General features: G+C 71.2%; 36 protein-coding genes, 1 pseudogene and 1 riboswitch (1 of these 38 only partly in view). Of the genes and pseudogenes, 26 read left to right on the top strand and 11 right to left on the bottom strand.

All coding sequences use genetic code 11. The annotated features are described in order from the left end of the window. From ACFWHU_RS16805 to ACFWHU_RS16790, 4 genes are all read right to left on the bottom strand, one after another. Positions 1-814, bottom strand: partial view of a beta-ketoacyl synthase N-terminal-like domain-containing protein gene (locus ACFWHU_RS16805; RefSeq protein ID WP_387225391.1) — the 5' end (the start) only. The gene continues 5,840 nt to the left of window position 1, outside the view; the window shows 814 of its 6,654 coding nt (coding positions 1-814); the start codon lies at positions 812-814; the stop codon falls past the left edge of the window. Positions 815-890: 76 nt separating this feature from the next. Further along, positions 891-6,920 (bottom strand): SDR family oxidoreductase, encoded by a 6,030-nt coding sequence (locus tag ACFWHU_RS16800; protein WP_387225408.1) that lies wholly within the window; start codon positions 6,918-6,920, stop codon positions 891-893. 110 nt (positions 6,921-7,030) lie between these two features. Continuing rightward, the gene (locus ACFWHU_RS16795) at positions 7,031-8,614 is read right to left on the bottom strand and encodes a PfaD family polyunsaturated fatty acid/polyketide biosynthesis protein (protein WP_387225390.1); all 1,584 of its coding nucleotides are present in this window, start codon (positions 8,612-8,614) and stop codon (positions 7,031-7,033) included. Positions 8,615-8,664: 50 nt separating this feature from the next. Continuing rightward, positions 8,665-9,825, bottom strand: a complete 1,161-nt coding sequence (locus ACFWHU_RS16790) for an SDR family oxidoreductase (protein WP_387225389.1) — start codon at positions 9,823-9,825, stop codon at positions 8,665-8,667. Positions 9,826-10,515: 690 nt separating this feature from the next. On the opposite strand from ACFWHU_RS16790, the gene ACFWHU_RS16785 reads away from it, so the two are divergent. The 4 genes from ACFWHU_RS16785 to ACFWHU_RS16770 all read left to right on the top strand — a co-directional run bounded on the left by ACFWHU_RS16785 (position 10,516) and on the right by ACFWHU_RS16770 (position 14,179). Beyond that, entirely contained in the window at positions 10,516-11,832 is a 1,317-nt protein-coding gene (locus ACFWHU_RS16785; protein ID WP_387225388.1) for a wax ester/triacylglycerol synthase domain-containing protein, read from the top strand. Positions 11,833-12,045: 213 nt separating this feature from the next. Next, entirely contained in the window at positions 12,046-12,660 is a 615-nt protein-coding gene (locus ACFWHU_RS16780) for an ABC transporter ATP-binding protein (protein ID WP_387225387.1), read from the top strand. Further along, a complete protein-coding gene (locus tag ACFWHU_RS16775; protein ID WP_387225386.1) occupies positions 12,657-13,532 on the top strand; it encodes an ABC transporter permease in 876 nt (291 codons plus the stop codon). Before ACFWHU_RS16780 ends, ACFWHU_RS16775 begins: the two co-directional genes overlap by 4 nt. 125 nt (positions 13,533-13,657) lie before the next feature. Further along, on the top strand, positions 13,658-14,179 hold the full coding sequence (locus ACFWHU_RS16770; protein ID WP_387225385.1) for a hypothetical protein: 522 nt from the start codon (positions 13,658-13,660) through the stop codon (positions 14,177-14,179). A gap of 142 nt (positions 14,180-14,321) precedes the next feature. Here the strand turns inward: ACFWHU_RS16770 and ACFWHU_RS16765 are convergent, their stop codons facing one another. Further along, positions 14,322-15,059 (bottom strand): SDR family oxidoreductase, encoded by a 738-nt coding sequence (locus tag ACFWHU_RS16765; RefSeq protein WP_387225384.1) that lies wholly within the window; start codon positions 15,057-15,059, stop codon positions 14,322-14,324. Between the two features lie 93 nt (positions 15,060-15,152). Here ACFWHU_RS16765 and ACFWHU_RS16760 point away from each other — a divergent pair, with 93 nt between their 5' ends. Then, positions 15,153-16,016: a LysR family transcriptional regulator gene (locus tag ACFWHU_RS16760; RefSeq protein WP_385792625.1), complete on the top strand. Its 864-nt coding sequence runs from the start codon at positions 15,153-15,155 to the stop codon at positions 16,014-16,016. 31 nt (positions 16,017-16,047) lie between these two features. On the opposite strand, the gene ACFWHU_RS16755 is transcribed toward ACFWHU_RS16760, so the two are convergent. Beyond that, on the bottom strand, positions 16,048-17,670 hold the full coding sequence (locus ACFWHU_RS16755; protein WP_387225383.1) for an MFS transporter: 1,623 nt from the start codon (positions 17,668-17,670) through the stop codon (positions 16,048-16,050). Between the two features lie 193 nt (positions 17,671-17,863). Between ACFWHU_RS16755 and ACFWHU_RS16750 the strand changes: the two genes are divergently transcribed. After that, positions 17,864-18,511: a methyltransferase domain-containing protein gene (locus ACFWHU_RS16750; RefSeq protein WP_385792623.1), complete on the top strand. Its 648-nt coding sequence runs from the start codon at positions 17,864-17,866 to the stop codon at positions 18,509-18,511. Between the two features lie 100 nt (positions 18,512-18,611). After that, positions 18,612-19,148, top strand: coding sequence for a hypothetical protein (locus ACFWHU_RS16745; protein ID WP_387225382.1), 537 nt, complete (start codon positions 18,612-18,614; stop codon positions 19,146-19,148). 29 nt (positions 19,149-19,177) lie between these two features. Here ACFWHU_RS16745 and ACFWHU_RS16740 read toward each other — a convergent pair whose 3' ends face one another. Then, positions 19,178-20,095 (bottom strand): aminoglycoside phosphotransferase family protein, encoded by a 918-nt coding sequence (locus ACFWHU_RS16740; RefSeq protein WP_387225381.1) that lies wholly within the window; start codon positions 20,093-20,095, stop codon positions 19,178-19,180. 102 nt (positions 20,096-20,197) lie between these two features. Between ACFWHU_RS16740 and ACFWHU_RS16735 the strand changes: the two genes are divergently transcribed. The 3 genes from ACFWHU_RS16735 to ACFWHU_RS16725 all read left to right on the top strand — a co-directional run bounded on the left by ACFWHU_RS16735 (position 20,198) and on the right by ACFWHU_RS16725 (position 24,440). Then, positions 20,198-21,139: an aminoglycoside phosphotransferase family protein gene (locus ACFWHU_RS16735; RefSeq protein WP_385792620.1), complete on the top strand. Its 942-nt coding sequence runs from the start codon at positions 20,198-20,200 to the stop codon at positions 21,137-21,139. 110 nt (positions 21,140-21,249) lie between these two features. Further along, entirely contained in the window at positions 21,250-23,133 is a 1,884-nt protein-coding gene (locus tag ACFWHU_RS16730) for an alpha/beta fold hydrolase (RefSeq protein ID WP_385792619.1), read from the top strand. After that, a complete protein-coding gene (locus tag ACFWHU_RS16725; protein WP_385792618.1) occupies positions 23,130-24,440 on the top strand; it encodes a tetratricopeptide repeat protein in 1,311 nt (436 codons plus the stop codon). The genes ACFWHU_RS16730 and ACFWHU_RS16725 overlap by 4 nt, the downstream gene beginning before the upstream one ends. 153 nt (positions 24,441-24,593) lie before the next feature. Here ACFWHU_RS16725 and ACFWHU_RS16720 read toward each other — a convergent pair whose 3' ends face one another. Then, positions 24,594-25,541, bottom strand: a complete 948-nt coding sequence (locus ACFWHU_RS16720) for a methionyl-tRNA formyltransferase (protein WP_385792617.1) — start codon at positions 25,539-25,541, stop codon at positions 24,594-24,596. Between the two features lie 248 nt (positions 25,542-25,789). Between ACFWHU_RS16720 and ACFWHU_RS16715 the strand changes: the two genes are divergently transcribed. The 8 genes from ACFWHU_RS16715 to ACFWHU_RS16680 all read left to right on the top strand — a co-directional run bounded on the left by ACFWHU_RS16715 (position 25,790) and on the right by ACFWHU_RS16680 (position 46,125). Further along, positions 25,790-27,145 carry a lysine N(6)-hydroxylase/L-ornithine N(5)-oxygenase family protein gene (locus tag ACFWHU_RS16715; protein ID WP_385792616.1) on the top strand — a complete coding sequence of 452 codons (1,356 nt, stop codon included), beginning with the start codon at positions 25,790-25,792 and terminating at the stop codon, positions 27,143-27,145. A 74-nt stretch (positions 27,146-27,219) separates the two neighbouring features. Beyond that, a complete protein-coding gene (locus ACFWHU_RS16710; RefSeq protein ID WP_385792615.1) occupies positions 27,220-28,278 on the top strand; it encodes a FecCD family ABC transporter permease in 1,059 nt (352 codons plus the stop codon). Next, positions 28,275-29,420 carry a FecCD family ABC transporter permease gene (locus tag ACFWHU_RS16705; protein WP_387225380.1) on the top strand — a complete coding sequence of 382 codons (1,146 nt, stop codon included), beginning with the start codon at positions 28,275-28,277 and terminating at the stop codon, positions 29,418-29,420. Before ACFWHU_RS16710 ends, ACFWHU_RS16705 begins: the two co-directional genes overlap by 4 nt. Positions 29,421-29,511: 91 nt before the next feature. Next, complete coding sequence (locus tag ACFWHU_RS16700; RefSeq protein ID WP_387225407.1) at positions 29,512-30,318, top strand: ABC transporter ATP-binding protein; 807 nt, start codon at positions 29,512-29,514, stop codon at positions 30,316-30,318. A 145-nt stretch (positions 30,319-30,463) separates the two neighbouring features. Beyond that, positions 30,464-31,516 (top strand): iron-siderophore ABC transporter substrate-binding protein, encoded by a 1,053-nt coding sequence (locus ACFWHU_RS16695; protein ID WP_387225379.1) that lies wholly within the window; start codon positions 30,464-30,466, stop codon positions 31,514-31,516. Positions 31,517-31,559: 43 nt separating this feature from the next. Continuing rightward, entirely contained in the window at positions 31,560-33,347 is a 1,788-nt protein-coding gene (locus tag ACFWHU_RS16690) for an ABC transporter ATP-binding protein (protein ID WP_385792613.1), read from the top strand. A 63-nt stretch (positions 33,348-33,410) separates the two neighbouring features. Next, entirely contained in the window at positions 33,411-44,438 is an 11,028-nt protein-coding gene (locus ACFWHU_RS16685; protein ID WP_387225378.1) for an amino acid adenylation domain-containing protein, read from the top strand. Further along, positions 44,422-46,125, top strand: coding sequence for an ABC transporter ATP-binding protein (locus ACFWHU_RS16680; RefSeq protein WP_387225377.1), 1,704 nt, complete (start codon positions 44,422-44,424; stop codon positions 46,123-46,125). The genes ACFWHU_RS16685 and ACFWHU_RS16680 overlap by 17 nt, the downstream gene beginning before the upstream one ends. A 64-nt stretch (positions 46,126-46,189) precedes the next feature. Here the strand turns inward: ACFWHU_RS16680 and ACFWHU_RS16675 are convergent, their stop codons facing one another. Continuing rightward, complete coding sequence (locus ACFWHU_RS16675; RefSeq protein ID WP_387225376.1) at positions 46,190-47,299, bottom strand: alpha/beta hydrolase-fold protein; 1,110 nt, start codon at positions 47,297-47,299, stop codon at positions 46,190-46,192. 109 nt (positions 47,300-47,408) lie between these two features. Here ACFWHU_RS16675 and ACFWHU_RS16670 point away from each other — a divergent pair, with 109 nt between their 5' ends. From ACFWHU_RS16670 to ACFWHU_RS16660, 3 genes and pseudogenes are all read left to right on the top strand, one after another. Continuing rightward, positions 47,409-47,621, top strand: a complete 213-nt coding sequence (locus ACFWHU_RS16670) for an MbtH family protein (RefSeq protein WP_385792609.1) — start codon at positions 47,409-47,411, stop codon at positions 47,619-47,621. A gap of 24 nt (positions 47,622-47,645) precedes the next feature. Further along, positions 47,646-49,254 (top strand): annotated as a pseudogene (locus tag ACFWHU_RS16665) (amidohydrolase). Positions 49,255-49,337: 83 nt separating this feature from the next. Continuing rightward, entirely contained in the window at positions 49,338-49,859 is a 522-nt protein-coding gene (locus ACFWHU_RS16660) for a GNAT family N-acetyltransferase (RefSeq protein ID WP_387225375.1), read from the top strand. A gap of 129 nt (positions 49,860-49,988) precedes the next feature. On the opposite strand, the gene argB is transcribed toward ACFWHU_RS16660, so the two are convergent. Then, entirely contained in the window at positions 49,989-50,852 is an 864-nt protein-coding gene (gene argB / locus ACFWHU_RS16655; protein WP_385792606.1) for an acetylglutamate kinase, read from the bottom strand. 166 nt (positions 50,853-51,018) lie between these two features. Between argB and ACFWHU_RS16650 the strand changes: the two genes are divergently transcribed. After that, the gene (locus tag ACFWHU_RS16650) at positions 51,019-51,456 is read left to right on the top strand and encodes a DUF1801 domain-containing protein (RefSeq protein ID WP_387225374.1); all 438 of its coding nucleotides are present in this window, start codon (positions 51,019-51,021) and stop codon (positions 51,454-51,456) included. A gap of 21 nt (positions 51,457-51,477) precedes the next feature. Here the strand turns inward: ACFWHU_RS16650 and ACFWHU_RS16645 are convergent, their stop codons facing one another. Further along, positions 51,478-52,296 (bottom strand): SAM-dependent methyltransferase, encoded by an 819-nt coding sequence (locus ACFWHU_RS16645; RefSeq protein ID WP_387225373.1) that lies wholly within the window; start codon positions 52,294-52,296, stop codon positions 51,478-51,480. A 503-nt stretch (positions 52,297-52,799) separates the two neighbouring features. Between ACFWHU_RS16645 and ACFWHU_RS16640 the strand changes: the two genes are divergently transcribed. The 4 genes from ACFWHU_RS16640 to metE all read left to right on the top strand — a co-directional run bounded on the left by ACFWHU_RS16640 (position 52,800) and on the right by metE (position 57,581). Continuing rightward, positions 52,800-53,411 (top strand): RNA polymerase sigma factor, encoded by a 612-nt coding sequence (locus ACFWHU_RS16640; RefSeq protein WP_385792603.1) that lies wholly within the window; start codon positions 52,800-52,802, stop codon positions 53,409-53,411. Positions 53,412-53,413: 2 nt separating this feature from the next. Beyond that, on the top strand, positions 53,414-54,136 hold the full coding sequence (locus ACFWHU_RS16635; protein ID WP_385792602.1) for a hypothetical protein: 723 nt from the start codon (positions 53,414-53,416) through the stop codon (positions 54,134-54,136). Between the two features lie 60 nt (positions 54,137-54,196). Next, positions 54,197-54,763 (top strand): exonuclease domain-containing protein, encoded by a 567-nt coding sequence (locus ACFWHU_RS16630; protein WP_387225372.1) that lies wholly within the window; start codon positions 54,197-54,199, stop codon positions 54,761-54,763. Between the two features lie 130 nt (positions 54,764-54,893). After that, a riboswitch (cobalamin riboswitch) is annotated at positions 54,894-55,097 on the top strand. Positions 55,098-55,256: 159 nt separating this feature from the next. Further along, entirely contained in the window at positions 55,257-57,581 is a 2,325-nt protein-coding gene (metE, locus tag ACFWHU_RS16625; RefSeq protein ID WP_387225371.1) for a 5-methyltetrahydropteroyltriglutamate--homocysteine S-methyltransferase, read from the top strand. Positions 57,582-57,671: the final 90 nt, after the last annotated feature.

Raw genomic sequence — 57,671 nt, 5'->3', positions numbered from 1 at the left:
GGGCGTCGGACAGCCGCATCAGGGCGACGAACCCGGCGCCCTCGCCGTGCACCAGCCCGTCCGCGTCCCGGTGGAAGGGCCGGCTGCGCCCCGTGCGGCTCGTCGCGGACAGTCCGCAGAAGCCGACGTGCAGATAGAGGGGGTCCGCCCGGCTGACCGCGCCGGCCACCATCAGGTCCGCCGTACCGTCGTGCAGCCGGTCGCACGCCAGCTTGACGGCATACAGCGACGACGCGCAGGCCGCGTCGAGCGACCACGCGCCCGCGCCCAGCCCGAGGGCTCGCGCCGCGAGCCGGGCGGGCAGCCCGGACGAGAAGCGATTGCGCGCGTCGGGCCGCCGCCTGCGCTCTCCCGTCAGCAAGGCGTCGCGGAGCGGGGGCCGCTGGGCGGACAGCCAGACGTGCTCGGCGAGAGCCGCCCCGGTGGGCGTGGGATAGGACAGGTTCCCCAGCACCAGCCCCGCGCGCGGCAGAGGACCCTCGCGGCCCGCCTCCGTGAGCGCCTGCCGGACGCCGTACATCACCCAGTGGAAGAGCGGGTCAAGCGACAGGATCCGCTCCGGTGCCATGTCGAAGCCGCTCGGGTCGAAGACGGACTCGAACCCCCTTACGTAACCGCCGACATCGGTCCATGTGCGGTCCAGGTGATCGTCCACCGAGCCCATGGCCCAACGGCGCGGCAGCCGCCACCGGCCCTCCGGGACGGCCGACAGGCTGGTGCGGCCCGCGGCGATGTTGTCCCAGAACGTGTCCGGATCGAGCGCGTCGGGCAGCACACAGCCCCGGCCGACGACGGCGATCGGTTCGAATTCCATGCAGGTCTCACTTCACGGCGGGGCGGAGCAGGGCGGGGCCGGTCGGAACGGGCCGGGGGCTCAGGAGCGGACGGGCTCAGGAGGGGCGTCGGACGAGTTCCACGCCGAGCAGTTCCAGACGGACGGCTCCGTCGGCGTCGATCAGCGCCACATCGCAGCGCGCCCCCGTGCTGTGAACCTTCCGGCCTCGCAGCACACACCGCACCGTGCCGTCCACTGGACCGCGCCGGTACACCCGGCACTCCGCGACGGCCATCGGCAGAGTCGCCGCGTCGAGTACCTCCCGCGCCCAGACCAGGGCGAGTTGGAGCGCGCCGTCGACGGCGGCCGGGTCGAGCGGCCAGCGCTCACCCGGCCAGTCCAGGACGCGCACGCCCGCGACGATCGCCTCGGCCCCGTGCTCCGAGACACCGTGCGGCGCGCGGACGGAGCGGAAGCGGGGGCCGTGGAAGAGGCACTCCCCGTCGTACAACTCCGTGCGGTCCAGCGGCTTGAGGCCGTCCGGGCTGCCCCACGCGGCCGGATCAGGTACCTCGGCCCCCGTGTCCAGTACGGCCCGGAAGTGCGCCACCCCGCTCTCCCCGCGCAGCTCCGCCTCCAGCCCCGTCGACGAACCGGCCGCGCCCCGGCTGCCGTGCACGGTGAGCCGGTGCCCTCGGCCGCCCAGCTCGGGCAGGGTGCACTTCTGATACACCCTCAGATCGCGCAGGACGAGTGAACCGGCATCCGGCAGCCAGGCGCCGGCCGCCCCCGCGAACCAGTTCAGGACCATCGCCACGGGCAGCACCGGAACCCCGGTGAGCGCGTGGTCGGCCAACTGCGGCAGAGTGTCCGCCCGCACCAGCAACTGCGCCGGACGCGGATCGCCCGCCGGGGACAGGGCCGCCGGATCGTCCCCGGCCACCAGGACGACACGGGCCTCACCGGCTGTGCCGTCCAGCTCGGCGGTGAAAGCGGCCGCCCCCTGCTCCAGAGGGATCAGCGGAACCCCGGACCGGCCGAAATGCCCTGCCAGCGCGGGGGTGACCATGCCGCCGTGCCACGGCCCCCAGGCCACGCACCGCACCAGAGCGCCGGGGCGGCGGGCCTGCTCCGCCGACGCAACCTGACCCAGGACCTCGTTGGCCATGGCGTAGTCGCTCTGCCCCGCGTTGCCGAACACGGCGGCCACCGAGGAGAACAGACAGATCACGTCCAGCGGATCGTCCGCCGTCGCGGCCAGCAGCGCGCGCAGACCGTCCACCTTGGTGGACATCACCCGCTCGACCTGCGCGTCGGTCTTGTCGGCGATCCACTTGTCGGCCAGTACTCCCGCACCGTGCACGATTCCGGTGACCGGCCCCCACACCTCACGTACATCGCGCAGAGCGGCGGCGACGGCGTCGCCGTCGCGGACGTCCACCTGGACGTACCGGACGGGGGAGCCCGCCGCCTCCAGCGCCGCCAGCGTCGCCCGTACCTCGCGCGCGGCCAGGATCTCCCGGGCCCGCGCCGCGATTCGGGCGGGCGAGGAGTCCTCCGCGCCCCCGGTCGACCGCTCGGCGAGCAGACGCGTGAGCGCCGGTTCGTCGGCGGCCGACGCGAGCCCCGCGGGCTCGGGAGCCGTCGCCGTCCTGCCGAGCAGCGCGATCCGCGGACGGTGGGTCCTGGCCAGGTCCAGCAGCGCGGCGGCGGTCACCCCGCGGGCCCCTCCGGTGGCCACGATCACCGACTCCGACGTGATCCGCCGGGTGCTGCCGGGCACCACCGGCGCCGGTACCGTCCGCGGGACGGTGCGGGTGCCGTCCGCGCGAAGACCCGCCTCCGGGTCGGGGCCGCCTTCCAGCAGTTCCCGCACGATCGCCTCGGCGACGTCCTCGTCGCTCCGGCCGCCCCGCTCGCAGTCGACGGCCTTGACCGAGACCCCCGGCCACTCCTTCGCGGCGGTCCTGGTCAGAGCGGCGACGCCGCCCAGCCACGCGCGGTCGGGCGCGCGGCCCTCCAGCCCGAAGTCGCCTCCGGTGTCCTGCACGGTGACGAACAGCCCGCCCTGTTCGGCGGCCTGTGCCGCCACCGCGCGCGCCGCGTGGAACACCGACCGGTGGACCTCCCGCGCATGGTCCGGGGAGCCGTCCCCGGTCAGTCCGCCGAGGTGCATGACCGAGCGCGCGTCCGCGGGCACCTCCGCCACGGCGGTGGCGTCCACGCCGAGCTCCGCCAGCTTCCGCACGACGAGGGCGGTGATCCCGTCGCCGTCGGCGCCCCCGCCCGCCACCACGAGCGGCCCGTCCAGGAGCCCCGCCGTCGCCAGACCGGACGCCGGTGACTGAACCGCGCGCGGCACCAGCCTGGTCAGCGCCGTCGTGTGCCCGGTCCCCGTACGCATGGCGGGAATCTCGGGGACGGTGGGGACCTCCGCGACGGCGGGGATCTCCAGGGCGGCGGGGCGCCCGGTCACGGCCGGGGAATCCGGCGCCGGGGCTTGCGGTGTCCGGCCGGTCGCGGTGAGCGCCTCGACGATCTCGCGCAGCGTACGGAGCTTGCCGAGCTGCCCGATGTCTCCCGTCGCCACGTCGCCCACCGTCCGGCGTACGGCCGACAGGATCTCGACGCGCTTGATCGAGTCGACTCCCAGATCCGACTCCAACTCCATGTCCACGTTGAGCATCTGAGCCGGGTAGCCGGTGAGTTGGGCCACCACCGAGAGCAGCAGTTCCTCCAGTTCCGGTGGCGACAGAGGCGTGGCTTCGGCTGCCGGTGCCGATGGGGCCACCGGGACGGCGGCCGGGTCCCGTTCCTCGGTGGCGACCGGTGCGGGCGACGGCGCCTCGCGGGGCGCGGCGGTTACGACGGCGGGCACGGTCGCGGGAACCCCGACCGCCGCCGGGGGCGGTGTCGCGGAGACCGGGGCACGCAGAGGTGCCGCAGGACGGGGGAGCGGCAGCGGTGCCGTGAGGGCCGGGGCGTCGGGCACGGCGCCGACGCCGTGTGCCCCGAGCATCGCGGCCAGGGTGGTCTCGGTCATCCGCAGAAACGCCATATGGCTCTCGGTCAGCATGCGTTGGCAGGCCGCGTGGGCCTCCGCCGTCTGCCGCTGGACGCTCTCCACCGCGGCGTACCACTCGGAGCCGAGGGCGGCATCGGGCTCGGTTCCGTACGCGGGCTCGGTTCCGTACGCGGGCTCGGTTCCGTACGCGGCGACGGGGTCGTACACGGCCACGGGATCGTGCGGGGCCTCGGCTCCGTACGCGGGCTCCGGTTCCGGGGCGGGCGCCGTCCCGTAGGCCGGCGGTTCCGGAGTGTGGACGGGGAGCGCGTGGCGTTCCGGCGCGGGCACGGGCGGCTGCTGCGGTGCGGCGGCTTCCGCGCGGGGCGGGTAGAGCTGACCGTAGTTGGCTCCGCTGATCTGCACGGTCATCCGGGGCTTGCGCTCCTTCACTGAGGTTTCGGGCGCGGCGTACGGCGCCCAGAGGGAATCGAAGTCCAACGGCACACCGCGTACGGCGAGTTCACCGAGCGCGGTGTGCAGGGCGCCGACCCCGGACCGGTCCGCCCGGTCCAGGGGGATCGCCGCGTGCTCGCGGTCACCCAGGATCTGTCCGACCAGGCCGGTCAGCACGGCGCCCGCGCCGACCTCCACGAAGGTCCGCACCCCCGCCGCGTACATCGCCTCGATCTGGTCCTGGAAGAGCACAGGTGAGGCCAGGTGGCCGGCGATCCGGCGGCGTACCGCGTCGGGCGACGACGGGTACGGTCGCGCGTCCGCGTTGCCGTACACCTCGATCCGGGGCTCCGTCAGCGGGACCGTGCGCAGGAACGCGGCGAGCGGCTCACCGGCGGGGGCGACCAGCGGGCTGTGGAAAGCGGTCGAAGTGGTCAGCCGGTGTGTGCCGACACCCTCGGCCGCGAACGCCTTCCCGGCGCGCGCGACTGCCTCCTCCGTACCCGAAAGCACCACCTGGAGCGGGGAGTTGAGATTGGCGGGCCAGATGTCGCCGAGCTCGCCACCGGCCAGCACCGCCCGCACCCGCTCGCGGTCCGCCGCCACGGCCAGCATCGCGCCCGGTACGCCGGCCGCGTCCCGCATCAGCTCGCCGCGCCTGCGGGCCAGAGCGACCAGCGCTTCGGCGTCCAGGGCGCCCGCGCAGTGCAGCGCCACCAGCTCACCGAAACTGTGGCCCGCCACGCAGTCCGGTCGCAGCCCCAGCCCTCGCAGTACGGCCAGCGAGGCGAGCGCGTGCACCGCGAGCGCGGGCTGCGCCCACTCGGTGGCGGCCAGCCGCGCGGCCTGCGCCGCTCGTTCCTCGTCGGCGAAGGCGGGCGGCGGGAACACCAGCCGGTGCAGGGGCCGCCCGCCGAAGCCGGCGCCACCCAGCCGGTCCCACACGGCCTGGGCGGCCGGTGACAGCATCGCCAGGCCTGCGCCCATCCCGACGTACTGGGATCCCTGCCCCGGAAACAGGAACGCGAGACGGCCGGGCACGGGATCCCCGCACGCGTACCGGACACCGTTCGGTGTAGAGAACGCCGCGCCGGGCCGCTGCCGGATCAGCGTGAGCGCCCGCGCGTACTTCTCCCTCAGATCCTCGATGTCCGTGGCGACGACGGCCAGCCGCACCGGATCGGTGGGCGAGAACGCGCTGTGGCTCTCCCGGGCGAGCGCGGCCAGCGGGCGGTCGCCGTACGTCTCCGGCGGCACCAGGCCGGACGGCGACGCGCCGCTGAACAGGACGAGTTCGCTCGGCGCGGAGCGATGGCGCGGCGGCACCCGGGCGGGGGTGCCCGACGGCACGTACTCCTCCAGCGTGACGTGGAAGTTGCTGCCCCCGAAGCCGAAGCTCGACACCGATGCCCGGCGCGGATGACCGGCGGGCCGCACCCACGGCCGGGCCTCGGTGTTGACGTAGAACGGGCCGTCCGGGGCGGCGGCGGCCGGCGTCGGCCGGTCGACCTTGATGGTCGGCGGAAGCACCTTGTGGTGCAGGGCCATGACCGCCTTGAGCAGTCCCGCCGCGCCCGCAGCGCACTTGGTGTGGCCGATCTGCGACTTGACCGAGCCGATCGCGCACCACTGACCGTCGTCGCTTCCCGACGCCTCGAACACCTCGCGCAGCGCGGCCAGTTCGGCGGTGTCCCCGGCCTGCGTGCCGGTCCCGTGGGCCTCGACCAGCTCCACCGTCCGCGGACCGTAGCCCGCCTCATCGTAGGCGCGTCGCAGAGCCCGTGCCTGGCCGTCGGGAAGCGGCGCGTAGATCGCCGTACTCCTGCCGTCGGACGAGGTGCCGATGCCCCGGATCACCGCGTGGATCCGGTCGCCGTCCCGCTCCGCGTCGGACAGCCGCTTCAGTGCGTACATGACGACCGCTTCGCCGAGCATCGTGCCGTCCGCCGCGTCCGAGAACGGTCGGCAGTCACCGGTGCGGGAGAGCGCGGGCGTCTTGGAGAAGCACAGGAACATGCCGATGTCGTTCCCGGTGTCGACACCGCCGCTGATCACCAGGTCGGCCCGCCCGAGCGCCAGTTCACCGACCGCCGTGGACAGCGCCGCCAGGGAGCTCGCACAGGCGGCGTCGGTGGTGTGGTTGGTGCCGTGCAGGTCGAACCGGTTGGCGATCCGGCCCGCGACGACATTGCCGAGCAGGCCGGGGAAGGTCGACTCCCGCCACGGGCTGAAGTGAGCCGAGATGCGGTCGCACAGGGCCTGCGCCTCGGCCTCGGCGAGACCGCTCTCCCGCAGCGCCTTCAGCCACACCGGGCGATGCGCGCGCCCGTACATGTGCGGGAGCAGTTCCAGGGAGGCCGCGCCGAGGACGACGCCGACCCGGTCCCGGTCCATGCCCGGCAGTCCGCCGGCGTCGGTCAGCACCTGGTCGGCGACCATCAGAGCGAGCAGTTGGGAGGTGTCGGTCGACGCCAGGTTGGCGGGCGGCACCCCGTACGCCAGCGGGTCGAAGTCCACCTCCGGAAGGAAGGCGCCACGGCGGGCGTACGTCTTGTCGGGGGCGGCCGGGTCGGGGTCGTAATGGTCCGTCACCAGCCAGCGGCTGGAGGGTACTTCGGTGATCAGGTCGCGTCCGCCGGTCAGGATCCGCCAGTAGCCGGCCGCGTCCGTCGCGCCGGGCACCATGGCGCCGACACCGACCACGGCGACGGGCACCTGCCCTCGGGCATTGGCTGACACCTCATCAATGTCGAGCCGGACGACTGCCGTTGACGCCTCCGGGGCGCCGGAGCCGCTCACGCCAGCCCGCGCGGGGTGTAGACGAAGGCCTCGGACGGCAACGGAACTCCATACGTGCGCAGTTGATGGGCGCGGGTGAGCACCGCGGCGCCCTCGAGCAGGTTGAGCGCGATCTGCACCACGGACCGGTTCTGCGGTTCGGCCAGGAACGTGCCGGCGACCCAGCGGTTGAACGCGCCCGTCGCCGGGCCGCACCAGATCTGGTAGTCGGTACGCCGGGCCGCCTCGCCGGTGATCGCCCACCGGCTGGAACTGCCCAGGTACCAGCGGAAGATCAGCGCCATACGGTGCTTGGGATCGGCCTCCGCACGCGCGATCTCCGAGGGATCGCGCCGCTCCCAGAACGCGCGCGTGTGCTGCCAGACCTCGTCGAACGAGGCGCGCAGCACGTCCCGTTCGATCGCGGCGCGCACCGCGGGCGGGATCTCCTCCAGCGAACCGTGCGCCCGGTAGACCGCGTGGAGCCTGCCGGCCCGCTGGGCGAACATCGTGCCCCGGGACAGGACTTGGAGCGTGACACCCAGCTCGAACATGTCCGCCGCCGGTGCCATGGCGACATCGGCGACATCCGCCTCGCAGAGCATCGCCTTGGCCTCGTCGGACAGGCCCGCCTCGACGGCGGTCTGGTTCACCGATCCGATGACGACGTAGGACGCGCCGAGGGCGAAGGCGGCGCCCACCGCGGCCGGCGTACCAAGTCCGCCGGCCGCGCCGATCCTGACCGGTCGGCGGTAGCCGAACCGGTGGCACAGCGCGTCGCGCAGCAGGGCCATCCTCGGCAGCAGGACCGACAACGGCCGGTTGTCGGTGTGACCTCCGCTGTCGGCCTCCACGGTGATGTCCTCGGCCACCGGCACCAGGGCCGCCAGCGCGGCCTCCTGAGGAGTCAGCTTCCCCTGGCCTACGAGCAGGTCCAGCAGCTCGGCCGGGGCGGGCGAGAGAAACCTCTCGGCGACCTCGGGCCGGGAGATCTTGGCGAGCATCCGCGTGCGCCGGACGATCGAGCCGTCGGTGCCGCGTCGAAGTCCCCGGGCCGAGCACAGCACGACCGCCGGGGTGAGCTCCATGTACGCCGACGCCGAGATCCGGGGCACACCGCAGCGCAGCAGGAGCTCGGCGACGCGGAACTCCAGCGCGGGTTCGGCCGGTGAGTGGATGAGGTTCACGCCCCAGTTGGAACGGGACCGCAGCTCCCCGGCCAGCGCGTGCACGTCCCGCTCAACGTCGGCGTACGCCAGGCCGCCTGCGCCGAAGAACCCGAGCATCTCCGCCCGGGCCATCGCGGACACCATCCGGGTGGTGGCGATGCCGTTCGCCATCTCGCCCGCCACATAAGGGAACCGGACGCCGTGCGCCTCGCAGAAGGTGCGCCCGCCGAGCCACTCGGGGTACAGCGGCGGCAGCGTCCCGAGCACCGGGACGGCGGGTAAGGGACCGGCCGCGAGACCCAGTTCACGGCCGCTCGGCCCGCTGACGATGTGTACGGGTTCCCGGATCCGTCGGGCCCTGACGGCGATCTCCTCGGGGGAGAAGACCGGCGGAGGCACGGCGGGGGCGACGGGAGCGGAGAGGACGGACACGGAGAGGCTCCAGCGGGAGAGGAGATGTGCGGGGCGGACGTACCGGCGGGTCAGATGCGCCGGGCGGACGGGAGTGCGGTGGTGGGCGACGGCCCGCCGGGAACCGGGCCACTCGGGACCGGGCTCCCGACGGGAACCGGGCCCGTCGGGACCAGGCCGGACCACAGGTAGTCGAGGTCCACCCGGTCCGAGGCCGCCGACGATCCGAACAGGGCCCGGACCCGGGTGTCGTCGAAGCGCCGCCGGTGGTTCAGATAGGTCGTCAGACCCGGGTAGCAGTCCACCAGCGCCTCCAGCGCCGACGGGTCGTCAGGCCTCTCGGCGACCAGATCGATCGACAACTCGGCCAGCCGTTCCAGCAGGGCCGCGATCGTCGGGACGGGGACGTCGCGGTCGTGGACGACGTGGTACGTGTCGACTCCGCCCGAAGGGGTCCGGCCAGCCAGCCGCACCATGACCTCGGCCGCGTGCTCCACCTGCATCAGGTTCAGCCGGCCGTCCGGACGACCCACCAACCGGACGCGGGAACGGCCGCCCGGATCGGCGGTGCGCCGCGCGTCGCGCAGGATCCGCTCGACGACCTGAAACGGATGCGAGGGCAGTTCCAGGTCCGGCGGCAGGTCCGTGACGAGGATGCTCGGCCGCAGCACCACGACCGGGCGGCGGTGCTCCCGCGACCACGCGTGGATCAGCACCTCCGCCTCGTACTTGGAGCGTTCGTAGGCGTTCTCGAAGCCGTACGTGTCGTCCAGCTCGTCCTCGTACGCCACCCCCTCACGCCGGCTCCCGGCGACGAAAGCGGTACTCACGTGGTGGACCACGGGTCTCTCCCGTCCGGCGGCGGCCAACTCCAGTACATGCCGGGTGCCTTCGACGTTGGTCCGCCGCAACTCGGGGAGGTTTCCTGCCAGGTTGATGCTGCCCGCGCTGTGCCAGATCGCGCCGAGGCCGTCGGCCAGCTCCTGGAACACGCGTCTGGACAGCCCCAGTCGGGGTCGCTCCAACTCCGTCTCCACCACCCGTAGCCGGCCGGGGAGTTCGGCGAGAGATGCCTCGGGCACGCCGGTCAGTGCGAAGAACCGGGTGATGCGGCGCAGCGCGTCACCGGACCCCGCGTGGACCAGGACCGTCACCGACCGGTGCGTGTCGAGCAGACGGCGCAGCAGGCGCAGCCCGAGGAATCCGGTGGCGCCGGTGAGGGCGACGTGCATGACCTTGGCTCCAAGGGCTCCGAAAAGGGACAGGAACACGACTGTGTGCGAGGGCTGTGAACGCCGGGGCCGTCGCGGCGGCCGGCGAGGCGGGATGCGGCCGGCCGTTCATGACGCGGCATGACACCGGCGGTCGCGGTGCGCGCGGCCTGACTTGTCCGGCCGACCCGGCGACGGGCGTCCGCCGATCGTCCGGTTCCTCCGGCCCCGCCGCGGGCTGCGCAGGCCCTCTGCCGGGCTTGAGGACCACTGGCGCACGGCACACAGTGTCAGACGGTGGACGGCGATGGAGCCCTCGATCCCACCGGCTCACCCGAATGCAGTACCCACACCGTGACCGGTGGTCCCCGCCGCGGGCCGGGGCGCCCGGCCGTACGTACGCGGCGGAGACAGTCGGTGCCGAGCGGGCCGCGCGGAGGACCGTCCCCCTTTCGGGTGACCTCGCGGGCGGTGGCCGGCAGGCGGTTGCGGTGGAGGAGGAGGCGAGCGCGCACTTCGGGGCCCGCGGGTGGGTACGGCCGCTCACTGCGGCCGGATATAAACCGTACTTACGCAGGCCGGTGACGCGTTCGGCGGCGCCGTGGACGTGCACTGGTCGGCGGCCGTCGCGGACGGCGCGCGCTTCCGGTCGGCGGCCCTACCGGCGGGGTGGCGCGTCCCCGCCCCTCGGTACGAACTGGAGCCAACCCGATGCCCGTGTCCGATCCGTCAGCCCGGTCCGTTCCCTCCCCGAGCCACCCCGCCCACTCGGTCGACCGCGCGTTCCTCGGCATGCAGCGCCGTCACCCCGACGTCCGCTGGGACGCCGGCGGTGTCGCGTACCTGAGCGGTCCGCCCCCGGGCCTGGCGGACTTCCGCGCGTACGTGGGCTCACGCCTGCGCCGGCTGCCCCTGCTCACAAGCCGGATCGAGGGCGGCTCACGGCGCCCCAGTTGGCGGCCGGACGCGGACTTCACCGTCGACCGGCACGTCCACGAGGTGGTCGCGAAGGGCCCCGAAGGATGGGACACCGCCCTGCACACCGCGCTCGACGCGCCCTTCGCGCCCGGCACCTACTGGGGGATCTGGCTGGTCCACGGCCATGTGCCCGACGAGTACGCCGTGTGCTACCGCTTCCACCACGCCTGCCAGGACGGTTCGGCCGCCGCGATGACCTTCCGGTCCATGCTGGGCGAGGGGGAGCCCTCGGCCCGCCCGGTGCCGGGGAAGGGCCGGCCGGCCGGTCTGCCCCGACGGGTGGGCACGGCGGTCGGGCTGACCACGAGGTTCGTGGCCGGCTCCCTCGCCGTCCGCGGCCGCCGTCCGGCTGTCTCCTTCGTCCCGACGGGAGAGCGGCGGCTGTCGCGGGGCCGCGTACCGGCGGACACCCTCCGCCGGATCGCCGAGGCCCACGGCGGCTCGGCACACGACGTCCATCTGGCCGCGCTGGCCGGGGCGTTGTCGGCCTGGTCGGCCCGGTCCGGCGTACCGCTTCCCCGGGTGAAGGCGCTGCTGCCCGTTGACGCACGTCGCCCGGACGAGGAACAGACGTGGGGCAACCGCTGCTTCGCCCTGCCGCTGGAACTGCCCGTGCGCACCGCCCCGGAACACGGGGCGGGATCCGGGGACGGCGACTCGCCCCTGTGGCGGCTGGAGCACGTCATGGCCACGACCCGGAAACTGCGGGGCGAGACCTGGCGGCAGGCCATTCAGGACCTGGTCCGCCACATGCCGGACCGCCCGACCGAGTGGTACATGCGAAGGATGCTCTCCCCGCGCGTCACCGACGTCATGGCCACGTCCATGCCGGTCGCCGACAAGGGAAGCCTGGGGGACGGCCGGGTGACGGGCGTCGCCCTGCTCCCGCTGCTCGTACCCGGACACCTCTTCGGAGTGGGCCTGTCGTTCTTCGGCAACTGGGCCGAGACGTCCTTCGTGGCCGATCGCGCCCTTCCGCTGGGGGAGTCGCTTCCGGAACTGTGGGAGCGGGCCGTGCACGAACTGGATTCAACCTCCGCGCCGCTGTGAACGCGCGGCGTCAGATGTCAGAGCCGTCGCACGTGTGACGCGGTGTGTGCCGGGTCGACGCCGGATCGACGTCGCGGAACGGGACCGCTCCTGGCGCCGTTTCCGTTGCGCCGCCTGCTCGTTGGGCACGGGCGGACCGGTTCCGCCGCCCATCGGAAGACATGTGACCGCTTCCGTGGCCATCCGGAATACCTGGCACGACGGAGCAGCGCGATGGACGTCGCAGATGTGCACCACTCCTACCGGCAGCGCGCCGTTCTACGGGGCGTCGACCTCCGGCTGCGGCCCGGGGTCCTCGCCGGGATCGTCGGGGAGAACGGCGCCGGCAAGACGACACTGCTGAGGATCCTCGCCGGTGAACTCCGGCCGGACCGGGGCTCGGTGCACCACGGCGGCAGGTTCGGTTACTGCCCGCAGTCCGTGGTCCTGGACGACTCCTTCACCGTCCGCCAGCACCTGGACTTCTTCCGGCACGCCTTCGGGCTGGCCGACCTGCGGCGAGCAGAGGAAGTGATGGAGACCCTGGCCTTCACCGAGTACCTCGACCAGCGCGCCGGGCTGCTCAGCGGCGGCTCACGGCAGAAGCTGAACCTGACCCTCGCGCTCATGCACGACCCGGACGTCCTGCTGCTCGACGAGCCCTACCAGGGCTTCGACTGGGAGACGTACCTGCGCTTCTGGGAGCTGGCGACGAGGCTGCGCGACGCCGGGCGCTCGGTGCTGGTCGTCTCGCACCTGGCGTACGACGTCGAACGGCTGGACCAGCTGTGGCGCCTGGAGGACGGACGCCTCCACCTCCGGGACCGGTGCTCGGAGGCGGCGGCATGAGGCGGCACTGGTCCCTGTTCGTCACGGCCTCCCGGTACGCGCTGATCGGGCACGCCCGCAACCGCTTCGCGATGCTGCTGGTGGTGGTGTACATCCCCGTGTGGATCGCCCTGGCGTACGTGACCATTCCCGACCGGCCCGCGCCGTTCAGGATGGCGGCCACGGGCGAGGTCCTGACGCCGCCCGGCAATCACCTCACCCAGATCACCGGCGCGCTGAACGCGGTCACCCTGATCGCCGGGTTCATGATGTTCGCCGCCACCTTCACGGGCGGTGCCTTCGACCGGCGCCTGGCCATGGCGGGGTACCCGCGTCACCACCTCGTCCTCGCCAAGCTCTCCGCGCTCACCCTGGTCTGCGCCGCCGTCGCGGCCTACGCCACGGCCGCCGCCGGCTTCGCATGGTCCCCCCGACAGCCCCTCATGCTCGCCGCCGCGCTGTTCTGCGCGGCCCTGACCTACGGCGCGCTGGGCGTGGTCTTCGGCTCGGTGCTCCGCCGTGAGGTGGAGGGCATGTTCGCCATCCTGATGATCAGCATTCTCGACGTCGCTCTCCAGAACCCCCTGTCGAGTTCCGGGTCGGACAGCGCCGTCGTGCGGTTCCTGCCGTCGTACGGAGCCGTACAGGCCAGCATGTCCGCGGCCTTCTCCACCGCGCCGGTGGCCCGGGGCCTCGCGATCCAGCTGCTCTGGCTCCTCGGGGCGGCGCTGGCCGGGTTCATGGTCTTCCGCCGGCGTACCCGCGACGCGCTTCCACCGGAACGGAAGCGACGCACCCAGGACCGCTCCGTGCCCGGTTCCGGTTCCCGTCCCGGTGTGAACGCGCCCGCGCCGGAGCCCGGCGCGGGCGCGCAGCGCGTACGACCCAACTGACCGGCGGGTCACCCCCGTTCGGCCAGACGGCCGCCGTGACCTGCGGGAGCCGGTGATCGTTCTGCAACCGGGCGTTGATTCGCCGCCCCGCCACCACATTCCTCACGCAAGGAGCACGATCCCCCATGACCCTTTCGCGTACCGTCCGGAGCACGGTCCTCACCGTGGCTCTCGTGGCCACCTCCACCGTGGTCTTCCCCGCCTCCGCGCAGGCGGCTCCGCTGCCGCCCGCGTGTCAGGAAGCGCTGCTCACCACGCTCGACAAGTTCCCCGTCGTGGACTTCACGGTTCCCGACAAGGTCCAGAGCGGCACCCTGGACGAGGTCGGGGGCCTGAGCGAGGCCGACCAGGCGGCATTCACCGAGAAGGCGTGCGCGGCCTGGAACAGCTGGGCCACCAAGAACGGCCAGGCGGTGGCCACGGACCTGGACACCCGCTACCGCAACGCCGCCGGACCGGTGTGCAACAAGTTCACCACCTCCGCCATCGCGACGATCAAGAAGTACGCCCCGAACGTCCCCGCCGAGACACGGCAGTTGGAGAAGGTGGCGAAGAAGGTCTGGCAGAACGTCATGCAGAAGCTCTCTGTGGAGGCGACCAACGCCGACTGCCGCAAGGCCTACAACGGGGTGAAGGCCGGCTGGTAGCCGGACCCGCCGGATGACGCCCCCGTCCGCGGTCCGCAGGCCGCCGCCTGACGTCCGAGTCGACGTCTGACGTTGCGTACCGCTGCCCGGGGCCGGGGGCCGAGGCCCGGATCCCGGGACACACCGGGAGCCGGGCCGTGGGTCACCAGGGGATGACGCCGTCGTCCTCGAAGAACGAACCGCTCGGCCCGCCGTCCGGCAGCGTGGCGAGCCGGATCGCCGTGGCCGCGCCCTGCTCAGGAGTGCGAGGCCCGAGGAAACCGGTGAAGTCGGTCGCGACCAGGCCCGGACAGGCGGCGTTGACCAGGATGTTCGAACCGGCGAACTGCCGGGCGTACTGCACGGTCACGGCGTTCAGATACGACTTCGACGGCGCGTAGGCCGCCATGACGGGGCCGATCTCGATGTCCGGGTCCGCCTGCCTGGTCAGGGAGCCGACGGAACTGGAGACGTTGACGATGCGCGGCGACGTCGAGCGCCGCAGCAGCGGCAGCATCGCGTTGGTCACCCGTATGACACCGAAGACGTTGGTCTCCACGACCGTGCGGACCACGTCGAGGTCGAGCGTGGTCGGGTCCTGCCCCCATCCCGGACCCATTTCTCCCGAGATACCGGCGTTGTTGACCAGGGCGTCCAGGCGCCCGGCCCGGCGTTCGATCAGTTCCACGGCATCGGTGACGCTCTGATCGCTGGTCACGTCCAGCGGCACCCCGAACGCGTCCACCCCGGCGGCGCGCAGCTTCTCGACGGCGGACTCGCGCCGGGCCTCGTCGCGGGCTCCCACGCCCACGCGGTACCCGAGGGCGCCCAGCCCGGTCGCGATCTCGTACCCGATTCCCTTGTTCGCGCCGGTCACCAGCGCGAGCTTCGTTTCGCTCATGCCGCTGATGTTCGCTCGCGGACGAGGGGCGCATCCAACACCGATACGATGCTCTGTCATACCCGGTGGGTATCACTGAGGTACGGTCTGGCTGTGGAAACCTTGGAGACCCGCGAGCTCAGGTACTTCATGGCCGTCGCCGAGGAGCTGCACTTCGGCCGCGCCGCCGAGCGCCTCGGCATGGCCCAGCCACCGCTGTCCCGGGCGATCCAGCAGCTCGAGCGGCGCCTCGGTGTCTCCCTGCTGGAACGCGACCGCCGCGGCGTCTCCCTGACCGGCGCCGGAGACGTGCTGCTGCACGAGGGGCGCGCCGCCCTCGACGCGACCACCGCTGCCGCTCGCCGCACCCGTCGCGCCGGCGGCGCCGACAGTCCAAGTGGCTCGCGCAATCGCCTGGTGCTGGCGGTGAAGGCCGCCGCGTCTCATGAACTGCTGCAGAAGCTGCTCCACGCCTACGCGGCCGAGCCCGACGCGGCAGAGATCGAGGTGCTGCCCAGCGGAATGTGTGAGCAGGAAGAGATGCTGCGCGACGGCCGCGCCGATGTGGCGCTCATGCACGCGCCGTTCAACTCCCTCGCCGGGTTCGACAGCGAGGAGCTGCTGACCGAGGGGCAGATCGCCATCCTGCCCGCCGTGCACCCCCTCGCCGCGCGCAAGACCCTGTCCCTGGCCGACGTCAGCGACATCCCCGACCTTCCGCTCGCCCGCTGGCCCCGCCACGGCACGTACACCCCCGGCCCGGGCCCCGAGATCCACGACCAGACGCAGCTGGCCCAGCTGATCGCCCTCGGACGCACCGCGGCCGTCTTCCCCGACTCCGCCCGCGCCTGGCTGTGGTCCGAACACACCGCCGTCCCCGTGACCGACGCACCCCCGGTCGTCACCCACATCGCCTGGCCGGCGCACAGCCGCTCCCTCCCCCTCGCCGGCCTGATCCGCACGGCCACCCGGCTCTGACCCTCCGGTGAGCGGTCCCCCCCCCGTACTGCTACGAGGGTGGCTGGGCGAAGTCCTTGGTGCGGATAGCGGCGAGGGAGACCACACCGGCGACGAGGGCGATGAGCGCGGCGACGAGGAGGATCTCGTTGAGGCCCGAGGTGAAGGCCGCCGTGGCGAGATGTTTGACCGGGGCGCGGACCTCGGGCGGGAGGGAGCCGAGAGCCTGGGTGACCGTGCCGGACTGGACGGCGGTGGAGATCTGCGGGCCGAAATCCCCGACGCCGGGGATGGCCCCGATGTGGTCGGTCACATAGGACTTGATCTTGCTGGAGAACAGGGTGCCGAGCAGCGCGATGCCGGTGGCGATGCCGATCTGACGGAACGTCGAGTTGATGCCCGAGGCCATGCCGGCGTGGGCGGGCTGGACGACACCGACGGCGGTCGATGCCAGCGGTGGATTGACCAGGCCGAGACCCGCCCCCGACATGATCATGCCGGGAATCAGATGGGTCCAATCGCTGGAGGCGTTGAGGCCGCGCATCCACAACAGCCCGCCGCCGATCAGAAGCAGACCGGGTCCGATCAGAAACCGCACCGGCATCCTTGAGGAAAGCCGTCCCGAGATCGTGGACACCACCAGGATGCCGGCGGAGATCAGCAACAGCCGTACGCCCGCGCCCAGGGCGCTGTACCCGAGTACGTCCTGGAGGTAGAGCACCAGGTAGAGCAGCATCGACAGGATCGAGGCGCTGAGACCGAAGGCCGCCACCAGGCCGCCGGTGAAGGTCGGCTTCCGGAAGAGCGACAGGTCGAACATCGCCTGAGCGGTTCGCAACTCGACCACCACGAAGGCGGACATCAGTACGACCGCCGCGGCCAGGCACGCGATGACGACGGGGTCGGAGAACGAATCGTGACTGGACTGGATGAGCGCGTACACCAGGCTCGACAGGGCGGCGGTGAAGAGTACGAAGCCCGGCCAGTCGGGGTGGCGGGCGCCGGGCTGCCGGGACTCGGCGACCTTGACCAGGGTGATCGCGACGGCGATCGCGCCGATGGGCAGGTTGACGTAGAAGATCCACTCCCAGGACAGGCCAGTGGTGAGCACACCGCCGAGCAGTGGTCCGATGGCCACCGCCAGACCGGTGATCGTGCCCCAGATCCCGAAGGCGACGCCGCGGTCCTTGCCGCGGAAGGCATCCGCCAGCAGAGCGAGTGAGACCGAGAACATGATGGAGCCGCCGACTCCCTGGATGCCCCGGGAGAGTTGCAGCATCAGCGAACTGTCGGCGAGGCCGCAGAGCAGCGACGCGAGACTGAAGATCGTCAGACCGATCACATAGAGCTTCTTGCGGCCGTACATGTCGGCGAGGCTGCCCGCGGTGAGCAGCAGGGAGGCCAGGGTGAGGGAGTAGGCGTCGACGACCCACTGGAGGTCCGAGAAGCTGGCGTGCAGTGACCGCTGGATGTCGGGCAGTGCCACGTTCACGATGGTGATGTCCAGCAGCAGCATGAACGTGCCCAGGCATACGGCGGTCAGCGTCCACCACTTGTTCAACGCGGTCGGGGTGTGCCTGGCTCGCGGCTCGCCGCGGGTGTGACCGTGCGGGCCGGCTCCGGAGGCGCCTGCGGCGCGGGACAGGTCGGAGCCGTCCGGCTCGTTCTCAGGCATGGCTCATTCCCTCTTCTCGGCCCGACGGGCGTGCCCGTCCCACCGACTATCTCCTCCGGGCGGCCCCGACCGTCTCTTCACCGCGCGGGCCAGCCGGGCGAAACCTGAGCCGTGACGTCACCGGATCGGCCGAGGGTCCGAGTCTCAGCCGACCGTGCGGGTGCCCGTGCCGCCAGGAACTACTGTCGCGAGCATGGTCGAACACGATGCCCTCAGTGCCACCCGCGAGGCTTACGACGCTGCTGCCGTCACCTATGAGCAGCTGTTCAGCGACTCGCTGCGTGACAGTCCCCTCGACCGCGCGATCCTGGGCGTCTTCGCCGAGGTCGTAGGCGCGAGTGGGGACGGTCAGGTCGCGGACCTGGGTTGCGGGCCCGGTCATGTCACCGCTCATCTGGGCGAGTTGGGGCTGGCGGCGTTCGGTGTCGATGCCTCTCCAGTGATGATCAAGTTGGCTCGGCAGGCCCATCCGGGCCTGCGGTTCGACGTGGGCTCGATGACCGCGTTGGACATCGCCGACGGCGTGCTGGGCGGCGTACTCTCGCGGTGGTCCGTCATTCACACTCCGCCGCGGGAACTCCCCGTCATCCTGGCGGAGTTCCATCGTGTGCTGGCGCCTGGTGGCCACCTTCTGATCGGCTTTTCGGCGAGCGAGGATCCGTCTCACCCGACGCAGGTCTTCGATCACGCGGTCGCGCCGGCCTATCGGTGGTGGCCCGATCACCTCGCCGAGATGCTGCGCGAGTCCGGGCTGTCCGAGGTGGCCCGGATGGTCCGCGAGCCTCAGCCCACGGATCGGCGGCAGTTCAAGGGAGTTCAACTGCTCGCCCGCAAAGCCTAGTCAGGGCTGTCCGTACCGATTCGTCGGACTTCCGCCCGATCGGGCATCTACTCTACGGATGCGCCGCACTACGCGGCGCGGTCGGTTGAGGAGGAATCCCGTGTCATCGCCCTGCGACCCCAAGTACGCTCCGGCCGGCGATGTGGGCGCGGCGCTCATGATGATCGACTCCCGGCTCAAGAGCGTTCACGACGACAGGACCGAGATCGACCCCGAACAGCAGGCGCTGACGAAGCAGTTCGCCGCGTCCCTCGGCCCTGGCGGTGCCGATGAGGTGCTGGACGGTGCGTGCACGGTCATCTTCATGTTCATGAAGTGGCTGCGGCTGGCCTACGAGGATCACGACAGGGACGTCATCGAGTGCGTGGTGCCCAACCTCGTGGCGACGATGCGAAGGATGCCCAAGAGCATCCGCCCCGAGGTCATCCCCACCATGGCCGGCCTGGTGGTCGCCGCGGGAACCGGCCTGAGCCCGAACCTGTGGCGCAAACAGTACGGATACTGGACACCGGAGGAGCTGACCCCGCTGGAAGCCACCGCCTTTCTCCTCGCGGAGCACATCAACCGCATGACCGACGACCCGGACTTCGCCACCCGCATGATCACCGAAGCGCTGTTCGCGGCGGAGAAGGAGTGACGTGTCCGCCGACCGGTCAGAGCTCTTGATCACTGGGGGAGCGGTGCGGTCAGGCGTCGTAGCGAGGCCTGGGCGGGTGGGCCCCAGGTGGGTTTGCCTCCCGGGCGGCCGTGGACGCCGGCCTCTCCGATGTGGATGCCGGTGAGGGCGCGCAGCACCGCCCAGCCGCGGGCGCGGCGCAGGGTCGCGGCGTCCGGGGTGGGCCGGTAGGCGTCCTGGAAGCGGTCGGCGGCGCCGTCCGGCAGCAGGATCCACGCGGCGGCGAGGTCGTACGCGGGGTCGCCCGCGAACAGGTCGCCGAAGTCGATCACGCCGGAGAAGGTGCCGTCCGTGGTCAGGACATTGGCCGGATGCAGGTCGCCATGGAGCCAGAGACGTGGGCCTGCCCATTCGGGCGCGGCGGCGGCGTCCTCCCAGATCGTGCGGACGGCGTCCGGGTCGCGGATCAGGCCCAGTTCGGTGGCGGAGGCGAGCTCCCGAGTGAAGTGTTCGGCGGTTTCGGCCAGTGGGCCCCCGCGGTGCCGGCCCGTGGGCGCCTCGTCGGGGGCGGGGCGGTGAAGGGCCACGAGGAAGGCGGCCAAGGCGTCGGCCGCGTCCGCGGCGCGCGTCGCGGGGGCGCGGTCGGCAGGCTCGCCCGGTACCCAGGTGGTGACGAGCCAGGGCCGCGGAAACCGTTCCGAGGGCTCACCGAGGCGCTGCGGGACGGGGACCCGCAGCGGAAGGCGCGGGGCGAGGACGGGCAGCCAGGCGTGTTCCTTGCGTAGCAGCGTGTCCGCGGACTCCGTCGCCCACGGCAACCGGACGGCGAGGTCGTCGCCGAGCCGCCACACCTGGTTGTCCCAGCCACGCGCTCCGAGTTCCAAAGGGTGATCCGCCAGGTCGGGGTGCTGCTCGCGCAGCAGATCCCGAATCAATTCCGCTGTGATGTCGGTCGTGGTGGCTGTCATGGGGAGCAACGTTAGTTGTCACTCCCGGCACCGCGAAGATCCCCGCACCCCGGCGCCCCATGCGTACCGTCTCTGCCTCGCGGCAGCGCGTAAGGTGCCCGGATGATCGACGTACCAGAGGCGTTCGCGCGGAGCACCGTCGCGCGTGAGGGAGGGGCCGGAGCCGCGTGGCTCGGCGAGTTGCCCGGGATCGTGGACGAGATCCTGGGGCGTTGGGGGTGTGTGCCGGACGGCGAGGTCATGCACGGGGGTGTCGGGGTCATCGTCCCGGTGCGGTGGCGGGACGAGGCGACCGCCGTGGTGAAGGTGTCGTTTCCGCACTCCGGCAACGTGCATGAGCCGGACGCGTTCGCGGCTTGGGGCGGGCGCGGGGCCGTTCTGCTGCACGCGCGCGATGACGCGCGTTTCGCGATGCTGCTCGAACGGGTCCGGACGTCGACCTTGGCGGAGGTCGAAGACGGTGACGAGGTCGTGAGGGTCGCGGGGCGGCTCAATCGCCGGCTGGCCGTCCCCGCGCCGCCCGGCCTGCCCCGGCTGCGTGAGCGGGTGGACTCCTGGGAAGGACAACTGCGCAAGGACGCGCAGGAGTTGGCCCCCGCTCCGTCGCGTCGTGTGGTGGACGCCGCCGCGGCCACCGTTCGCGAGTTGGGCCGCGTCCAGCCGGACACCCTCGTCCATGGCGACCTCCATGCCAGGAACATCCTGCGTGCGGACCGTGAGCCCTGGCTCGCCGTCGACCCCAAGGGGTACGCGGGAGACCCCGCTTACGACGGCGGCACCCTGCTCAAATCACGCGCGCTGACGCTTCTCGAAGCGGACGACCTGGGCAAGGCGGTCAACCGCGTCCTGGACATCTTCTCCGAGGCCGCCGAGCTCGACCGCACGCGCGTTCGGCGCTGGGCCCAATTCCATGCCGTCCAGACCGCGTTCTGGGGCCGCCGTCACGGCTTCCGCGTCGCCCGCAGCGGACCGGAGCTGGACCGGCTCACCGAATTCGCCGACAACCTGGCCGAGTTGCTCACGGAACAGTCCTACTCCGGCTGAACCTTTGCCGAACATGCCGGGCGCGCGACCCGCAGCGGCGTTCGGCGTTGACGTAGCCTTGCACCCTGCGGTTGAGACGGCGTCATTCGTGATGAACGAGGAGGGCCTGGGTGCCCCTGGACATCAGGCCGGTCAGAGAAGTCGGGGCCGTACTCGTTCACGGACTCTTCTCCTCGCCCAGGACATGGTCCCCCTTCGAAACGCTGATCGCCCAGGACCGCGATCTCGCGCACATCGACACGCTGCCGTTCGGCTACGTCTCCCCGGTCGCCTCCTTCAGCCCCCTGCGCCGTATCCCGTCCTTCGACGATGTCGCGGACAGCCTCGGCGGTTTCCTCGAAGTGGAGGGAGGCGGATACGAGCGGCTGGTGCTCGTTTCCCACAGCCAGGGGGGACTGGTGGTGCAGCGCTATCTGGCCCGGATGCTCCATGAAGGCCGGGGAACGGAACTCGCCCGGATCAGCCGGGTCGTGATGTTCGCCTGTCCCAACTCCGGCTCGGAGCTGGCGCTGACGCTGCGGCGCGCCCTGTGGCGCCGCAGGCACGCGCAGGAACGGCAGTTACGCCCGATCCACGCCGCGGTCACCGAGGCGCAACGCACGGTCCTCAGCCGCGTCGTGCACGCCCGGTCCGTGACCGCGAACTCCTGCCCCCTGCCGGTCACCGCGTTCGCCGGCGAGAGCGACGGGATCGTGACGCCGGCCTCCGCGCGGAGTCTGTTCCCCGACACCGGGATACTTCCCGGTGACCACTTCGGCATCATCCGCCCGGACTCGCCGGGCCACCGCTCCTACACGGCCCTCAAGCGCCTGCTGCTGACACCGACCGACAGCGACACCGGGGCACGTACGTCCGACGAAGAGGTCGGGGCGGCGCCCCGGCCCGGCCGTGCGACGACGCGGGGAGCGGAGTCCGATGTCGCCGGGTCGGGCGACTGGCACTCACGAGCCATGGTGGATCACGACGAGAACGGTCTGTTCGGCATCGGGCCGGCTGTCGACCGACTGCTCAGGGATCTGGCCGGCGCGACGGGCCCGTGGGTCGTCAACGTCCGCGGTGTCGGCGGCGTCGGCAAGACGACGATGGCGTACGAAGCCGCACGGCGCGCCGCGCGGGAAGGGATCTTCGAGCGGATCGTATGGACCACCGTCCGCGGCGGCGCTCATGAACCGGGCCTGTGGGAAGCCCTGTTCGATCTCGCCGCGCAGCTCGGCGTGACGCTCGGCCCCGACAGACGCGGATGGGAAGCGGAGCTGCGGGTGGCGCTCCGGGCTGCGGGTGAACAGCGGCGCGTGCTCGCGGTCGTGGACAACCTGGAGGTGGCGAGCCAGGCCACGGCCATCGTCGACGGGCTGCGCCGGGCCGGTTTCGAACGGCCGCACAAGCTGCTGGTCACCAGTCGCGGTGTGGTCCACGATCCCGACCACGCCATCAAGGAGCAGTCGGTGAACGGACTCGGTCAGGAGGCCGCCGTCGCGTTCATCCGGCATGTGGGGGCCGACGACCCGGAGCTCGCCGAAGCGACGGGGACCACCTTCACCCCCATCGTGCGGATCACCGAAGGGAACCCGTATCTGATGAGGCTGGCCATCCGGCGCTACCTCTCGACGGGGATGCCCCTGCATGAGGTCATCGATGAACTGACGGCTCTGGAAAGCCGGGTGCCGGACGGCGGCGAGGGACTGGCCACGCGTATCAAGGCCCATCTGTTCGACCGTTCGCTGGGGGAGTTCGACCTCATCGCGGGGGCCGAGGCGGCCCACAGCCTCATGGCCGCGTTCTGCGCCAAGCGGCGCGGGGACAGGGTCGCCAGGGGCGAGCTCATGGAACTCAGCGGGCTGCCGGACGGCGAGTTCCGGCGGGCTCTGCGGTGCGGGCACGATCTGGAGCTGGTGCAGGCGTCCCGGCTCAACGAGGAGCACTCCATCCACAGCCTGTTGTACGAATACACCAAGCCCAGACCTGACACCGCACCTGGCACAGTGAGTTCGTGACGTCGAGGGCCGGTTACTGCGGTGAGCGCCCGGACCTGTGGCTCGCCACCGTCCGGCGGTCGTTCGGCAGAGCCCTGGAGCAGGTGGAGGCCGGCCGCGAGGTGTCGGACACACAGCTGAAGGACGCCGTGACCGTCCTCGACAACGTGATGTGTTACGGCGTCGAGGTGGACAGCCTCCGGCTCGCCCACTTCCTGACGCGGCTCACCCAGGTGTCCGTCAGCGCGGGCGAGCACGGTGACCGGTTCGACGGCCACGACCTCATCACCGCCATCGACCGGAGCATGCCGCTGGTGGAGGCGGCCGGTCTGGCCACCTGGCCGCTGCACGTGGCCAGGGCGTCGTACTACTCACGCCAGGACGACGGCCGAGACGCCCGCAGGGAGGCGCTCGAGGCGGCCCGGCTCGTCTGTGCCGGCGACCGGGACACGGTGGAGGTCGGGCTGATGCTGGCTCAGCTTCACATCGACGTCTGCGAGTACCGCGCGGCCCGCCGTCTGCTCGCGGAGTGCCGCAGACTGTGCGACGACCCCGTCTGTGCGGACAGGCTGCCCGAGCTGCACATCTGCTACGGCAATCTGTACTACGTCCAGGGGTCTCTCAAGGCGGCGCTGCACCACTTCCAGTCCGCGCTGGCCACGGCGGGCGATCCCGTTCCCACCACGGCGTACCGCGCGGCGGTACGGGCGCATCACTACAGCGGCAAGATTCTCAGTGCTCTCGGCCGTCACCAGGAGGCTCTCGACCAGCTGATCCGGATAGAGGGCTACGCGTGTGTCAGCGAGGCCGAGCGCAACCGGCGCGCCGGTTTTCTCCATCTGCGGCTGGGTGAGGTCCTGACGGCCGGAGGGAGTCTCGACGAGGCGCACCACCACCTCTGCGAGTCGCGGAAGATCTTCGTCCAGTTACGCGAGAGCGGCACGGCGCAGGCGATCCTCGACTCGGCCGTGGCGACGCTGCTCATGCGGCAGGGATGGCGAAGGGACGCGCTCGCGGTGCTGGCGGGGGCGGTACGGGCGGCCCGGCGCGACAACTACCGGCGCGGCGTCGTGCTGTTCGAGACCAAGGCGGCCCTCTACCACTTCCACGGCCGCGACTGGGGCGGGCTGCTGCGCAGCGGTAGCGCGGCGCTCGGGGCCTGGATCAGGCTCAACGGCGCCGGCAATCTCGTGCGGGCGGTCGTCGGATCAGTGGAGTACGTCGTCTCGTCACTGTGGCAGCGCCTCCGCCGCGGCCCACGTACCCCGGCCCTGGCAGGCCCCGTGCGCTGCCCCTGCGGGAACTGCCTCCGGGAGAGTGAGCCCTGACATCGCCACCCCGGCGCGCCCGGCTCGCTCCCGCCGGGGATCGCCTGCTCCGGCCGGGAGTCTCAGCGCCCGTGTACCCGGCCGGGATCGGTCTGCCACGTTCGGCCGTCGCGATTTCTGACGGGCCCTCCGGCGCCGAACCGGAGCTGTGCGTCAGGCGCGGTTCGTCAAGTAGCCGCCCATGGAGGTGAAGTACTCCGTCGCGGGCAACTCCCGGCCGTCCTCGGTCCGTACGCGCGTGATGGCCAGGCCGTGGTTGCGGCCGGTGCGGGCGTCGGCTCCGGCCACTATCACCACGCCTTCGCCCTCGCGGTAGAAGATACGGCCGGGCGTACCGCCGTAGCGGCCCTGGGACACCACCGCGGCGAGGACCTCGAGCCGCTTGCCCTTGTGGAAGGTGAAGGCGCTGGGGTACGGCTCGGACTGGGCGCGGACCAGGCGTTCGAGGTCCTCCGCCGGCCAGGTCCAGTCGATACGGATGTCTTCGACGGACCGCTTGTGGAAGAAGGTCGCCTGCGAGCGGTCCTGCTTGGTGAACTCCGTCTGCCCGGCCGCGATGAGGCCGAGCGCGCCGACGGTCACCGGTGCGATGAGATCGACGGTCTTGTGGAAGAGATCGGTGGCGGTGTCCGTCGGCCCCACCGGAACCGACTCCTGGCGCACGACGTCGCCGGCGTCGAGTTCGTCGTCCATCATGTGCGCGGTGACGCCCACTTCGGGCTCGCCGTTGATCAGGGCCCAGATCAGCGGGGAGAAGCCTGCGTACTTCGGCAGCAGCGAGTCGTGGACGTTCAGGGTGCCGTGACGGGGGAGGCCGAAGATGCGCGGGGGGATCCAGGTCCGCCAGTTGTTGGCCACGATGATGTCCGGGTCGGCCGCCTTGAGGCGCTCGAACAGCTCGTCGTCGTCGGGGCGGTTGCGGATCAGGACCGGGACGCCGTGCTCCTCGGCGAGGTCGGCGACGGAGTCGCTCCAGATCTTTTCGTACGCGTGCTCGCTCTTGGGATGTGTCACGACCAGCACCACGTCGTGCTCGGACTCCAGAAGGGCTTGCAGGGTGCGGTGCCCCCAGGTCTGGTAACCGAACATGACGACCCGCATGGGGTTCCTCCTCAGAGCAGGGAATGACCGAGGGTAGTTAAGCAAGGCTTACCTTAGTTTGCAACTGGCCAGGCTGGCAGGCCAGTCGGTGCGCGCCGGGGCCGGGTCGTCCACTCGACAGCCGTCGGGGATTAGCTTAGGCTCACCTAAGTTCAGGGTGGGGTCGCTTCCTCGGCGTGCCCACCTTTCGTATGTCTCACCTGCCCCCCACGCCTGACAGGCGGCTTCCCCGTATGAATGGGAGTGACATGTCACAGGTTCTTCCTGGCGACGCAGCACCGGTCTACGACCTCATAGGCATCGGCTTCGGGCCGTCCAATGTGGCGATGTCGATCGCGGTCAGCGAGCACAACGCACGCGTCGGCAGGCAGGAGTCGGTCACCGCCCACTTCTTCGAGCAGCAGCAGTCCTTCGGCTGGCACCGCGGCATGCTGATCGACGACGCGACCATGCAGGTGTCCTTCCTGAAGGACCTGGTGACGCTCCGGAACCCGACCAGCGAGTTCAGCTTCCTCTGCTATTTGCAGAGCAAGGGACGGCTGATCGACTTCATCAACCACAAGAACCTCTTCCCGCTGCGGGTGGAGTTCCACGACTACTTCGAGTGGGCCGCGGCCAAGGTCGACGACATGGTCTCGTACGGCCACGAGGTCGTCGGCGTCACACAAGTTGTCCGCGACGGAACCGTGGAGTACCTGGACGTGACGGTCCGGTCGGGGGAGGGACTCGTGGTCCACCGGGCCCGTAACCTCGTCATCGGCTCCGGACTGCGCCCCCAGATGCCGGAGGGCGTCGAGCGCGGCGACCGCGTCTGGCACAACTCCGAACTGCTGAAGAAGGTCGACGCACTCGAGGGCACCTCGCCCTCCCGGTTCGTGGTGGTGGGCGCCGGGCAGAGCGCCGCCGAGAACGTCGCCTATCTGCACCGCCGCTTCCCGGAGGCCGAGATCTGCGCGGTCTTCTCCCGTTACGGCTACAGCCCCGCCGACGACAGCGCCTTCGCCAACCGGATCTTCGACCCCGAGGCGGTCGACCAGTACTTCGCCGCCCCCGAGGACATCAAGAGCCGGCTGATGGGCTACCACGGGAACACCAACTACTCCGTGGTGGACATCGACTTGATCGACGACCTCTACCGGGAGATGTACCGGGAGAAGGTCCTCGGCACCGAGCGGCTGCGCTTCCTCAACGTGTCCCGTCTGGTCGATGTGAAGGAGACACCGGACAAGGCCCGTGCCACGGTGAAGTCCCTGGTCACGGGGGAGGAGTCGTTCCTGGACGCCGATGTCGTGGTGTTCGCCACCGGTTACGGCCCCGCCGACCCCGTCGGCCTCCTCGGCGAGGTCGCGGACCGCTGCCTCCGGGACGACGAGGGCCGCGTCCGCGTCGAGCGCGACTACCGCGTCGCGACGGACCCCGACCTGCGCTGCGGCATCTACCTCCAGGGCGGTACGGAGCACACGCACGGCATCACGTCGTCCCTGCTGTCCAACACCGCGATCCGGGTCGGCGAGATCCTCGACTCGCTGCTCGGCCGTGGCGTCAAGTCCGCGTCGGGCAAGGCCCGGCAGGTCGCCGACGGAACCGGCAGCACCGCTCGCTGAACCCTCCGGTGGGGGCGTGAGATGCCCAACCGGCCATGCCTCCCGCGTAGATCAAAGGGATAACGTACGTCGACATGAGCACGACTGCAGTGGAGCGCCCGCTGCCCAAGGGCGGAACGGAAGCCCGAAGGTACCGGGGTACGGGACTGGGCACGCTGGTGGTGATCCTCCTGATCACGGGGGTGGCCTCGCTGGCCGTCGGCGCCCGTGCGCTGAGTCCCACCGAGGTGTGGCACGGGCTGTTCGCGGCGCCGGACTCCGATCAGCGGCTCACCGAGATCAGGCTCATCGTGCAGACCGTGCGGGTGCCACGGACGGTGCTGGCGATCGTGGCGGGTGTCGCCCTCGGCGTCGGCGGGGCGTTGATCCAGGGGTACACGCGCAACCCGATCGCCGACACGGGCCTGCTCGGGGTCAACGCCGGCGCCTCGTTCGCCGTGGTGACCACGATCGCGCTGTTCGGGCTCACCAACCCGTTCCAGTACGTCTGGTTCGCGTTCCTGGGGGCGGCCGTCGCCGGTGTCGTCGTGTTCGGCCTTTCGAGCATCGGCAGAGGGGCCGGCAACCCGCTGACGCTCGCACTGGCGGGGCAAGGGGTGACGGTGTTCCTCGCGGCGATGACCACGGCGGTCTCGCTGTCGGACCAGAAGTCGCTGAACGCGCTGCGGTTCTGGAACTCGGGCTCCGTGGCCGGTGTCGGATTCGACGTCATCTGGCCGGTGGCCGCGTTCATCGCGGCCGGACTGGTGCTTGCGCTGACCACACTGCCCTCCCTCAACCTGCTCAACCTGGGCGACGACGTGGCGCGCGGGCTGGGCGTCAACATCGCGCTGAGCCGGACCATCGGCATCCTCGCCATCACCCTGCTGGCGGGCGCGGCGACGGCGGCGTGCGGACCCATCGCCTTCCTCGGTCTGATGGTGGCCCATGTGGCCCGCTATCTCACGGGGCCGGACTACCGCTGGCTGGTGCCGTACGCGGGTCTGCTCGGAGCCCTGATCCTGTTGGTCTGTGACATCGTGGGGCGACTGGTGGTGCGGCCGGGCGAGTTGGACTCGGGCGTCGTCGTCGCCCTCCTCGGCGCCCCGTTCTTCGCGGGCCTCGTGTGGCGAGGAAAGTTCAAGAGCGCATGAACGAGACGGGCGTTGGAACAGACCGCGGAGCGGACGCCGGAAAAGGCTCAGCGGCAGATGCCGTGACGGATACCGCGACAGACACGAAGCGGTCGGTCGCGTCCGGCGTACGGCTCGGCCGGCTGTCGTTCGTATGGCGACCCTGGATGGTGCTGGTCACGCTGCTGCTGGCGGCGGCGACCTTCCTGGTGTTCTGCGTGTCCATCGGCGTCGGCGACTTCCCCATCGGTCTGTCCCGGGTGATCGCCACGATCCTCGGCCGGGGCGAGCAGGTCGACGAGTTCGTGATCATGGATCTGCGGATGCCGCGTGCCCTCGCCGGTCTTGTCGTGGGCATCGCGCTGGGGGTGTCCGGCGCCATCACGCAGTCCGTCGCGCGCAATCCGCTGGCCAGCCCGGACATCCTGGGGATCACCTGGGGCGCCGGCGCGGTCGCGGTGTTCCTGGTGACGGTGTCGGGCGGCACCGCCACCGCGGTGGTCAGCTCCGTGGGCCTGTCGGCGGCGGCGCTCGCGGGCGGCCTCGGTACGGGGCTGCTGGTCTACTTCCTGGCCTGGCGGCGCGGGATCGACGGCTTCCGGCTCATCCTCATCGGCATCTCGGTGAGCGCGGTGATGCAGGCGATCACCAACTGGCTGCTCGTCAACGCCGACATCAGGGACGTGGCCCGGGCGCAGGTGTGGCTGGTCGGCTCGCTGGACAACCGGTCGTGGGACGAGGTCCGGGTGGCGCTCTGGTGCACCGTCGTCCTCATGGCCGTCGTCGCTGCCGCCGCCTTCCAGTTCAAGCCGATGCACCTCGGCGACGAGGTCGCCGCGGGCCTGGGGGTCCGCCACTCGCGGGTACGGGCGCTCCTGCTGCTGTGCGCGGTACTGCTGGCCGCCGTGGCGGTGAGCGCGGCGGGCCCGGTCGCGTTCGTCGCGTTGGTGGCGCCACAGGTGGCGATGCGTCTGGTGCGGTACCCGACACCGCCGATGGTGGCCTCCGGCCTGGTCGGCGCGTTGCTGCTGATCGGTTCGGACCTGATCGCGCGTGCGGTGCTGCCGAGCAGTCTCCCGGTCGGTGTGGTCACCGCCGCGATCGGCGGACCCTTCCTCGTCTATCTGCTGGTGAGGGCGAACCTCAGACAGACGGATAGATGATAAAAAGGTTAGGCAATCCTAATAAGGGGGGCTTGTGGCCGCTCAGTCCATCACGTTGAAGTCGGAGGCCGGGTCCGAGACCCGGTCCGCGATCGGGCCCGGCGCCGAGGGTGCCGCACGACTGGCCGCCAGGGGCGTCACGGTCGGTTACGGCGGCCGGACCGTCATAGACGATCTCGATGTGGCGATCCCGCCGGGCGTGATCACCACGATCATCGGCCCCAACGGCTGTGGGAAGTCGACCCTGTTGCGCACCCTGACCCGGCTGCTGAAGCCGACCAGTGGGACGGTCGTGCTGGACGGCGAGGACATCGCCCGGCTCAGAACCAGGGACGTGGCGAAGAAGCTCGGTCTGCTTCCGCAGGCGCCGGTCGCCCCGGAGGGGCTGACGGTGGCCGATCTGGTCGCCAGGGGGCGTCATCCGCACCAGAGTTGGCTGCGGCAGTGGTCGTCGGACGACGCCGATGTCGTGGAGCGCGCGCTGGCCATGACCGGGGTGGCCGATCTGGCCGACCGTCCGGTCGACTCGCTGTCGGGCGGCCAGCGTCAGCGCGTCTGGATATCGATGACGCTGGCTCAGGGCACCGATCTGTTGCTGCTGGACGAGCCGACCACGTACCTGGATCTTGCGCACGCGATCGACGTGCTCGATCTGGTGGACGATCTGCACGAGGGCGGGTGCACCGTCGTCATGGTGCTGCACGACCTCAATCTGGCGACCCGTTACAGCGACAACCTCATCGTGATGCGAGAGGGGTCGATCCTGGCGCAGGGGCATCCGCGTGACGTGATCACCGCCGAGCTGCTGCACGAGGCGTTCGGACTGCGCGCCCAGGTGATCGACGCCCCGGTGGGCGACAGCCCGATCATCGTGCCGCTCGGCCGAACGCACGTTTAGCCGCTGCCCGTGATGCCCCGGTCCAACCCAAGTCCCGGTAAAGGGATTTCATAGGTTAGGCTAGGCTAACCTCACCTGCTCAGGATAAGGTTTGGCTGCCCTAAGACAAGGGCGCAGCGGACAGTGCGATCACAAGGGATTCCGGATGCTCTTCCACAGAACGACGCTCGCGAAGTCACGGCGGCGACTGGCGGCGACACTGTCCGCCGCCGCCCTCGGCATCGGCCTTCTCACGGCTTGTGGCTCCGACTCGGCGGACGAGTCGAAGGACGACGCCCCGGCCGCCGCCGCCGGCGGCGCGTTCCCGGTCACCGTGGAGCACGCGTTCGGGTCCACCGAGGTCACCAAGGCTCCGAAGCGGGTCGTCACGGTCGGCTACACGGACGATCAGGCCGTCCTGGCGTTCGGCATCAAGCCGGTCGGCATGGTCGACCAGTACCCGAACCCCGAGGGCACGTCCCCCGACATCAACACCCAGTGGCCGTGGGTGAAGGACAAGTGGGGCGACGCGCGCCCCGAAGTCATCATGAAGAACGGTGACTCGGGCCCCAACTACGAGAAGATCGCCGCCCTTCGCCCGGACCTGATCGTCGCGGTCTACTCCGAGATCGACCAGGCCGGTTACGACAAGCTCTCCAAGATCGCCCCGACGGTGGGCCGCACCAAGGCCGAGAAGGAGCCCTTCAGCGCTCCCTGGCAGGACAACGCGGCCCACATCGCCAAGGCGCTCGGCAAGGAGGCCGAGGGCACCGAGATGGTGCAGGGCATCCAGGACAAGCTCGACATGGCGAAGAAGGCCAACCCCGAGTTCGCCGACCAGACCGCGGTCGTCATCTCCTGGTACAAGGACTCGATCTCCCCGTTCACCTCCACCGACGTGCGTGGACAGCTGGTGACCGGCGCCGGGTTCAAGTACCAGACGAAGATCGACGACATCGCGGACGGCGGTTTCTCCACCGAGCTGTCTCCCGAGCGCATCGATCTGATCGACGTGGACCGCATCTTCGTCGTCAACGACAAGGCGGACACGGAGGCGTTGAAGAAGTTCGAGCTGTTCGCCAACCTGCCGGCGGTCAAGAACGGCAAGGTGTCCTACCTGCTGGACAGTGAGGGCCCGGCGGTCGGCGCGGCCATGTCCCAGGGCACCCTGCCGTCCCTGCCGTACGCGATCGACGAACTCGTGAAGTCGGCCAAGTAGGGATGACGACTGTGATCAGTCCGCGACGAGACCCGATGTCCGGGTGAGCGCCACCGACACCCGCGCGGCCCCGGCGACCCTGCGCACCGCGACCGGGGGCGAGGCCACCCGGTGGGTCGTGGCGCACTGCCGCGAGACACCTTGGCTGACGTTCGCCACCGTGCTCAGCACCGTGGCCGGGGCGGCGCTCCAGGTGCTACCGGTGCTCCTGCTGGGCCAGGTGGTCGACGGAGTGGTCGAGGGCGAGTCGCGCTCGGTCCTTGTCACGGTCGGAGTGCTGATGGGGGCCGCCGCGCTGCTCGGCGCGGCGGCCACCGCCGTGTCGACGTATCTGATCGGGCGCCTCGGCGCGGATCTGCTCGCGCGGCTGCGCGAACACGCCGTCCGCGCGGTGCTGGGAATGCCGAGCGAACGGATCGAACAGGTCGGCCGGGGCGACGTGTTGTCCCGCGTCGGCGACGACGTGGCCGTGCTGTCCAAGGGTATCCGGACGGCCATCCCCACCGTGTTCTCGGCGGGCGTGCTGGTCTTCATCGCCACGGTCGGCATGTTCGGACTGGACTGGCGGCTCGGCCTGGCGGGCGCCGGTGCCCTGCCCGCGTACGCGCTCGCGCTGCGCTGGTACCTCCCGCGGTCCGCTCCCCTCTACCGCAAACAGCGAGTGGCCCAGGCCGACCGCGCGCAGGCGCTCATCAGCGGGCTGAACGGCATCGACACCGTACGGGCGTACCGCCTCGAGGAGTCCGTCCGCGAGACGGTCACCCGTGAGTCGTGGCGGGTGCGTGATCTCGGTGTCGAGGTGTTCCGGTTCTTCGGCAGATTCGTCGGCCGGGAGAACCGCGCCGAGTTCATCGGGCTCGTCCTGATCCTCGCGGTGGGCTACGCCCTGCTGGAGGCCGATGCCGCCAGCCTCGGTGAGGTGTCGGCGGCCCCCCTGATGTTCCACCGGCTGTTCACCCCGCTGGGCGCCATCATGTTCACCTTCGACGAGGCACAGAAGTCGGGTGCGAGCCTGACCCGTCTGGTCGGGGTGCTGGCGGAGGACACCGAGGACCGGCTGGTGGGCGACCGTTCCGTCGCCCCGGCGGACGCCGCGCCGTACGCGGTGACGGTGGAGGGGCTGACGTTCAGTTATCCCGACACCGACGAACCGGTCCTCCGGGACGTCGATCTGACGATTCCGGCGGGCGGTTCGCTCGCCCTGGTGGGGGCGACAGGTGCGGGCAAGTCCACCCTGGCCGCGCTGATCGCCGGTATCGGGACCCCGCAGTCCGGGTCGGTGCGCATCGGGTCGCACGACCTCGCCGGGATGGACGAGGCCGGTTCGCGGGCCCTGGTGAGCATCCTGACGCAGGAGACGCACGTGTTCTCCGGTCCGCTCGCCGACGACCTGAGGCTCGCCGCGCCGGACGCGACCGACGCCGAGTTGACGGACGCGCTGCGCACGGTCGGTGCGGGCGGCTGGGTCGACGCGCTGCCCGAGGGGTTGAACACCCTGGTCGGCGAGGGCGGCGAGCGGCTGGACGTCACCAAGGTCGCCCAGATCGCCCTGGCCCGGCTGGTGTTGGGCCGCTCGCCGGTGGTGGTGCTCGACGAGTCGACCGCGGAGGCGGGCAGCGAGGGCGCCGCCGAGCTGGAGCGGGCCGTGCTGGCCGCGTGTGCGGGCCGGACCACGCTGTTCGTGGCGCACCGGCTGACCCAGGCGATGGCGGCGGACCGGATCGCAGTGCTGGACGCGGGACGCGTGGTGGAGCGGGGCACCCACGAGGAGTTGGTGGCTCTGGGTGGCCGGTACGCACGACTGTGGCAGGCCTGGCGAGAAGGTAGTTAGGTAAACCTAAGTTAAGTTAGGCTACGCTAACTTTTCATGCCTGGAAGGGATGCTGAGTCTTCGATGTTGGAACCGAGCGCTCGTCTCGTACTGCTTTCTCCCGCGCGTCTGGCCGACGTACGCCGGCGGACCGGCGACTACTCCGACCGGACCATCGCGGGAGCGTGCGCCGTCGGGCTGTCGTACTGGGCGACGGGCCGGAGCCCCGAGGGCATAGACCTCCTCCCCGGCACGCTGTTCGCCGATGTCCTCGGCTGGGTCGACAACGGCGGTGCCGGGCCCGGTGGTTGGCAGACCTGCGCGATCGGGGCGGACGGTTCGGCCGATGGCTCGGACAGCGGTTCGGGCGACGGCTCCGGCGACGGTTCGCACGGCTGGAGCATCGCCGTCCCCGAAGGCGTCGTGCCGACGGACGCACAGCTCGCACTCGACGACCTGGCCGACTTCCCCGACCGGCCGCTCGGCACCATCGCCCCGACCAGCGCGCCGGCGAGGCTCAGGACCCTCACCGAGTGGAACGACAACACGGCCGACCGGGACCGCCCGACCGTCGTGGAGATGTTCCGCGAGCAGGCGCGGACGAGGCCGGACGCCGTCGCCGTCGTGGACGACCACCGATCGCTGACCTACCGTCAGGCGGCCGAGCTCTCCAGCCAGTTGGCGCACCGCCTGGTCGAGCGCGGTCTCACCGCCGAACAGGTCGTCGGCATCTCGCTGGGCCGCTCCGCCGAGATGGTCGTCGGGCTGCTCGCCGTACTCCAGGCGGGCTGTGCGTTCGTGCCGCTCGACCCGCAGTGGCCCGCCGCGCGCCGCGCCGTCGTGGTGGAGGACGCTCGGGTCGTCCTGCAACTCAACGCCTCGGGCGAGCCCGGTCCGGGTGAACCGGACGCCGAGCAAGTCGACCTCGACGACTGGAAGTTCGGCTCCTACGCCGCGGAGGGGACCGGAATATCCGTCCCCGGCGCGGCCCTCGCGTACGTGATCTTCACGTCCGGTTCGACCGGCCGGCCCAAGGGCGCGATGATCCGGCACGAAGCGATCAGCGAGCGCCTGCTGTGGCAGGTGAACGAGATCCTGGGCTTCGGCCACGACGACGCGTCGCTGTTCAAGGCGCCGTTGTCCTTCGACATCTCCATCAACGAGATCTTCCTGCCCCTGGTCTCCGGCGGCCGGCTGGTCGTCCTGCGGCCCGGCGGCGAACGCGACCCGCACCATCTGCTGAGCGTGATCGCCGAACAGCGCGTCACCTTCACCTACCTGGTGTCGTCCATGCTGGACGTCCTGCTGGAGATGGCGGGCGACACCGGGCGCCTCGACAGCCTGCGGCACGTGTGGTGCGGCGGCGAGGTGCTGACCCCGGAGCTGTACGAACGGTTCCGCACCCGGCTCGACATCCCCCTCTACCACGGCTACGGCCCGGCCGAGACGACGATCGGTGTCTCCCACGTCATCTACCGGGGCGAGGCGGAACGTCTGTCGACATCGATCGGCAGGGCCAACCCCAACACCCAGTTGTACGTACTGGACGACGAACTGCGCCCGGTGCCGGTCGGGGTCGGCGGCGAACTGTACGCGGGAGGATTCCTCCTGGGACGCGGGTACGTCAACGCGCCCGGTCTGACGGCGTCCCGGTTCGTGGCGAATCCGTTCGCCGACGACGGGTCGCGGCTCTACCGCACGGGCGACCTCGCCCGGTTCGCCCCGGACGGCTCGCTGGACTTCCTCGGCCGCGCCGACAACCAGATCAAGATCCGCGGCATGCGGCTGGAGATCGAGGACGTCGAGGCCGGCCTCGCGGAACACCCCGGAGTACGGCACACCTGCGTCGTCGCGAAGAAGAACGCGGCGGGCGGCACCTACCTGGTGGGCTATGTGATCCCGGCCGCCGGGAGTGAGGATCTGCGGGCGGACGAGGTCAAGGCGTGGGCCGTCGAGCACATGGTCGAGTACATGGTGCCCGCCCACACCGTCGTACTGACGGAGTTCCCGCTCACCGCGAACGGCAAGGTCGACCGGAACGCGCTGCCGGAACCGGTGATCGGGACGGGAACGGTCCTGCCGCCCGCCACCGACGACGAGCGAGTGGTCTGCGCGGCCGTCGCGGCGCTGCTGCGACTGGACGAGGTCGGTGTCAACCAGGACTTCTTCCAGCTCGGCGGGGACAGCATCCTGGCGATCTCGCTGCTCAGCGCGCTGCGCGAGGCTGGCCTCTACGTCACGGCGCGGCAGATCTTCACCAACAGCAACGTACGGGCGCTGGCGGCGGTGGCGAGCCGTGAGGACGTCACCACCGTGGACCACCGCGACGTGCCGACCGGTTCCGTCGCGGGATCGCCCATCGTGCGGTGGCTCGGAGAGACCACGGACGCGATCGACGGCTTCGTACAGTCCGTGGTGCTGAACACCCCGGCGGAGCTGACCGCCGACGCCCTCGACGCGATCCTCGACGCCGTGGTCGGGCGGCACGACATGCTCCGCGCCAGGCTGGTACGGGGGGACCGCTGGAGCTTCGACATCCCGGAGGCGCCCGCACGGTCGGCGCCGGAGGCGGACCGGTCCGGCGCGGTATGGCAGCAGAGCGACCGGCCACTCGACGAGTGCGTCGCGCTCGCCACCGACACGCTCGACCCCGACAACGGCACGATGCTGCGCGCGGTCTGGCGCCCCGGTGCACGGCAACTGGTCGTGGCCGTCCACCATGTGGTGGTCGACGGCGTGTCCTGGCGGATCCTGATGGAGGACCTGGCCACCGCCTGGGGGCAGTTCACCGCGGGCGCGCCCGTGGAACTGCCCCCGGTGGGGACCTCGTTCCGACGCTGGACGCAGTTGCTGGAGCGCGCGGCGTTCGACGCGGACAGTGCCTACTTCCGGCGTCCCCTGCCGGGAGCCGACGCACCGATCGGCCGGCGCGCTCTCACCGAGGCCGACACCGTCGCGCGGGAGCGGACCCGGACCGTCGCGGCCGGACCCGGGGTCACGGCCGCGCTGCTGGGCGAGATCCCGGCGAAGTTCCACGCGGGCGTCAACGACGTGCTGCTGACCGCGCTCGCCGTCTCCCTCGCCCGGTGGCGCCGCGATCTCGGGCAGGACCAGAGTCACGCGCACATCGAACTCGAAGGACACGGCCGCGAGGGGCGGTTCGTGGCGGGCACCGCCGGCTTCGAGCCGGAACTGTCGCGCACCGTGGGCTGGTTCACCACCCTGTTCCCGGTGAGCGTGGACCCCGGCACGGCGGCCGACCTCACCGCGCCCGGATATCTGGCCGCCGCTCTCAAGGCGGTGAAGGAAGACCTCGCGCGGGTACCGGACAACGGCGTCTCCTACGGCGCCCTGCGGTACCTGGCCGACGCGGAGTTCGACGCGCCCGCACCGCAGGTGCTGTTCAACTACCTGGGGCGCTTCGACGCCGGAGGGTCGGGGGACTGGCAACTCGCCGGTGCCACAGGGCAGTTGGGCGAGAAGCGCGACCCGAGGATGCGTCTGCCGCGCGCCCTGGAGTTCAACGCGATCGCCGAACCCGCCTCGACCGGCGAGTACGAACTGGTCACCACCATCTCCTGGCCCGACGGGATGTTCACCGACGAGGACGTCGCCACCCTCGGCGAGTACTTCCGGGGAGCCCTGGCCGGGCTGGCCGCGCTCGACCAGGGCGGTCACTCACCCAGTGACTTCCCCCTGGTGCCGCTCACACAGGCCGATGTCGACGGCCTGGACGGCCCGGCGCTGCACGACATCCTGCCGCTGACGCCGTTGCAGGAGGGCCTGTACTTCCACTCGGTCTTCGACGACGACTCGGCGGGCAGCTATGTCGAGCAGCAGCTGATCACGCTGGACGGCGAAGTGGACGCCGACCGGCTCGCGGCGGCGGCCACCCGGCTGCTCACACTGTTCCCGAACCTGGCCGCGCGGTTCACCGCGCTCGCCGACGGCCGCGTGGTCTGCGTCCAGGACAGCGGTGCGCAGGCGCCCTTCACCACGCTGGAGCGCCCCGGCATCACCGACGACGAGATCCGTGACCACGCTGAGCGGGATCGCCGCGCCGGATTCGACCTGGCCACCGGACCGCTGATGCGGTACACGCTCGTCCGTGCCGGCGCCGGCCGGAACGTCCTGGTGCAGACCGTGCACCACATCATCGCCGACGGCTGGTCGGTGCCGCCGATGCTCCGCGCCCTGCTGGCCGAGTACCACGCGCCGGGCACCGTGTACCCGCTGGGCGGCTTCTCCGACTATCTGGGCTGGCTCGCCGAACGCGACCAGGACGAGAGTGACCGGGTGTGGCGCGGCGAACTCGCCGAGCTGCCCGGACCGTCGCTGGTCGCCGAGGAGCACACCCCGTCCGACCGGTTCGCCGACACGGCGACGGAGCCCGGTCAGGACGGCGAAGACATCGACGCGGCCGTCCGGGCGGCGGGTATACCGCTGAGCGTGGCGGTGCACAGCGCGTGGGCGGTGACGCTGGGCGGCATCCTGCGCGGCGGGGACGTCGTGTTCGGCTCCACCGTGTCGGGGCGTGACGCGGAGGTGCCCGGCATCGGGGACATGGTCGGACTGTTCATCAACACGATCCCGGTCCGGGCCCGTTGGACGGACACCACCACGGCGCGCGACCTGCTCGCCGCCGTCCGGGAACACCAGAGCGCGGTACTGCCCCACCAGCATGTCTCGCTGGCGAGGATCGGCCGACTGGCGGGCGTCGGCGCCCTGTTCGACACCCTGGTGGTGTTCGACGTCGCGACCGACGTGGACACGCTGCGCGGGCCCGACGACGAGCTGACCATCGCCGACATCGTCAACGAGGGGGCGCCGCACTACCCGTTGACACTGGTGGTGGAGCGCGCGGGCGACGGGCGTCCGCGCTTCAATCTGATCTACGACGGCGAACTGCTGCGGGAGGCGGGCGCCGAGGCGATCCTGCGTACGTTCACCCGGACCCTCACCGGCCTGCTCACCCGGCCGGACGCCCCGGTCGCCGATCTGGCGTCCGAGGCCGGACGGGTTCCCGCGCGGATCACGCCGACGACACTCGGTGGGCTGTTCGACGCCGCCGCGGGCCGCGACCCGGCCGCGACCGCCGTCACCCAGTGCGCTCTCGACGGCGGCACCCGGTCCCTGACCTACGGCGAACTGGCCGACGCCAAGGACGAGTTGGCCGCCGTCCTGCGCGCGGCCGGCGTCCGGCCGGGCAAGCGGGTGGCCGTCGCCGTCCCGCGCTCCGTCGAGCAGGTCGTCGCCCTGGTCGCGGTCGTCACCGCGGGCGGCGCCTACGTACCACTCGACATGGCGTACCCGGACGAACGCCTGGAGTACATCCTCGCCGACGCCGCCCCGCAGGTCGTCCTCGTCGACCGTGACCAGCGCGACCGCTTCACCGGGCTGCTGTCCCGGGCGGGCGTGAACGCCCGCGTACTCGTCCGGGGCGACGAGCCGCCGGCCACCACCTCCGGTCCCGACGCGCCCGCACCCGAGGCCGACTGGCACGAGCCCGCGTACGTGATCTACACGTCGGGATCGACCGGCAGGCCCAAGGGCGTGGTCGTCCCGCACTCCAGCGTGGTGTCGCTCCTCGCGAACACCCGGCCCGACATGGACTTCGGCCCGCGCGACGTGTGGGTGCAGTTCCACTCGTTCTCCTTCGACTTCGCGGTCTGGGAGCTGTGGGGCGCGCTGGCGCACGGCGGTGAGCTGCTCGTGCCGGAGTACGGGCTGACGCGCTCCCCGGTCGACTTCCACCGGCTGGTACGCGAGCGCGGAGTGACCGTCCTCAACCAGACCCCGTCGGCGTTCTACCAGTTCATCGAGGCCGACCGGCACGCAGACCGGCCCGTCACGGCGCTGCGCCGGATCATCTTCGGCGGTGAGGCACTGGATCCCGCGCGGCTGCGCGGCTGGGTCGAGCGCCACGGCACCGGTTCGCCCGAACTGGTCAACATGTACGGCATCACCGAGACCACCGTCCATGTCACGCACCGGGTGCTGACCGACGACGACTTCGGCCCCGGCGACGACGTCAGCCCCATCGGGGGCCCGGTCCCCGGCCTGGCCACCTATCTGCTGGACGACCGGCTCCGACCGGTGCCGCCGGGCCGGGTGGGCGCCATCTACGTCGCGGGCGTCCAGGTGTCGCTCGGCTATCTGGGCAGGCCGGGGCTGACCGCGGGCCGGTTCGTGGCGAACCCGTTCACGGGCGACGGCTCCCGGATGTACCACACCGGTGACCTCGCCCGCCTGACGCTGGACGGCGAGCTGGAGTTCACCGGCCGCGCCGACGACCAGGTGCAGCTCAAGGGCTTCCGTATCGAACTGGGTGAAGTGGAGTCCGCCGTCCGGGAACTCGACGGTGTGGTCGACGTGGCCGTCACCGTGGCGGACAGCGGCGACCACCTCGTCGCGCACGTCGTGGGCCGGGTGCCCGACGACGCCACGGACCTGCTGGCGACGAAGCTGCCCGTGCACATGGTGCCGGGCCGGGTACTGCCGGTCGACGCACTGCCGCTGACGGTCAACGGCAAACTGGACCGCAAGACCCTCATCGAACGCGCCGCGCAGGCACCGGAGTTCACCGATCGCGCCGCACCCGACGACACCCCCGGCGCCGCGAACGAGTCCGCGCTGGCCGCACTGGTCGGCATCTTCGCCGACACACTGCCCGGCGCCGCCACGGTCGACGGCGACACCGACTTCTTCATGGCCGGGGGCGACAGCATCGTCGCCATCACCGTGATCAACCGCGCCAGGGCGCTCGGCCTGCCGATCGCGCCCCGCGACGTATTCCTCTTCAGGACCCCGCACGCCCTCGCCGAACACCTGGCCTCGCGCGCACCCCGGGCCGAGGCTCCCGCGCCCGAGCACCGCGAGGACGGCCCGCTCACACCGACGCCGATCATTCTGCGCCGGCGCGAACTCGGGGGATCGCTTGCCCGGTTCGCCCAGGCCAGGACGCTGGTGGTGGCCGACGGCACGGACTTCGCCGACGTCCGGCGGGCGGCGAACGCCGTCGTGGCCGCGCACCCGGTACTCCGTCTGCGGCTGCGCGTCGAGCACGGCGTATGGGCACTGCGCACCGAACCCGCCCGCGAGATCACCGTCGCCCGGCCGGACACCACCGACGCCACCACGGCGGCGAACGAAGCCGCCGGACGGCTCGACCCCGAGTCCGGGGACGTCATCGCGTTCTCCTGGCTGGAGTCGAGCCGCACCCTGGTCGTCACCGTCCACCACCTCGCCGTCGACGCCGTGTCCTGGCTGGTCATCCTGGACGACCTGGCCACCGCCATGCGCGGGACGGCCCTGGCACCCCCGACCACCTCCTACGCCGAGTACGCCGAAGCACTCGCGGCGGGATCCCCCCGGACGATCGACGGTCTCGGGCACTGGATCACCACACTCCAGGCACCCGCGCTGCTGACCGAGGTCGAGACGCCGCGCGAGACCACCGTCGTACTGGCGCCCGACACGAGCGACCTCGTGACGCGCACCGCGCCCGCCGCCCTCGGCGTGGGTCTCACCGAGCTGCTGTGCGGCGCCCTGCGCACCGCGCTGACACACATTCAGCCCACGCCCACCGATCTCGCGATCGAACTGGAGCGGCACGGCCGGGTCCCCGCCCTCGACCACCACGACTACAGCCGCACGGTCGGCTGGTTCACCTCCATCGCACCCGTACGGCTCACCGCGCACACCGACCCGGTCGCCGCCGCCCGCGAGGTCACCGAACGCCAGCCGGACGAGTGCGGACACGTCGCCTACGGCCAACTCAGGTACCTCGACCCGCAGACGGCCCCGCTCCTGAACGTCCGCCCGCAGGTGCTGTTCAACTACCTCGGCCGGGGCAGCGAATCACAGGCGCTCCACCTCACCGGCGGCGATCAGTGCACCCCGTACGCCGTCGAGGTCAACGCGTGGACCGACGACGCCACCGGAAGCCTGCACGCCGCCTTCACCCTCGCCGAGGGCGTCCCCGACGAGATCACTGAGCACTGGCGGCGCGCGCTGGAGCACATCGCGGACGCCTCCGCGACGGCCGAGCGCACGGCGCCCGTCACTCCGCTCCAGCGGGGACTGTTCTTCCAGGCCCAGATGGCGGGCCGGGCCGGACACTACGTCGCCCAGAGCTACTTCACCTTCGGCCGGCGACTGGACACCGACGCGCTGGCCGAGGCGATGGCGTACGTGATCGCCCGGCACCCGGTCGTGGGCGCCGGCTTCACCACCGACGACGACGGCAACCCGGTCCAGAGCCTCAAGGCGGGCCGGCGGGTCGACGTCCGCACCGTCCGGCTCTCCACCGACGCGGAGATCGACGCCCTGCGCGACGCGGACCGTGACACGGGATTCGACCCGGCCGACCCACCACTGATCCGGTTGACCGTGGTACGGCTGCCCGACGGCCGGGACGGCCTGCTGCTGAGCTACCACCTGCTCCTGTGGGACGGCTGGTCCCGCGAGATCCTGCTGCGGGACCTGTTCGACGCCTACCAGGCCGTCGTCGCGGGCGAGCCGCCGCACCCGTCCCCGGCCACGCCGAGCTTCGAGGACTACGCCCGGATGCTCGCCGCCAAGGACCCCGCCGTATCGGAACGGTTCTGGGCCGAGCACCTGGCCGCTCTCCCCGGCCCGACGCTGCTCGCCGGTCCGGAGCCGTCCTTCTCGGACGACCTGCCGCGCGCGCTCACGCACACGTTCTCCGCCGAACTGTCGGAACGACTGCGGGAATCCGCCAAGAGGCACGGCGTCACGCTGAACTCGGTACTGACCGGCGCGTTCGGTCTGCTCCTCGGCGCGCACACGGGCCGGAGCGACGCCGCGTTCGGCGTGACCGTCTCGGGCCGTGAGGGCGAGGGGCTGTCCGACATCGTCGGCGTACTGCTCAACACCGTGCCCATGTGGACACGGGCACGTCCGGACGACACGGTCGGCGAATACCTCTCGGCCGTACAGGCGGCCAGGGTCGAGGCGATGGAGCACGAGCACCTGGGACTCGGCGAGATCCAGCGGGCCAGCGGGCACGACACCCTGTTCGACAACCTGTTCGTGCTTCAGAACTTCCTGGACATGGACGCGTTCGCCGCGATGAACGCCAGGCACGGCATCGAATCGGTACGGGCCGACGACTCCACGCACTACCCCTTCACCTGGGTCGTCACGCCAGGCGACCGGCTCACCGTCAAGCTGGAGCACCGCGACGGCGACACCGGGAACGCGCGTCGTCTCCTGGACGACTATCTGCGCGTGCTCGACGACCTGGCCCGGTCAACGGGTCCGGTGGGCGCGCTGCGGGGCCTGGGACCGAAGCCCGAGCCCGCCGAGCGAAGCCACGTCGGCACGGACACCGTGGTCGACCGGTTCGACCTGGCGGCGGACAGCGATCCGGAGCGGGTCGCGCTCGTCTCCGACGGCGCCACCATGACCTTCGCGGGGCTCCGGGACCGCAGCCGCGCGGTGGCGGGAGTGCTCGCCCGGCGGGGCATCGGCCCCGAGACGAACGTGGCACTCGCGATCCCGCGCTCGCTCGACTCGATCGTGGCGCTGTTCGCCGTGCTGCGCGTCGGCGCCGCCTACGTGCCACTGGAGTTGGACCACCCGGACGAGCGGATCGCCGCGATCGTCGCGGACGCCCGCCCCGACGTGACCCTCACTGTGAGCGCCGTGTCCCCCCGGCTGACCGGCGATCTGATCGAACTGGACCGGCCCCTGCCCGACGCCCCGCCGTACCGGACGTTCGCGCCGGACGACCCGGACAGGCTGAGGCACCCCGCGTACACGATCTACACCTCGGGCTCGACGGGGAAGCCCAAGGGCGTGGTGACCGAATACGCGGGCCTCACCAACATGCTGATCAACCATCAGCGCCGCATCTTCGAGCCGGTCCTCGCCGAGCACGACCACCGGACCTTCCGGATCGCGCACACCGTGTCGTTCGCGTTCGACATGTCGTGGGAGGAGCTGCTGTGGCTCGCCGACGGCCACGAGGTGCACATCTGCGACGAGGAACTGCGCCGTGACGCGCCCCGTCTGGTCGAGTACTGCCTGGAACACGGGATCGACGTCATCAACGTGACCCCCACCTACGCACAGCAGTTGGTGGCCGAGGGTCTGCTCGACAACCCCGAACGGCGGCCGGCGCTCGTGCTGCTGGGTGGCGAGGCCGTCACGCCGTCGTTGTGGCAGCGACTCGCCGAGACGCGCGGGACGGTCGGCTACAACCTCTACGGACCCACCGAGTACACCATCAACACCCTCGGCGTCGGCACCTTCGAATGCCAGGACCCGGTGGTGGGTGTGGCGATCGACAACACCGAGGTGTACGTCCTGGATCCATGGCTGCGGCCCCTGCCGGACGGAGTCCCCGGTGAGCTGTACGTATCGGGCATCGGCATCGCACGCGGCTACCTGGGGCAGCCCGCCCAGACCGCGCACCGCTTCGTGGCCTGCCCCTTCGGCGCACCCGGCGAGCGCATGTACCGCACCGGGGACCTGGTGTTCCGGCGGCCCGACGGGAACCTGACGTATCTCGGCCGCACCGACCAGCAGGTCAAGATCCGGGGCCACCGGGTCGAACTCGGCGAGGTCGAGGCCGCGTTCGCGGCGCACCCGGCTGTGCGCTTCGTCGCCGCCGTCGCCCAGCCCGACCCCCAGGTCGACGGCGCGTACCGGCTGGCCGCCTATCTTGTACTGGACGGCTCCGACCTGGCGGCGGTCGCCGCCGAAGTGGGCGCCGGACTCCCGGACTTCCTGCGCCCGACGCATTACGCCCAGGTCGACGGCATCCCGCTCACGGTGAACGGGAAGGCTGACACCAAGGCGCTGCCCGAGGCCAAGCCGCTCGGCGCGCTGACCACGGCGGGGGAGCGCGGCCCGGAGACCGAGACCGAGACCGTGGTGTGCGAGTTCTTCGCCGAGGCCCTGGACCTGGACGACGACGAGGTGAGCGCGGTGAGCGACTTCGTGTCCCTCGGAGGGCACTCCATGCTGGCGGTGCGGCTGATCGGGCTGCTCCGCCGCGAGTACGGACCCGTGGTCACGATCCGTGATCTGCTGACCCTGCGAACCCCGGAAGCGATTGCCCGCCACCTTGAAGACAACTCCTGACACCCAGCGGCCCCGCCCCGGGGCCGACATCCTGCGCACCGCGCTGCGCCGCAACGTCGGTGCCATGACCACAGGCACCCTCCTGATGGGGCTCTACCAGGCGGGGGAGACCGCCTTCCCCATCGCGCTAGGCCTGATCGTCGAACACACCATGCAGGACCGGAGCCTCGGCGCGCTCGGCCTGTCGATCGCCGCGCTGGCCGTGATCATCACGACCGTGTCGCTGTCGTGGCGGTTCGGCATGCGCACCCTTCAGAAGGCCAACACGACCGAGGCGCACCGCTGGCGGGTGCGCGTGGCGGCCTGCGGACTCCAGCCGGTGGCCAGGGACGTCGACCTGAAATCCGGCGAGGTGCTGACCATCGCCACCGAGGACGCCGACCAGACCGCCGACATCATCGAGGTGGTGCCCCTGCTGATCAGCTCGCTGGTCGCGGTGCTCGTCGCGGCGATCGCCCTGGGGCTGGCCGACATCCGGCTCGGCCTGCTGGTGATCGCGGGCACCGTCGCGATCCTGTCGATCCTGGCCGTGATGTCCAAGCGGATCGGCGCGAGCACCCGTGAGCAGCAGGCCCGGGTGGCGCGCGCGGGCGCGAAGGTCGCCGACCTGATCACCGGTCTGCGCCCACTGCATGGCTTCGGCGGCAACCAGGCGGCGTTCCTGTCCTACCGGAGGGTCAGCTCGGACGCGAAGCGTCAGTCGATCACCGTCGCCAAGGTGAACGGTGTGTACGCGGGCACCGCGCTGGCCCTCAACGCGGTACTTGCCGCCGCGGTGACCCTCATGGCCGGCTGGCTGGCGTTCGGCGGCCAGATCTCCATCGGCGAACTCGTCATGGCCGTGGGCCTCGCGCAGTTCATCATCGAACCGCTCAAGCTGTTCTCGGAGATGCCGAAGTACGTGATGATCGCGCGCGCGTCGGCCGAGCGGATGGCGCTCGTGCTGTCCGCGCCGCCGGTGACGACCCCGGGCTCGGAGCGCCCGTCCCCGGGCGGGGACCTCGAGGTCGACTGCGTACGGTACGGGACCCTGCGCCAGCTGAAGTTCCAGGTACCGGCGGGCGAGTTCGTGGCGGTCGCCGTCTACCAGCCGCGCGCGGCGGCCGACCTCGCGTCGATCCTGGCCCTCAACGTCCCCCCGGACGCGTACGAGGGAACGGTGCGGGTCGGCGGGCAGGCGGTCACGGATCTGTCGATCGAGGCGGTCCGCGAGCACATGCTGGTGAACCCGTACGACGCGGAGATCTTCGCGGGCACCCTGCGCACGAACATCGACCCCTCGGGCACGAGCGGGATGATTCCCGAGGCCGTCGAGGCGTCCATGCTGACCGATGTCGTGGCACTCCACCGCGACGGACTCGACTACGGCGTCCGCGACCGTGGCGCGAACCTCTCCGGGGGACAGCGCCAACGGCTGTCCCTGGCACGCGCGTTGGCCACCGACAGCGACGTCCTGGTCCTGCACGACCCCACGACGGCCGTCGACGCGGTCACCGAACAGCTCATCGCGCGCAATGTCGCGAAGCTGCGCCGGGGCCGTACCACCGTCGTGATCACCAGCAGTCCGGCGCTTCTGGACGCCGCCGACCGTGTTCTCGTCCTGGACGACGGAGTGATCACCGCCGAGGACACCCACCGCAACCTCCTCGCCACGGACGAGGAGTACTGCCTGGCGGTGACCCGGTGACCCGGTGAGGTGGTGACGCGGCGATCCGGTGACGTTCGCGAACGTCACCGGATCGGACAACGGCTCAGCCGAGTGCCCAGGCGACATCCCTGAGCAGGGCGTGCCGCCATCCCACCCGGTCGTGGCCCGACGGTGACCGCGAGACCCGCACCGTCGCACCGGCCTCCTCGGTGAGGGTCTCGACCGGCTCGCAGTGGGGCAGCATCCGCGTCTCGTGTTCCCCCACGTCGAACGCGACCCGCAGCCCCGGCAGTTCGGGCCGGTGGGCTCGCAGTCGCGCGGCGACGGTGCCACCGGCCGGGCCGCCCAGGGGGTCCGCCAGGGCCGTGGCGTCGGGCGTCCACCAGAACGACCCCGACTGGCAGGCGACGCGGGAGACCAGATCGGGGAACTCCAGCGCCGCGTACAGCGCGCTGAGCCCGCCGAGGCTCTGTCCGGCGACCACCAGCCGGTCCAGGTCGGCCGGCACGCCGGACTGCGCCACCAGCGGCAGTAGTTCGTCCCGGACGGCCTCCCACAGCTCCGGCCGGCACCCGAGCTCGGCCTCCCTGTCCTTGGCCGGCAGGAAGACGAGAGTGACGGGGGGCATCTCCCCACCGGCCACGGCCGAGTCGAACGCGGTCATGGCGGGGTGAAGATACAGCCAGTCGTCACCGTCGAGCAGCAGGACCACCGGTCCGCCACCGCCCGCGGGGTGGACGCGCACGGTGCGCCGCCCGCCGAGCCGTTCGCTGTTCCAGCGGAGCCTGATGCCGGGGAGGGGCAGTACGACATCGCCGCCGGCGCCGAACGTCGGCCAGTGCGGCTGCGCCGGGAGGTCCGGGGTCGCGGCGACGGACCGGTCGGCGCCGGTGCCCGCCGGGTTGAACGGGTCGGCCAACGCGGCGTCACCCGCGAGGAGTTGGTAGGTCACCCGCAGCTGCGCGGGCACGGGCACCTCGGCGTACCAGCAGTCCGTCTCGCGCCACCGGCGCAGGGGAACCGGCTCCGACCAGCTCTCGAAGACGATGCTCGCCGGAGATCCGCGCCACAGGAACAAGGCCGACCGGCCGCCGTCGTCGTCCGCCGGTGTCCACGCGGGAGTACGCGCCGCCGCCCAGAACTCGTCGCTGCCGGGCTCGCCGGGCAGTCCGAAAGCGGCGAAGGCGCTCTCCTCGTCGGCCGCGAGGCGCATGAACGTCTCCTTGTGAGAGGGAAGGGGAAACGTTAGGCTCCCCTGTGATTAGGCGAGCCTAACCTAACGTTAGTCTCTCCTTCTGTTGGACCTTAGGAGGAACTGACACATGAGCACCAACCCCTTCGACGACCCCGAAGGCCGTTTCCTGGTCCTGGAGAACGACGAGGGGCAGCACTCGCTCTGGCCGTCTTTCGCCGAGGTGCCCGGAGGGTGGACGATCGTCCTCGACGAGAACACGCGTGACAGGTGCCTCGACTTCATCGAGGCCCGCTGGACCGATCTGCGTCCCCGGTCCCTCGCGGCGTCCACGGACGGCTGACCCTCCCGAGACCGGCAGGCCCTGATGCTCCGCACCAGACTGACGAACGCCCGCTTCCTCACCATGGATCCGGACCACCCCGTCGCCCACGACCTGGGCATCTGGCGGGGCCGGATCGTGGGCCTGGACGACGCCGTCACCTCCCTGCCCGCACATGAGGTGATCGACCTCCAGGGCGCCACCGTGCTGCCCGGATTCATCGACTCCCATGTGCACCTGGCCTGGGCGGGGCTCAAGGCCAACACCTCGAGCATCGCGGGTCTCACGCGGATCGACGACGTACTCGCCGCCGTGGCGGAAGCCGTCGTCCGGAAGGGCTCGCCCGGCGCCTGGGTGAGCATCGCCGGCTACGACCAGCGGGCCCTGGGCCGTCATCTGACGGCCGCCGAACTGGACTTGGTCAGCCACGGGCACAAGATCTTCCTGCTGCACGACTCCGGGCACGGCTGCGTCGTCAACTCCGCGGTTCTCGATCTTCTCCCCGCCGATCTCCCGCACGAGGGACGGCTTCCTCGCCGAGGGCGCCATGGGCGCCGCCCGCGCCCTGCGCCTGCCCCACTCCCAGCGGGAGTTGGCCGACGCGATCGGGCGCGCCGCCCGGACCTGTCTGACCGAGGGGATCACCGCCTGCGCCGAGGCGGGCATCGGCGGCACCCTCTTCGGCCACAGCCCTGTCGAGCTGGGCGCCTACCAACTCGCCCGCGAAGAGGGCTTGTTGCCGATACGCGTACAGCTCATGGTGGCCGCGGACCGGCTGCGACCTGCCACCGCGCACGAGAGCGACGGCATTCCCCGGGCACTCGACCTCGGCCTGCGCACCGGCTTCGGCGACGACCGCCTCTGCGTGGGCGCGCTGAAGATCTACACGGACGGCGGGATGATGGCCCGGACCGCCGCGCTCAGCGGTCCGTACGAAGGGCTCGACCACGCGGGCCAGTTGCAGGACGATCCGGACGCTCTCGCCTCGACGATCGTGGACGGCCATCTCGCCGGGTGGCAGCTCGCCGTCCACGCGATCGGCGACCGCGCGGCCGATCTCGCCCTGGACGCCCTGGAGCGGGCCCAGCGGCTCAGTCCGCGCCCCGGCGCCCGGCACCGTATCGAACACGCCGGACTGATCCGCCCCGACCAGCTCCCGCGCTTCGCGCGGCTCGGCGTCAGCGCCGTCGTCCAGCCCAATTTCCTGCGCTACTTCGGCGACGACTACGCGGCGATCATGGGCGAGACGCGGGCCCCGTGGCTCTACCGAGGCAGGGCTTTCCTGGACCACGGCGTTCCCCTCGTCGGCAGCTCCGACCGGCCCGTCACGGACGGATCCCCGTTGCGGGCCGTCCAGTTCATGGTCGAGCGCACCTCCGTGTCCGGCGGGGTGATCGGCCCCGACGAGGGCATCACGGTCGACGAGGCGCTGCGCGCCTACACGGTCGCGGGCGCCTACGCCTGCCGCTGGGAGGACGATCTGGGAAGCCTTACCCCCGGCAAGCTGGCCGACCTGGTCGTGCTCGGGGACGACCCCCGGCGGGTCGACGCGTCGCGCATCGGAGACATCGAAGTGGTGGCGACATTCGTCGACGGCCGCGAGACGGAGAAGACGGCATCGGACTCGCCCTTCCAGCGCTGGACTCACAATTAAGGTAAGGCTAACCTTACTTCGTTTGTTGGTCGGAGTGACGGCGACCAGCCGTTCTCCGAACGTGGAACCGAGGAAGGAAAGCCTTGATCACGGCTACGCCGCCCCCCGCCCCGCTGCCGCACGCGCTCCTCGCGCCGGCGCCCTCCGTACGCCCCGCCCGCAGGCAGGACGCCGCCGCCCTCGCCGAACTGTCCCAACCCTTCGTGCGCTCCGGGGCGTTGCGTGAGCGGCCCGCCTCGCTGTACGCCACCCAGGCCGCCGACTTCCTTGTGTCGCAGGGCCCCGGAGGCCGTCTGGAGGGCTGCGTGGGACTGCGCGTGCACCCGGCCGGCCCGGGGGAGGGGCGCGGCCCCGTCGGCGTTCTGTACAACTTCTGTGTGGCCGGGCAGAAGCAGGGGCACGGCGTGGGGGCCGGGCTCCTGCGCGCCGTACTTGCGGTGGCCCGCGCGCAGTCCCTCGGTGCCCTGTTCACGGCGACGACCGGCGGTGGCGGCCTGTTCCTGCGGTACGGGTTCGCGCCCACGACCGCGCGTGTGGCGCCCCAGTCCTGGGCGGCGACCCTGGATCCCCGGCGTGGGGCGCGGATCCTCGCGAGGGTCCTGTGACTGCCGGCGGCCCGCGCGTGCGACCGGGCGCGGTCGTCCTCGCCGTGGGAAGGATCTGAAGGTCGTATCGACGGCCGAACTCCCCGGCCCGCCCGGCCAGTGGGCCTGGCGGGCCGGGGAGTTCGGCCGTCAGACGGCGGTTCTGTCGTGGTCCGGGCTGTTGTCGGGAACCACGGTGGTGCCGGGGCCGGTCTCGTCCAGGACGCCTCGCAGCACCGCGTGCGGCACACGGCCGTCGAGCACGTGTGCGCGGCGAACGCCGCCGCGGACGGCCCGCAGGCAGCCCTCCATCTTCGGCAGCATCCCGCTCGCCAGCCCCGGCAGCAGCCCGTCCAGCGCGTCGGCCGTCAGGCGCTCGATCACCTCGGTGCTGTGCGGCCAGTTCGCGTACAGCCCCTCCACATCGGTCAGTACCACCAGCCGCTCGGCGCCGAGGGCCACGGCCAGGGCCGACGCCGCGAGATCGGCGTTGACGTTGTAGACCTGTCCGTCCACGCCGCGCGCCACGGGGGAGACGACCGGGATGTGGCCCTGGTCCAGGAGTGTGCGGACCATGTCCGGGTTCACTTCGACGATGTCGCCGACGAGGCCGATGTCCACCTGCCGGCTGTCCACCCAGGCGGACCGCCGTACGGCCGTCATCGTGTGCGCGTCCTCGCCCGTCATACCGACGGCGAAGGGCCCGTGGGCGTTGATGTGGCCGACCAACTCCCGCTGGACCCGCCCGCTCAGCACCATGCGCACGACTTCCATGGTCTCCGGTGTGGTCACCCGCAGACCTGCCTCGAACCGGGTCTCCAGGCCGAGGCGGTCGAGCATCGCGCTGATCTGCGGCCCGCCCCCGTGTACGACGACCGGGCGCAGGCCGGCGTGCCACAACTCCACGACGTCCCGGGCGAATGTCCGCCGCAGGTCGGCGTCCACCATGGCATTGCCGCCGAACTTGACGACGACGGTGCTGCCTCTTGCGGGCGTCGCGGTCCGTTCGGTCATGGTCTCCGTCTCTCGTGGTGTCCGTGGCGACGCATTGTTAGCTTAGCCTAACCTAAATGAGAAACGCCGTTGGTCGAACCGGTCACGAATGAAGAAGCGTCAGGTCTCCCGGCACGGTTAGCGTCAGAGGCACTTCACACCGATCACGACCGGGAGAGTGACAGCGATGAGCCCCAGCACCGGCTTCTCCGAGCAGGAACGTGCCGCCATCAAGGCGCGCGCCGCGGAGCTGAAGAAGGAGACGACCCGTGGCCGGGGCAACAAGGCGGCCGCCGAGGAACTCGACGTGCTGTCGAAGATCGCGGACATGGAGGCGTCGGACCGCGCGGTGGCCGAACGTATCCACGCCGTCGTCACCGCCAACGCCCCCGAACTGGCGCCGAAGCTCTGGTACGGCCAGCCGGCCTACGCCAGGAAGGGGAAGGTGGTGTGTTTCTTCCGCAGCGGGCACGTCGACAAGGAGCGTTACTCGACCTTCGGCTTCACCACCGAGGCGAACCTCGACGACGACAGCGGTCTGTGGCCCACGTCCTTCGCCGTGACCGAGTTGAGCGAGAAAACCGAAGCCACCATCGCCGCCCTCGTGAAGAAGGCCGTCGGCTGACGGCGTGCGGGAGCCCTCGGATCAGGGCTTGCGGGCGATTCCCGCATAGCAGGCGGCTTCCGCGTCCGTGACGTTCTCGGCCTGGTCCCCCTCGGTCGGGCGCCAGCGCTGGGTGGGGACGACGCCGGGGGCCAGGAGTTCCCAGCCGTCGAAGAGGCGGGCTATCTCGGCGTGGGGGCGCGCCTGGCCGGGGGTGCCGGCGGCGCGGTAGGCGCCGGTGAGCCGGGCGATTCCCTCGGGGTCGAAGTCGGGGGTGACATGGGTGATGGTGAGGGTGCTGCCCGAGGGGAGTGCCGCTTTGAGATGTTCGACGATGCCGTGCGCGCCGCCCTCGACACGGTCGTCGGTGACGAAGTGGAGAAGGGCGTTGAGGCTCAGCGCGATGGGCCGCTCGAAGTCGAGCGTGGCGGCTATCTCCGGTGTCGCCAGCAGCGCGGCAGGGTCGGTGACGTCGGCGTGCGCGTACGAGGTGTGGCCCTCGGAGTGGCTGTGGAGCAGGGCCCGCGCATGGGCCAGGACGATCGGATCGTTGTCCGTGTAGACCACGCGCGCCGCGGGGGTGACCTCCTGGGCGACCTCATGGAGGTTGGGGGAGGTGGGGATGCCCGTGCCGATGTCGAAGAACTGGGTCATGCCCTCCTGGGCGAGGAACCGCGTCGCGCGCCGCATGAAGCGCCGGTTGATGCGCGCGGTGGCCAGGAGGGAGGGGAAGGCGGCCAGGGCTTTGCCAGCCGCTTCCCGGTCGGCGGGGAAGTTCGTCGTGCCGCCGAGGTAGTAGTCGTACATCCGAGCCGAATGCGCCTGATCCAGCTTCAGGTCCACCGTGCCGTTCTCCGTCATGCCACGCCCCCAGGGGTTGTCCGGTGTCCGCGGCCCGGGTACGCGCCGCGCCGACGCCCCCTCCGCCACCGGGGTTCACTTCCCGTCGTCCGCACGGGACAACCGTGGGAGCGGGGGCGTTCCGCCGGGGCCATGGCGGCCCGTTCGGACGAACGGGAACACGTTTCCGAAACCGCCACCCGAACGTCTAAGTAGTCATACTATTACCGTCGGCGAAGATAATTGACCGAAGGTTTGCACAAGGAGCCCGTTCATCCGGTTGGCTGTCGAGTGAGACATCCCGTCTCCACCGACATCCCCTCCACCGTGGAGCGGCACGGTGCCCCAGCCCCCCCAAGGACATGCGTGGAACTCGATCGGGAAGCCCAGGCGATTCGCCTCCCGGCAACCGAAGTACGCGCCGGGGCACGCCACCTCCGCAGTCCGCAGTACGCCCCCCACACACCGTCGGGCGCCGCCCTGACGCCGGACGCGCCGACCCCCGCGTCCGAGAGCGGAACGTGATGGCCGCACCAACCCCCAAGACACGGGGCGCCAACGCCCCGAGCCCCAGAGACGCCCCCGGCGAGGACTCCCGACAGGGACGGCTGGGACTGACCTTCGACGCCTTCCACGACTACCACCGCGAGTTATGGATGCGCTACGCCCACACCCAGGTCGGCGGGCGGCCCGCGGCCGAGACCGTCGTGGACAACGCCTGCGCACACCTGAAGCGCGACTGGAAACACGCCCTCGCCCAGGAGTCGGTCTCCCGGTACGCCTGGTCGCTGCTGAAGGAAGAGACCCACCGCTGGCTCGGCGAACGCGGACTTCAGCCGCTCCTGGTCGGCACCGCCGCCTTCCACGCGGCCATCGCGAAACTCCTCCGGCACGACACCCGTGACGAGTTCACCGTCCTGGAAGACGAACTCGGCCTGTACGGCGCCATCGCGGAACTCCCGGAGCGTCAGTACGACGTCATTGTCCTGCGGTTCGTCCTCGGCGAGGACGAGGAGAATGTCGCGGAGTACCTCGGCATCGAGCTCGCCACCGTACGATCCCAGGCACAGCACGCCCGCCGCCGCCTGGCACGCGAACTCAGCCTGGCCATCGAACCGACCGAGACGGAAGGGTAGACGTGCGCACCAACGACCACGCCTCCATCGGCGCCCTGCTGGACCAGGCAGAGGTCCTCGTCGACACCTACACCGACTACGACACCGAAGCCGCCCGGCAACGGGTCGACGCCAAGGCCGCCCGCGTACATCCCGACTCCGCCACCGGCGCGCCGCGCACTCCCGCCGCGCACGAGCAGGCGGCCCGCGATCTCGACCTCGCGGTCGCCCTCATCGTCGACACCCCACAGGCGGCAACGGCCCTGGCACGTCTGGCCGATGACGACCGGCCGGACCCCGAGGGCGCGGTCGTCTTCGGCGCGCTGCTCCACCTGGCGCGCGATCACGACGCGGCCCAGTTCTGGTGGCAGTTCGCCGCGGGTGGCGGCAACCGCACCGCCGCCTTCTGCCTCTACCTCGCCCACGGTCGGCGTGCCGAGTTCAGCGACGCCCGGCACTGGCGCGCGGAGGCCCGCAGACTGACGGCCCCGGACAGCGCACAACCGGCCCCGGCCGCACGCCCGCTGCTGCCGGAGAGCATCCGCCACCAGCTGCTGACCCAGTGCCGCTCCGGCAGCCGCCCCACGCTTCCGGCCCGTCTGGAAGCGGTCATCAACCGCCTTCCCGTCGACCCGGACCACGACTTCGGTACGATCCCGCGCCCCGTCCCCACCCTGACGCGCGACCTTCCCCACAGCCACCAAGTCGCCCCGTGCGGCGGGGCGTCCGGGGGAGACGACGCGTAGTCGGCCCGACGCCGTTAATCCGGATGACTCGGGACGGTGGTCGTTCCTACCCTGACCCCCATGGACATCGAGGGGCACCTGCTGAACGTGGTCGATGTCGAGGCGACCTGCTGGGAGGGAGAGCCGCCACTCGGGCAGGTGAGCGAGATCATCGAGATCGGGCTGACGGTCGTCGACCTGCGCGCGGGCGAGCGCCTCGCCAAGCACCGGCTGCTGGTACGCCCGGCCCGGTCCGAGGTGAGCCCGTTCTGTACGGAGCTGACGGGGCTGACACCCGCCGAGGTGGCCGGGGGGCTGCCCTTCGCCGAAGCCTGCCGGGTACTGGCGAGCCACCACCGCGCGGGCCGGCTTCCCTGGGCCAGCTGGGGCGACTACGACCGTAACCAGTTCACCCGCCAGTGCCGGCGGACGGGTACGGAGTACCCCTTCGGCCACCGGCACACCAACGCGAAGGTCGCCTTCACCGCCTCCTACGGCCTGCGGCGCCGCCCGGGAATGGCCCAGGCACTGAGGGTGGCCGGCCTCCCGCTGGAGGGCCGCCACCACCGGGGCGACGACGACGCGTGGAACATCGCCGCCCTGGTCGTGCGACTGGCGGGCCGCGGAGACTGGCCCGCCGCGTCCTGAGCGGCACCGGGAATCGCGACGGCGTCGCGCCGGCACGCGCCCGCGTTCCGGCTCGTCCATTTCACCGTCCGCGATGTGGTCAACACGTGTGCGCCCGCCACTGGGCCCTCTAGGCTGGTCGGTGCAGCTGGTTCGTTCCTGTCCGCCAGGCAGGTGCGTCGTAAGAGGGAACCCGGTGGGAATCCGGGACTGCCCCGCAGCGGTGAGTGGGAACGACCGCCGTCATACGCACTGGGCCCGGACGGGTCTGGGAAGCGACGGCCAGTAGGTGTCTCGTGACCGATACGAGACGGGCCCACGAGTCCGAAGACCTGCCCGTTGCCCGTGCGTGAACGATCGCGCGCGGTTGTTCCGGTGACCTCGTGGGCGGGTCGGCGTACATATCGAGCGGCAGTCGCGCGCAACGCGCGACGTGGTCCGCACGGTCGGTCGTCCCTTCGCGCCCGCGTCCCGTCCCCGGGACTCAAGGACACATCTCGCGAAGGAGAGTTCCGTGACAGCGCAGTCCGCAGCCGCGGCAGCACGGGCCACCGTGTACGGCTACCCCCGCCAGGGACAGAACCGGGAACTGAAGAAGGCCGTCGAGGGCTACTGGAAGGGCCGCGTCGACGCCGACGCCCTCCGGAAGACCGCCGAGGATCTTCGCCGTTCGAACTGGCGGCAGTTGGCCGACGCCGGCATCCATGAAGTGCCCTCCGGCGACTTCTCCTACTACGACCACGTCCTAGACACCAGCGTCATGGTCGGCGCCGTCCCCGCGCGGCACCGCGCGGCGGTCGCCGCCGACTCACTGGACGGCTACTTCGCGATGGCGCGGGGCACCCAGGACGTCGCGCCGCTGGAGATGACGAAGTGGTTCGACACCAACTACCACTACCTGGTGCCCGAGCTCGGCCCGGACACCGACTTCTCCGCGGACCCGACCAAGCAGGTCGCCGAGTTCAGGGAAGCCCTCGCGCTCGGCCTCACCGCCCGTCCGGTCCTGGTCGGGCCCATCACCTATCTCCTGCTCGCCAAGCCCGCCCCGGGCGTGGCCGCCGACTTCGAGCCGCTGACACTGCTCGACCGGCTCCTTCCCGTGTACGCCGAGATCCTGGCCGACCTGCGCGCGGCCGGCGCCGACTGGGTGCAGCTGGACGAGCCCTCGCTCGTGCAGGACCGCACCCCGGCCGAGCTGAACGCCGCCGCCCGCGCCTACCGCGACCTGGGCGGTGCGACCGACCGGCCCAAGCTGCTCGTCGCCTCCTACTTCGGGCGGCTCGGGGACGCGCTGCCCGTGCTCGCCAAGGCCCCGATCGACGGGCTCGCGCTCGACTTCACCGAATCGGCCGCCACCAACCTCGACGCACTCGCCGCCGTGGGCGGGCTTCCCGGCAAGCGCCTGGTAGCGGGCGTCGTCAACGGACGCAACATCTGGATCAACGACTACGAGAAGTCCCTCGCCACACTGGGCACGCTCTTCGGCCTCGCCGACCGCGTCGACGTCTCCGCCTCCTGCTCCCTGCTGCACGTCCCCCTCGACGCCGGCGCCGAACGCGACATCGACCCCGAGATCACCCGCTGGCTCGCCTTCGCCCGGCAGAAGACGGAGGAGATCGCGGTACTGGCGCGCGGACTCGGGCAGGGCACCTACTCCATCACGGCCGAACTCATCACCAACCGCGCGGCCCTCGCCTCCCGGGCCGGCTCCGCGCTCACCCGCGACCCGGCCGTGCGCGCCCGCACCGCCGCCGTCACCGACGCGGACGCACGGCGCTCCCAGCCGTACACCGAACGCACCACGGCGCAGCGGGCGCGCCTCGGCCTTCCGCCGCTGCCGACGACCACCATCGGCTCCTTCCCGCAGACCGCCGAACTGCGCACCGCACGGGCCGACTTGCGCGCCGGGCGGATCGACACCGCCGGATACGAGGAGCGGATCAAGGAAGAGATCCGGGAGGTCCTGTCCTTCCAGGAGAAGGCCGGGCTCGACGTCCTGGTGCACGGTGAGCCCGAACGCAACGACATGGTGCAGTACTTCGCCGAGCAGCTGACCGGTTACGTCGCCACGAACCACGGTTGGGTGCAGTCGTACGGCACCCGTTACGTACGCCCGCCGGTCCTCGCCGGGGACATCTCCCGGCCCGAGCCGATGACGGTGCGCTGGACCTCGTACGCGCAGTCGCTCACCGGCCGTCCGGTGAAGGGCATGCTCACCGGGCCCGTCACCATGCTCGCCTGGTCCTTCGTCCGCGACGACCAGCCGCTCGGGGACACCGCCCGCCAGGTCGCACTCGCCCTGCGCGACGAGGTCAACGACCTGGAGGCGGCGGGCACCTCGGTCATCCAGGTCGACGAACCCGCTCTGCGCGAGACACTGCCCCCGCGCTCCGCCGATCACGCCGACTACCTGGCGTGGGCGACGGAGTCCTTCCGCCTCACCACCGGCGGGGTACGCCCGGACACCCAGATCCACACCCATATGTGCTACGCCGAATTCGGCGACATCGTCCAGGCCATCGACGACCTCGACGCCGACGTCATCAGTCTGGAGGCCGCCCGCTCCCACATGCAGGTCGCCGGCGAACTCGCCGCGCACGGCTATCCGCGAGAGGCCGGACCCGGTGTCTACGACATCCATTCCCCGCGCGTCCCGAGCACCGAAGAAGCGACAGCCCTTCTCCGTAAGGGACTTGAGGCCATCCCGGCCGAACGTCTCTGGGTGAACCCGGACTGCGGCCTGAAGACCCGCGGCTGGCCCGAGACCAGGGCCTCACTGGAGAACATGGTCGCCGCCGCCCGCGAGGTCCGCTCGCGACTGGCCACCGACGGCTCCTGACCCTGGGGCGGGGCGGGGGGGGCCACGCACCGGCCGCCCCCGCCCCCCCCCGGGGGCGGGGGCGCCCCGCAATTGGGCGCCGGGGGACAC

Origin of the sequence: Streptomyces sp. NPDC060366 (assembly GCF_042725135.1) — a bacterium.
In the GTDB taxonomy this organism is placed as follows: Bacteria; Actinomycetota; Actinomycetes; order Streptomycetales; family Streptomycetaceae; genus Streptomyces.
The sequence above is the reverse complement of the archived record's forward strand: the minus strand, read 5'-3'. Positions and strand labels throughout refer to the sequence as shown.

Excerpts from the sequence above, each read along its gene's own strand:
- ACFWHU_RS16695 (WP_387225379.1), top strand. The coding sequence starts at position 30,464 with ATGCTCTTCCACAGAACGACGCTCGCGAAGTCACGGCGGCGACTGGCG.
- ACFWHU_RS16735 (WP_385792620.1), top strand. The coding sequence starts at position 20,198 with ATGATCGACGTACCAGAGGCGTTCGCGCGGAGCACCGTCGCGCGTGAG.
- ACFWHU_RS16710 (WP_385792615.1), top strand. The coding sequence starts at position 27,220 with ATGAGCACGACTGCAGTGGAGCGCCCGCTGCCCAAGGGCGGAACGGAA.
- ACFWHU_RS16770 (WP_387225385.1), top strand. The coding sequence starts at position 13,658 with ATGACCCTTTCGCGTACCGTCCGGAGCACGGTCCTCACCGTGGCTCTC.
- ACFWHU_RS16650 (WP_387225374.1), top strand. The coding sequence starts at position 51,019 with ATGAGCCCCAGCACCGGCTTCTCCGAGCAGGAACGTGCCGCCATCAAG.
- ACFWHU_RS16790 (WP_387225389.1), bottom strand. The coding sequence starts at position 9,825 with ATGCACGTCGCCCTCACCGGCGCCACCGGATTCCTCGGGCTGCGCCTG.
- ACFWHU_RS16800 (WP_387225408.1), bottom strand. The coding sequence starts at position 6,920 with ATGGTGCCCGGCGCGACGGACGCGGCCGGCTACTGGCGGATCCTGACC.
- ACFWHU_RS16765 (WP_387225384.1), bottom strand. The coding sequence starts at position 15,059 with ATGAGCGAAACGAAGCTCGCGCTGGTGACCGGCGCGAACAAGGGAATC.
- ACFWHU_RS16705 (WP_387225380.1), top strand. The coding sequence starts at position 28,275 with ATGAACGAGACGGGCGTTGGAACAGACCGCGGAGCGGACGCCGGAAAA.
- ACFWHU_RS16775 (WP_387225386.1), top strand. The coding sequence starts at position 12,657 with ATGAGGCGGCACTGGTCCCTGTTCGTCACGGCCTCCCGGTACGCGCTG.
- ACFWHU_RS16750 (WP_385792623.1), top strand. The coding sequence starts at position 17,864 with ATGGTCGAACACGATGCCCTCAGTGCCACCCGCGAGGCTTACGACGCT.
- ACFWHU_RS16715 (WP_385792616.1), top strand. The coding sequence starts at position 25,790 with ATGTCACAGGTTCTTCCTGGCGACGCAGCACCGGTCTACGACCTCATA.
- ACFWHU_RS16720 (WP_385792617.1), bottom strand. The coding sequence starts at position 25,541 with ATGCGGGTCGTCATGTTCGGTTACCAGACCTGGGGGCACCGCACCCTG.
- ACFWHU_RS16740 (WP_387225381.1), bottom strand. The coding sequence starts at position 20,095 with ATGACAGCCACCACGACCGACATCACAGCGGAATTGATTCGGGATCTG.
- ACFWHU_RS16785 (WP_387225388.1), top strand. The coding sequence starts at position 10,516 with ATGCCCGTGTCCGATCCGTCAGCCCGGTCCGTTCCCTCCCCGAGCCAC.
- ACFWHU_RS16685 (WP_387225378.1), top strand. The coding sequence starts at position 33,411 with ATGTTGGAACCGAGCGCTCGTCTCGTACTGCTTTCTCCCGCGCGTCTG.
- ACFWHU_RS16645 (WP_387225373.1), bottom strand. The coding sequence starts at position 52,296 with ATGACGGAGAACGGCACGGTGGACCTGAAGCTGGATCAGGCGCATTCG.
- ACFWHU_RS16675 (WP_387225376.1), bottom strand. The coding sequence starts at position 47,299 with ATGCGCCTCGCGGCCGACGAGGAGAGCGCCTTCGCCGCTTTCGGACTG.
- ACFWHU_RS16780 (WP_387225387.1), top strand. The coding sequence starts at position 12,046 with ATGGACGTCGCAGATGTGCACCACTCCTACCGGCAGCGCGCCGTTCTA.
- ACFWHU_RS16755 (WP_387225383.1), bottom strand. The coding sequence starts at position 17,670 with ATGCCTGAGAACGAGCCGGACGGCTCCGACCTGTCCCGCGCCGCAGGC.
- ACFWHU_RS16640 (WP_385792603.1), top strand. The coding sequence starts at position 52,800 with ATGGCCGCACCAACCCCCAAGACACGGGGCGCCAACGCCCCGAGCCCC.
- argB (WP_385792606.1), bottom strand. The coding sequence starts at position 50,852 with ATGACCGAACGGACCGCGACGCCCGCAAGAGGCAGCACCGTCGTCGTC.
- ACFWHU_RS16630 (WP_387225372.1), top strand. The coding sequence starts at position 54,197 with ATGGACATCGAGGGGCACCTGCTGAACGTGGTCGATGTCGAGGCGACC.
- ACFWHU_RS16670 (WP_385792609.1), top strand. The coding sequence starts at position 47,409 with ATGAGCACCAACCCCTTCGACGACCCCGAAGGCCGTTTCCTGGTCCTG.